Raw genomic sequence first — 53,732 nt, 5'->3', positions numbered from 1 at the left:
CAACAGGGGCTCCCGCGCCCGGCGCTCATGCCAGACAAATACGCTCAGCGCCACCAAGGCACACGCCAGCAGGCCCAGCACCTGATCATCACGCCAATGATGGCCCTGGCCGATTTCGGTGATGCCCAGCAACAACGCCGTCAAGCCAATGATCATCAGCAGCGTGCCGAGGTAATCAATAACCGGCTTGCGCTGCGGCACCGGCAGCCCTACCAGGGTGCGATGGGCCACCCACCAGGCGCCCGCGCCCAATGGCAGGTTGATCAAAAACACCCAGCGCCACGACAGGTACTCGGTCATATAGCCGCCCAACACCGGCCCGGCCACGCTGGCGACCGCGTACATGCTGCTGAAGTAACCCTGGTAACGCCCACGCTCACGGGGCGGGATAATGTCGCCGATGATCGCCTGGCTCACGGAAATCATCCCGCCTGCGCCAATGCCCTGGAGGATGCGCGCCAGCACCAGCTGTTCCATGCTTTGCGCCATGCCACAAAACAGCGAGGCGACGGTAAACAGGCCCATGCCGATCAGCATCATCGGCCGCCGCCCATACAGGTCGCCGAGCTTGCCGTAGATCGGCACGGCCACAGTCATCGCCACCATATAGCCGGAGATGACCCAGGCCAGCAGGTTGACGTCGTTGAACTGCGCAGAAATGGCCGGCATCGACACGGCGACGATGGTCTGGTCCAGCGCGCCGAGGAAAATCGCCAGCATCAGGGCGGCGAGGATACTGCGTACAGAAGGAGTGGGCGGGGTCACGACAGAACCTGTAGGCAAGGCCCACGGGAAAAGAGCCCCGTGGCAATGCCCGATAGCTTACTCGATAGCCGGCTACTCGATAGCCTCGTAAGGAAGTCCGACGTAATTTTCTGCAATGGTTTTGCGCCCCGCCTGCGACTCGACAAAGTACTCCAGCTCGCTCTGGGCAATACGTTGGCTGAAGCCATCCGCCTCGGGAAACTGGTGCAGCATCGAGGTCATCCACCAGGAAAACCGTTCAGCCTTCCAGATGCGCCGCAGGCAGATCTGTGAATATTTCTCCAGCAACTCCACGCGCCCTTCCCGGTACACCTTGCGCAAGATGCTGAACAAGGTGCTGACATCGCTGGCCGCCAGGTTCAGGCCCTTGGCGCCGGTGGGTGGCACGATATGGGCGGCGTCCCCCAGCAGGAACAGGCGCCCGTACTGCATCGGCTCCACCACGAAACTGCGCAGCGGGGCGATGCTCTTTTCGATCGACGGCCCGGTCACCAATTGCGCGGCCAACTCATCGGGCAGGCGCGCCTTGAGTTCATCCCAGAAGCGCTGGTCGGACCATGCCTCAAGCGACTCCTCGGCCGGCACCTGCAGGTAATAACGGCTGCGGCTGGGCGAACGCATGCTGCACAGGGCAAAGCCGCGTGGGTGCTTGGCGTAGACCAGTTCGGCGTGGACCGGCGGGGTGTCGGCAAGGATACCCAGCCAGCCGAACGGGTAGACCCGCTCGAAGGTCTGGAGCACATCGGCGGGGATCGACTGGCGTGCCACGCCGTGGAAGCCATCGCAGCCAGCGATGTAGTCGCAGTCCAGGCGCACGTGTTGGCCCTGGTGCTCGAAGGTCAGCCAGGGCCGTTCGCCCTTGAGGTCGTGGGGCTGAACATTGCGCGCTTCATACAGGGTGATCGCACCGGCTTGCTCGCGGGCCGCCATCAGGTCGCGGGTGACTTCGGTCTGGCCGTAGATCATCACGGTCTTGCCGCCGGTCAGGGATTTCAGGTCGATATGTTGCAAGCGCCCGTTCAGCGCCAGCTCGAAGCCTGCATGTACCAGGCCCTCGGCGTCCATTCGCTGGCTGACCCCGGCCTGGCGCAACAGGTCGACCATGCCCTGCTCCAGCACACCGGCGCGAATACGTCCGAGGACATAGTCGGGGGCCTGGCGCTCAAGAATCAGGGTTTCAATCCCCGCATTGTGCAGCAACTGGCCGAGCAGCAGCCCCGAAGGGCCGGCGCCGATAATGGCGACTTGGGTTTTCAGGGTTTTCATTATTTTTATGGCCCGCCTGCTTCCCCCGAACGTATTCAGTGAAAGCGTTGTCATTGGTTTTGGTGCTGGCATTTTTCCCTTGAGTGAGCCCCATAAGAAGGTGAAAACTGAGCCAAAGCCTGCGCTTTTCGCCAATTGGGGCGATTACCGAACCACTGTCCTGAGTATCGGATTGAAACCATGACCAAAAATGCCAGTCCCGCCGTTCCAGTGTTCAAACTCTATGGGGAAAGCCAACAGTGGCCGACCCCGGATTTGTTGCACTGTGAAACCATCTCCCGGCGCAGCCGTGAGTACCAGTGGGAGATCCAGCCCCACCGACATGCGGACCTGTGCCAGTTGCTCTACGTGTACAAAGGCCAGGCGCAGTTGGAGATCGAGGGCCAGCGCACGACGCTGACGGAATCGACCCTGCAAGTGCTGCCGCCGTTATGCGTGCATGGGTTTCGGTTTGCCGAGGATGTGCAAGGGTTTGTGGTGACGCTGGCTGCGCCGCTGGTGGCGCATCTGCAAGGCCAACTGGGCTCGGCGGTAGATGGCTTGAGCGCCCTGGGCAGTTATCCGGCGGGCCAGGACAGTGACTACCTCAATAGCCTGTTTGCCCGGTTGCAGGATGAATACAACGACAACTTCCCGGCCCGGGACATGATGATGCACGCCCTGGTCAGCGTGCTGCTGGTGTGGATCAGCCGCCAGGCCATCCAGCGCTGCCATACCCGGGTGCCACGCAGCCTTGAGTATTTTCGGCGCTTCACCCAGTTGGTGGAGCAGCACTACCGCGAACACCCGAAGATCGAAGACCTGGCGCACAAGCTGGGGATCTCGGTGTCGCACCTCAACGGCACCTGCCGCGAACTGGGCGGGCAGCCGGCCTTGCAGATCATGCACGACCGCCAATTGCTGGAGGCCAAGCGCCTGCTGACCTACACCAGCATGACCATCAATGAAATGTCCGACGTACTGGGGTTCTCTGATCCGACGAACTTTTCTCGACTGTTTCGCCGGCGCGTCGGGTTTTCACCCAAGGTGTTTCGCGAACAGTTGAATGCAGAGTGATCGTCCGCCCACATTCTGTAGGCCGATTTACTGTGGTGAGAAGGTTTATTGTGCTGAGGGGGCTTGTTGTGGCGAGGGGGCTTGCCCCCGTTGGGGCGCGAAGCGGCCCTGAAATGGGACTGCTGCGCAGTCCAACGGGAGCAAGCTCCCTCGCCACAAGAGCCATAGAAGCCCCTGGAGCTCCATTGCCTCCACAGCCCTCCGGCTTAGCGCAACGCGCTCAGGGTCGCCGAGTAGGTACATTGTCCGTGGTTGCAGGTTGCGGCCATGCCGGGTTGCATGCGGGCCTGTTCGGCGCGGTAGACGGCGGTGCCATAGAGGGCCGTGGCCAGGGCGCAGAGGGTAAAAATCATCAGGTACTTTCTGGTTTTGATCGTCATGGCGGTGACCTCCGGACAAATCAAGAAGGTGCTGTGGTAAGCATAGGTCAGCCAGGGCGAGTTGCCAGTATTGAGGGGTATTCAGGCGCCTTATCGCACGTCCAGCCCTGCATCCCATTGCGGCTGCGGCGGGAACCTCAACACCAGGAAATCCAGAAGGCTGCGCAACGCCTGGGGCATGTGCTTGCGCGAGGCATACACCGCGTACATGTTCATCTGCCGTGGCTCGGCATGGGGCAGCAGGCGGATCAACTGGCCGCTGCGGATGTAGTCGCCGGCCTGGTAGGTCGGCAGCATCGCCACCCCCGCCCCGGCCAGGGTCACGCGTAGCAAGGTGCTGGCTTCATTGGCGCTGATGTTGCCGTGCACCGGCACCGACACCGGCTCGCCATCTTCCTCGAAATGCCACAGGCTTTTGCCGAAGTAGGAATGGGTCAGGCAATTGTGCCCCGCCAGCTCTTCTACCCGCTGCGGTTGCGGATGTTCCAGCAGATAGGCCGGCGACGCGCAGATCACCGAGCGGCATACCGTCAGGTGCCGCGCAATCAGGTTGGGGTCCAGGTCGTTGCTGGTGCGAATCGCCAGGTCGATGCGCTCATCCACCAGGTTCACCGTGCGGTCGAGCATTTGCAGATCAATGGTCACCTGCGGGTAGCGCTTGACGTACTCGGCCATCGCCTCCGCCAGTTGCGCCTGGCCAAACGAGGTGCTGACACTCAGGCGCACCAGGCCACGAGGGGTGTCGTCCGGTTCGCTGACGGCGGCCTGCATGTCGCAGGACAATTCCAGCATCTGCCGGCAACGCGGCAGGGTTTCGCTGCCGGCGGCGGTCAGGCTGAGCTTGCGCGTGGTGCGGTGCATCAGGCGCGCGCCCACCCAGTCCTCCAGCTCTGCCAGGTAGCGCGACACGACTGGGCGCGACAGGTCCAGATGATCGGCGGCCGCAGACTGGCTGCCCAAGTCGACCACCGTGACAAACACGCGCATTGCTTGAAGACGATCCATGATTTGCCCGGTTTTAGAAACAAACTATGTTCCAGCATCGCATTTTTTGCTGCGTTAAGTGCAACTAAGCTCTGTCCATCGCCTGCCAAGGCACCTCTGACCTGGACCTGAACATGCTCACCACCCTCAAGCGCTTTGTATTGGCCACCACCGTACTCGGCTTTGCCGCTCACGCAGCTGCCGCCGACCTTACTCTCGACGTGTATAACCCCGGTGAATCGGCGATCTTCCCCGTCAGCTCGGTGCTGGTCAGCGGCGAGAAAGACGCGATCCTGGTAGACGCGCAGTTCGGCAAGGGCCAGGCCGAGCAACTGGTGCAGAAGATCCGCGCCAGTGGCAAACAGCTGACCACCATCTATATCAGCCATGGCGACCCGGATTACTACTTCGGCCTCGACACCCTGGCCAGCGCTTTCCCACAGGCCAAGATCCTTGCACCGCAGCCGGTGGTCGACCATATCAAGGCCACCGTTGCCGGAAAAGTCGCCTACTGGGGCCCGAAAATGGGTGCCGACAAACCCGCCAAGACCATCATTCCTCAGGTCCTCGAAGGCCATAGCCTGACGCTCGAAGGGCAACCGCTGGAAGTCATCGGCCTGGACGGCCCGCAGCCGGATCGCAGTTTCGTCTGGATCCCATCAATCAAGGCCGTGATCGGCGGCGTGGTGGTCTCGGACAATATCCACTTGTGGATGGCCGACACCCAGGGTGCGCAATCCCATGCCGATTGGCTGGGCACCCTGCAACGTATCGAAAAACTCAAGCCGGTCACCGTGGTGCCGGGCCACTACCTGGGCACGCCTTCGGTCAAATCCGTCGCCTTCACGGCCGACTACATCAAGGCTTTCGATGTAGAAACCGCCAAGGCCAAGGATTCCGCCGCCCTGATCGCAGCCATGAAAAAACGCTACCCGAAGCTGGCCGATGAAAGCTCCCTGGAGCTGAGTGCCAAAGTCGCCAAGGGCGAAATGCAGTGGTGAATTGACCCAACCCTTACCGCACTGGAGAACGTCATGAGCAAGATCGCAATCATTGGTGCCACCGGCCGTGCCGGTAGCCAACTGCTGGAAGAAGCCCTGCGTCGCGGCCATACGGTCACGGCCATCGCACGCAACACTGGAGCTATCGCTGCGCGCCCGGGCTTGACCGTCAAACAGGCCGACGCCCTGGACGCTGCAGCCCTGCAACAGGCCATCAGCGGCAGCGACGTGGTGATCAGCGCTGCGCACTTCGCCACCCTGCCTGCGCCTGCGGTGATCGGGCCGGTAAAACAGGCGGGCGTGAAGCGTCTGCTGGTGGTGGGTGGCGCGGGCTCGCTGCTGTTGCCGGACGGCGGGCGGGTCATCGACAGCCAAGGTTTCCCTGCCGAATACAAGGCCGAGGCCAGTGCTGGCGTGGCATTCCTCGACACCTTGCGTCAGGAAAAGGGCCTGGACTGGACCTTCCTTTCGCCCTCGGCAGAGTTTGTCGAGACCGAGCGCACCGGCACCTTCCGCCTGGGCCAGGACGACCTGTTGGTGAGCAGCGCAGGCCGTAGTTGGATCAGCTTTGCCGACTTCGCCATTGCCCTGATTGACGAAGTGGAAACACCGAAGCATTCGCGCCAACGCTTTACCGTGGGTTACTGACACACCCTGCCGACGAAATCGCCCTGGCTTGTGTGGGAACTGTCTTACCCGGTTCCCACACAAGCCGGTGCCGGTTTTTTCAATAGTCCCTGCGACTTTCTGATTTGCCCACTGCCCTGCGCAGCCGCCTAATAGCAGCCTTGTCCATTCAAGGCCCGCCCATGGAAAACGTCCACGCCAAACCCACCACCGCTCTCTGGCTGATGATCAGTGTTGTGCTGGTGGCCCTCAACCTGCGCCCGTCCATGGCAGCAGTCGGTCCTTTGTTATCGTCGATCCGTGGCGATATGCCGCTGAATTTCAGCACCGCGTCGTTGTTGACCATGCTGCCGGTGATGGCGATGGGCTTGGCGATGTTCTTCGGCATGGGCCTGGGCAAACGCTTTGGCGAACATCGCAGCATCGTGCTGTCGCTGGTAGTGATTGGCCTCGCCACGCTGTCACGGCTATTTCTCGACTCCGCCGCCGAATTGATCCTCAGCGCCATCGCCGCCGGCGTGGGCATTGCGCTGATCCAGGCGTTGATGCCGGCGCTGATCAAGTCGCGCTTTCGTGACAATGTTTCACTGTTCATGGGCCTGTACGTCACCGCGATCATGGGCGGCGCGGCATTGGCGGCGTCATTCTCGCCGTTTATCCAGGTGCAGACCGGCAGTTGGCGGATCGGCCTGGCCATCTGGGCGGTGCTCGCCGTGCTGGCGCTGCTGTTCTGGTATGCCCAGCACGCGGCATTGCCTCCCCTGCCCCACGCCGCTACCGGTGCGCAGGCGTCGTTTTGGGGTAATCGCCGCGCGTGGTTGCTGGCGATATTCTTCGGCCTCGGGACCGCTTCCTACACCTGCGTGCTGGCATGGCTGGCGCCGTACTACGTCGAGCAGGGCTGGAGCGAACAGAGTGCCGGTTTGCTGCTGGGTTTCCTGACCGCCATGGAGGTAGTCTCCGGGCTGATCACCCCGGCCATCGCCAACCGGCGCCAGGACAAGCGCGCTGTGGTGGCCGTGTTGCTGGTGCTGATCATCGCCGGCTTCTGTGGCCTGATCCTCTCCCCACAGCACCTCACCCTCCTGTGGCCATGCCTGCTGGGCCTGGGCATTGGCGGGCTGTTCCCAATGAGCCTGATCCTGTCCCTGGACCACCTGGACAACCCGCGCCGTGCGGGTGGCCTGACAGCCTTCGTGCAGGGTATCGGCTACCTGATTGCTGGCGTGTCGCCACTGATCGCTGGGGTGATTCGCGACCAACTGGGCAGTTTCGAATGGGCCTGGTGGTCGCTCACGGCGGTGGTGGGGGTGATGCTGCTGATGGTCCTGCGCTTCGACCCGCGCCACTACGCACGGCATATTCGCTAGGGCGTCGTGTTCCAAACAGTATCTGTCCCACAACAGACATAGAAAGGTCCGACAGACCTTTCTATTGGCACGAGCGTTCCGTTAACATTTTGCCTTGTTTGCGCTGCGGTCGCGCAACAGGCTCACGGACGGAACGAATGCTAAACAGCAACTTGCTTAGAAAGCTCGATATGCAGGACCTGATGGTGTTTGTCGCTGTGTATGAGCAAAGCAGCGTCACCGATGTGTCCGAAACCCTGTTTGTCAGCCAGTCCACGGTCAGTTACAGCCTGAAGAAACTGCGCACCAGCTTCGAAGACGATCTGTTTATCAACACCCGTGCGGGCATGCGCCCGACCTACAAAGCCAGCAGCATGTACGGGCATGTGCAGAAAATCCTCGAAAGCATCAACCTCTGCCACGCGGGCGCCCAGACGTTCGACCCCACGCAAAAAGCCGTCACCTTCAACCTTTGCGCGCCCGAATACTTCGAGCAACTGATCCTGCCCAGGTTGCTGAAACACTTCGATCACGCCGACCTGCCAGTGATCGTCAATGTGCAGAAGCTGGAAACCGAGATTCCCGTCGAGGCCCTGCGCGACGGGCGCCTGGACCTGGTGATTTGCTTCGGCCCGCACTTTCACCGTGAGCACAAGGATCTCAGGACGCAGATGCTGCTGGAGGACGACCTGGTCTGCGTCTTCGATAAACGCGCCGCCCCGCGCGAGCCGGCGTTCAGCCTGCAGTCGTTTGTGGCCCGCCGCCATGTATTCCCGACACCCTGGACCTCGGACACCAACATGATCGACGGCTGGCTCGCCCGCCAGGCCCACAAGCGCCAGGTTATCGCCCGGGCCAACAGCTACAGCGCGGCGTTGAAGATGATTGCCGGCACCGACTTTATCGTCACCCTGCCCCGGCGTGTGCAACAGCTACTGGCCCTGGAGCCGCAGTTCGGCCACTGCGAAGCCCCCAACGGCCTGCCAGGGTTCACTCTGGATATGCAGTGGAACGACGTCAGCGAGCAGGAAACTGCCAACGCGTGGTTTCGCGAGCAGGTGGTCAAGGCAGTGGCAAGCGTCAAGCAGGATGCGGCAAGAGAAGCGCAGAGATGACGTGCCGCTTAGCGCTCTCAGCCCCCCATAAATGCTTCCAGCCGCGAGCGCATCCAGCGTTCGGCGGGGTCACTGTCAACGTGGCTGAGCCAGACCATGGACAAGTCCAGGGTCGGCGTATCGAACGGGAACGGCTCACAAAACAGATTGCCCGCTGCGGCCATGGCCTGGGCCGTGTAATCCGGCAGGCTGGCGATCATATCGGTGCCGGCCAGCAGTGCCGGCAAGGAACTGTATTGCGGCACAGATAACACCACATGCCGCTTGCGACCGATCTCCGCCAGCCACTCATCGGCAAACCCTGCGACGTTGGCGGTGTGGGACACCAGCACATGGGGTCGTGAGCAATATTCATCGAGGGTCAACGGCTGATCCGAGGCATCTGCGCGTAGCACGCTGGGGCGGATATGGCGCAACAACTTGCGCTTGGCATTGGCCGGCAGGCCACGGGTCTGGGTGATGCCGACGGTGATATCGCCAGAGGCCAGCAAGTCCGGGATCCGCCAGTAATCGACATGCTGCACCACAAACACCACCTGCGGCGCTTCGGTGCGCAGGGCCCGCAACAGCGGCGGCAACAGGCCGAACTCGACGTCATCGGACAGGCCGATGCGAAAGGTCATGGTACTGACAGACGGATCGAAATCATGGGTAAGGCTCAACGCCGCCGACAGCGAGTCCAGGGCCGGCGACAGATGCAAGATAAGCTCCTCGGCCCGCGCCGTGGGCTCCATACGATGGCCGACACGGATAAACAGCGGGTCGTTGAACAACGTGCGCAAGCGGTTGAGGGCCGAACTGACCGTGGGTTGGCCGAGAAACAGCTTCTCTGCCACACGCGTTACGTTGCGCTCGAGCATCAGCGTTTCAAAGACCACCATCAGGTTGATGTCGGCCTTGCGTAATTCATTGCGATTCATGGCAAACGCCCTACAGCCCAAGACTGCCGGCAGTTTAGGAACACTGCAGGGCCTGCGTCTATGCGTCGACTATCCAACCCACGTGTTTGAGACTATAAATCAGCTTCCATGACAACCGAGAACATCCCCGTGCTGGTCATTCTTGCCCTGGCCATCCTTATGGCCGGGCTGTGTATCTGGAGTATCAGACTCATCGCCCACCCAACCGCCAGGACGCTGCTGCGGGTGTTTGTCGGGCTGTGCCTGGCCGCCATCGTTGCGTATCTGGTCCTGGCGTCGGGGTTTCCCACGGCGCTGCTGGTATAGGCAGATTGACGAGCCCGGCGCCTCGCCCTCTAATTAGCCACTTTCTTCAAGCAAGGAGCGCTTAGCCATGAAATTCGCCTACACCATCGTCTACGTCCCGGACGTGGCCGCGTCACTGCAGTTTTTCGAAAAGGCCTTTGGCTTCAGCCGACGCTTCCTGCATGAATCAGGGACCTATGGCGAGTTGGAAACCGGGGGCACTACGTTGTCCTTCGCCGCCCATGAGCTGGGGGAGATGAACTTCAAGGGTGGGCACGTCGCCGCCCATACCTCGAAGCAACCGCTGGGCATGGAGCTGGGGTTTGTAACCGAAGACGTACCGGCGGCCCACGCCAAAGCGCTGGCCGCAGGTGCCAGCGAACTCTCGGCACCGAGCAGCAAGCCCTGGGGCCAGGTAGTGTCTTACGTGCGCTGCCCGGATGGCACGCTGGTAGAGCTGTGTACGCCGATAGCCGGATGAAAGCGCTGGGGGCGCTCTCATCGTCGGACGTCAGGGCTTAAGCGGGCGCTCCTGGTCGCGCTCGGACAATTCCGTCCCATCATCCGGGTGCTTCCAGGTCTGCGGTTTCTCTTCTTCGTGAAGCCGCCGAGCCCGCTCCTGCGCCGAGTCGTCGCGTGGCTTGGGTTCGTTATTCATACCCACCTCCCATCCATAAGAATTGGTCTTATGACCCAGCATAGAACTGGAGATAGCCATGGACAGCTTTTCTGATGGATGGTGGCAAGCCAAGCCTTTTCGTGAGAAATGGACAGCCTCAGGTAAGACAGCGCATTCCCCCATAACCTATGGAAACAACCACCGGCCTTATTCAGAAGGGTCGCCTCTCAGCTTCCTCGCTCTTTATTGGATTGGGAGAGCACAGAGGCGGCAAGCGCTCTCGTCTGCTCGCTGTACTGATCGCTCTGAAGCGTCTTTCCAGCTTTCTCCTCCATCTGCGCACTGGTCTGCTTATCCGTACCACTCTGAGCCAACGCCGAGGCAGCCAAGCTTCTGGCGATAGCTGAGGCGTTTGGATTATTCAGGGTTTCGGCTGCTAACGTGGCCATCTTGTCGGAGGTCTTTTTCGTGTTTTTACTCATCAGGCATTCCTTTGCAGTGTTGGGATGGGAGAACTATCTCGCACACGGCAAACGATATTGACTTACAGAGGGGCGCGCAACGCAGGCGCTGTGCGTAACGTTTTGGAAGCCTGCATGAAAGGTGGGAGTGTTGAGTAGTACGGGGAGTGAATCGTAGGAGGCGGTATTTTCAGCAAGTTTCGGAAACGAAAAAGCCCCGTAGTTTTTCAACTACGGGGCTTTTTCTGTGTAATGGCGGAGAGATAGGGATTCGAACCCCCTCTTTCGTCGTCATAGGCCGCTCAAGGCCAACAAACATGGGCTTATCCGCCTTGTCCTTTGGCCTCCTGCGGTCTATTGCGGCCCTAGATTTGCCCTAAATTTGCCCTAAACATCATTTTGACCACTCCCCCCCTAGGCAGAGTAATTAATGGGTTTTGGGCTTAAGCGCATCCAGAATCGCAAGCATCTGAGCCGAAGGTTTCATTGCTTCCTGAATCGCAAGCATCTGAGCCGTAGGTTTCATTGCTTCCTGAATCGCAAGCATCTGAGCCGTAGGTTTCATTGCTTCCTGAATCGCAAGCATCTGAGCCGAAGGTTTCATTGCTTCCTGAATCGCAAGCATCTGAGCCGTAGGTTTCATTGCTTCCTGAATCGCAAGCATCTGAGCCGTAGGTTTCATTGCTTCCTGAATCGCAAGCATCTGAGCCGTAGGTTTCATTGCTTCCTGAATCGCAAGCATCTGAGCCGAAGGTTTCATTGCTTCCCGAAGCGCATCCATTGGCCTCATTGCTTCCCGAAGCGCAGCCATGTGCGCCACTGGCATCCCTGTAGCCTGGCGTACAGCATCAAATATTGGTCTAGTCGATACGCCAATGCTTGGCAATTGCCCTGACGGGCTCACGCGGTCTTCTCGCAGAAGCAGTTGCTGAACCGGGCGAGCTGTGGGGCGGAATGCGTCAAGATGCATAAGGCCCAGCTCGGCCGCAACGCCCTCCGCTTTTTCGACCGACACGTTCCAGTGACGCGATAAACGCCGTGAAATGGGCGCAATGAATTGCCCTATTGCCAGCGATTGACCGGTATATATAGCTCCATTTTGTTTAGCCTGCGAACGCAAATCTTCGAATCCACCATACCCCAAGATTTGAGCAAAGGTTCGCTGCACCACTGACAGCTTCGGCTTAAGAGGCTGATCGGGATGATGCTTACTAAGCTTGGAAACAGAGCTCTTGATGCGGCCACTATCGAAGTCGGCCAATGTAACGGGAATACGAACCATATAAACACCTCATACAGGGGCACAAAGTTCATACAGCAACTGGCGGGCCGTGGTGCACCTGACTAGGGTCAAGTTTCGTATCAAAAGAATGGTCGTAGCGACTGAAGCAGGTTGGTCTCGTATCCAAAGAATTCGCGCAAGGCCAGCAGCGCCGAACGAGACCAGTCCGGCTTAGCTGAAAAAATAAAATATCTAAAAAGTATTGTCAAGCTAAATTAACCCAGATCGCTAACGAAGCTCTCCCAGAACTTTTCTCAGCGGCTGATTGGCGTCATCAACTCTGACGCGATTTTCTTCAACATGAAAGTTTCGCGCTGAATGGACTGCCCCATCGAGGACTCCTGACGCTGCATCACGGCTTCATTGTGTGTAATGGCCTCTTGCAGGTTGATCCAAACAGGACGCATACCATTAGCTATTTCATGACTTTCCATTCTCACTGGATCTAGCTGTAACGCTACTCCGCAAAGATAAAAATGCGAAGTCATATGCATCAAGTCGTATTGGGGCTTCCAGTAGGGCCGGTACTCTTCAATATAACCATAGTGCCGGCGTATCTGAATTTCGCGAGCACCAGTCTCCTCCTCAAGCTCACGCTTCAGCCCTGTGACGATGTCCTCGCCAGCATTAAGACCGCCGCCAGGAAAGCTAAAATCGTTATACCGCTCAGTGAATAGCAGCAGGATCTGTTCATCTCGCAATACGATGCCGCGTGCAGCATGACGACGGAATACTCTGCCCTGCATGGATTTCAGCTCTGGATGAATAATTTCGGCTATGAGTTGCATGTGGTCTCGTTGCAGCAAGTTCAGTTAATCATCATTCAGGATCGCCACAGCATTTCCGGACTTTGGAAATACTGTGGTCGGGACGCTGTTTCACCGAAGCAGCAATACCGGAAGAGTGACTGTTCGCAGCATCGTCGTCGTCGTGCTACCTACCAAAAACTGCCTGATGCGTGAGTGCCCATACGCGCCCATGACCAGGAGATCGATGGCGTGCTCGGCTTGATACGCATGCAGAACCGATTCTACCTCGCCTGACCGGATCTCGGCTTGAACCTTCAGGCCGGACGAGATAAGTATGCTTCGTGCTTTCTCAAGCTCGTTCTGGTTGTCTTGAGAATCTATTCCAACCATAACGATATGAATCGGCAGGCCTTCGCACAATGGGCTGGAAGCAAGCATCTGCACGGTTCTATGGGCTGTAGGGCTGCCGTCAAATGCAAGCATTACCCTCTCTGGCTGTTTAAATTTTCTGCTTGTAATCAGAATGGGCCGATGGATAGTTCGGACAACTGCTTCAATCTGGCGGCCAAGAGTGTGAGCGTTGTGCGTGCTGTCTTCACCCACTCTCCCTATAACCAGTAGGCGAATATCTTCCTGCAGGTCGCTCAGGCTTTCAACGAGGTGGCCATGTCGCTGTTTCAGGTCAGGCGCTACGGCACCGGAGATGACCGTCCGCTCGCGGGCCTTTTCAAGCATATGTTGCCCTTGCTCCAAGGCGAGCTTGGCACGCTGCGCATCTAGCGTAGCCAGTTCTTCCAATAGATATTCTCTGCTGCCAAGACCGATATTACCGCTGAGATCGGCGGATGCCGGATATTTCTCCTTATCCAGCACATGGAGCAAAGTCAGCGGGGCACTAAGTCGTTGCGACGCCCATGCTGCATAGTCGCAGACCGCCAATGAGGATTGAGAGTTATCAATGCATGCCATTACGTGAGTCATTGTCGTTCTCCTTAGTGGCTCATGAGCTTGTCGATAGCGCCAGGTTTGTCATGCACGCCAAAGCGGTCAACGATTGTCGCGCTTGCTTCGTTGAGACCCAGCACTTCGACCTCGGCACCTTCACGACGGAACTTGATAACCACTTTATCCAGCGCTGCGACGGCGGTGATATCCCAAAAGTGCGCCTGTGTAAGATCGATGGTGACCTTATTGAGCGCCTCCTTGAAATCAAACACGTCGGTGAACTTGTCTGCCGAGCTGAAGAATACTTGCCCCATGACACGATAAGTCCGATGCGACTCATCTTCTTCAAGAGTGCTCTTGATGTCGAGGTAGTGTCCTACCTTGTTCGCAAAGAATAGCGAAGCCAGCAGTACGCCAACCAATACGCCGTAAGCCAAGTTATGCGTTGCCACGACCACCACCACGGTTGCGACCATTACAAGGTTGGTCGATAGCGGGTGCTTTTTCAGGTTGCGAAGTGAATCCCAGCTAAATGTGCCGATGGAGACCATGATCATTACTGCAACGAGTGCTGCCATCGGTATTTTGGAGAGCCATTCACCGAGAAACACCACCATCAGCAGCAGGAAGATCCCCGCGCATAACGTCGAGAGGCGGGTACGCCCACCCGATTTCACATTGATAATCGACTGGCCGATCATCGCGCAACCTGCCATCCCGCCAAGCACGCCGGCAGCGATGTTGGCCACACCCTGACCTTTGCACTCGCGATTTTTGTTGCTGGTGGTATCGGTGAGGTCGTCGACGATGGTCGCGGTCATCATCGACTCCAGTAAGCCTACAACTGCCAGCGCTGCGGAGTAAGGAAAGATGATGCGCAAGGTTTCAAGGTTCAGCGGCACTTCAGGCCACAGGAAAATCGGCAACGTGTCCGGCAGTTGCCCCATGTCGCCAACGGTACGAATATCCAGCCCCAGGTAAATCGCGATAGCAGTCAGGGTCAAAATGCACACGAGCGGCGAAGGAATCAGCTTGCCAATCTTCGGTACATACGGAAACAGGTAGATAATTCCGAGGCCTGCTGCGGTCATGGCGTATACATGCCAGGTGACGTTGGTTAATTCAGGCAACTGCGCCATGAAAATCAGAATAGCCAATGCGTTTACGAAACCAGTGACCACTGAGCGGGAGACGAAGCGCATCAGTGAACCGAGTTTCAGGTAACCCGCGAGGATTTGGAGTACCCCACAGAGCAAGGTGGCTGCCAGCAGATACTGAAGTCCATGATCTTTTACCAGCGTGACCATCAACAGTGCCATCGCACCTGTAGCTGCCGAGATCATGCCTGGGCGTCCTCCGACGAAGGCGATTACGGCGCAGATACAGAAGGAGGCGTAGAGACCGACCTTAGGGTCGACGCCGGCGATGATGGAAAAAGCAATTGCTTCCGGAATCAGCGCGAGTGCGACTACGATTCCCGCGAGCACATCTCCACGGACGTTGGAAAACCACGTTTGTCTAAGTTTTTGCAGCATAGAAATATCCAGGGCAAAGCATCGCACACGCCAAACGGACGGCGAGCAAATCGATACTAATTCAAATTTTAGGATTATTGCGCTGTGTGCTTTAGGTCAAAAACCAGGCGTACAGCAGTACGCATCCGCGAGCGAAACTAGCGGAAGCAAGGTGTTGCGAGGGGGGCGTAGCGCTAAGGCGGCGTAGGCTGCCAGTACATCGTTTGGAGTACAGTCATGCTGATATTCCTGTAGCTCAAGGGGGTATGCGGTGCCGGCAGTATACAACGAAGCCGGCCTCGATGGCGACCATCAAAACAGCCCTCCTAAGGCGGCTGGTTCCCAGTTCATGATCACTAATTCTCCGCTAACCTCGGCCTTGCCTTGCCGTTGGTTTGTGTTGCTGTAGCGGATGTCGATTGTTTCAAAATGGAAACCTTCGAATACCCGGCGGATGTCCGGGTGATCGTTGATGCTGACCATCACCTTCCCCTTGCAACGCCTCATAAAATCAGCCATTCGCTCGTAATTCTCAAAGGGAAAATCCACGCCATAACCGGCCGTCTGCCAGTAAGGCGGATCCATGTAGTGGAAGGTATGGGGACGGTCGTAGCGCTCGGCACACTCAAGCCAGCCCAGATTTTCAACATAGGTGCCGGATAACCGTTGCCACGCTGCAGACAGGTTTTCCTCGATCCGAAGCAGGTTGATTGCCGGCCCCGTCGTCGCGGTACCAAACGTCTGCCCCGTCACCTTGCCGGCGAAGGCATGATGCTGCAGGTAGAAAAACCGAGCGGCGCGCTGGATGTCGGTAAGGGTTTCAGGGCGGGTCATCTTCTGCCACTCGAACACCTGCCGAGAACTCAGCGCCCATTTGAACTGGCGTACGAATTCTTCCAGGTGGTTCTGTACGACGCGGTAGAGCGTCACGAGGTCGCCGTTGATGTCGTTGAGGACTTCAACCGGCGCGGCCTGGGGTCGCATGAAGTAAAGTGCGGCGCCGCCGGCAAAAACTTCGACGTAGCATTCGTGGGGTGGGAAGAGCGGGATCAGGCGGTCGGCTAGGCGGCGTTTGCCGCCCATCCAAGGGATGATGGGTGTAGACATATAAAAGCAAGACCTTTGCTGTATGGATAAACAGTGCTAGGCTCACTTCGCTTTGTGCACGAAGCAGGAGCCTTGGCTGGACTTGCAGGGACGTTCTGCGGGGAAGGTGGCCGGGTTGGATGTTGACGCATCCTGCCCGGCCGCTCCTTTTACTTCTGTGTAGAGACTTCTTTTGCGTAGGCCTGACAGGCCAGCAGGGCGATCAATCCTTGGTCGCCGGCATCGGTGATGCCGATAATTCGTTGAGCATGCGCTGGGTCAAGTTGGGCTCTTGTGGGGCCATGAACCACGCGGCCGGTGGTGGCGGTGGCTGGCACTGAACAACTGCCGGTGGCGTCGGTGGCGGCGAGTACGACTGACAACCGCAGATCAGCAGTAGCCAGGCGATCACGCAGGCGAGCCTGTTTCGTTTGCTCATTGGTCAATTCCTTGTGGTGGGTTTCATCTTTGCTCTGCAGGCGCCGCTCCAGTGCCAGGCGCTTATCCTGCTCTGTTCGCTGCTGTCTGGCAGATGCCTGGGCAAGCTCGTTGAGGGTGTCAGCCTGGAGGCGAGCTTGGCGCTCAAACTGCTGACCGTACCGCCAGCCTTGGACGGTCCAGGCCAATGCAGCAGATCCGACGGCCAGCATCATCAACAGCAGGCTGACGGCGGCGATTCGGAACTGGGCGGGGATCAGGTCGAGGAGACGCATAACACCGCCCTCGCCCTACCCCAAAGCTGTAACCGATCCTCCAAGCCGTTGAGGCCACCATTGATCCGGCGGGTGATGGTGTTGAACTGCTCCTTGTCAGCAAGCAGGTTCAACCCATTCACCCACCAAAACCACGCCGCCGACTCGGCGGCCCATTGCGGCAGCTCCAACAGTTCCGGCGTGCGTAGCAAGCGTTCATCGCCAAATAGCGCCAGGCTGCAACGCAAGTAGTTGTTGTGCCCGGTGACCTGGATCAGTCCGCGACCACGATAGCGCTGACCATCGCCATCAGCTTCCGGGGTGTTACCCAACCTGGCAGCAAGGGTGCCGGTGTCGTATTTACTGAGGTACTGCTCACCCCCCAATTCACGCACGTATTGAAGCTGGCCGGACTCATGCCCGACCTGGGCGAGGAACGCGGCCTGGCGCTTCGGCGTATCGATCTGTCGATTTGCCATGGCTGTGTTTAGGGCAGATACAAAAACGCCCGCTTGGCGGCGGGCGTTGGGCATGATGCGTTGGAGTTGCTGCTCGGTGATGGACATCGCGTTTTCCCAGACAAAAAAAATACCGCTCGAAGGCGGCGGGTGATGGAACAGAAAGGCCAGGTCACAGCTCCAATACTTTGACCTCTTTGGACTTTTTCGCTTTCTTTCCGACCGCCTTGGCCTTGCCCTTCTTCCCTGCATTGCATTCGACCGTGGTGCTCCAGCCGGTTTGGGTGAATACCTGTTCCACCGAGTCCACCAGAAACACGCCGTCGAGGCCTTCCTTGAAGCCTTGCGCGTTAATCTGCCGTTCCGCGAACAGATCCGTGCGACCGACCATCTCCAGCCGGACCTCGGCGGTTGAGCGGTTGAACGCTGCAAGGCGCGCCTTGGCTGCCTGCTCGGCAGCAGACTTGTTAGGATGGATGTGCCGGTCGGTGTGAACAGGTGGCAATCCTGCCGGCGCGTCTTCATTGTCCAGGGACAGGTTGACCAGCTCGCCGGTTTTCTTGTCCTGGTACTTAGCCTTAACGGCCTTCTGCGTAGTGCGGTCGGTGAAACGGAATTGCCAGCGGCTGACATCACTACGCCGGATGATGACCGCCGCCAGGGATTTGCCGCTGGCTGTTTGCCCGCGTTGGCGAGGAAGGACCAACAACTTGCTGTCGGCGACCTTCGCGGTGCAGTCATGGTCCTTGGCGAGCCGGGTGATGAAGTTGAAGTCTGATTCATTCAACTGATCAGCCCGAGGCACTACCGTTGCCACTGAACACTCTGGCACCCAACCGTTGCGAGCGCCGATGTCGCTGACGATCCGGGACAACGGGACGTTTTCCCAACTGCCGCTACGGGTGGTTTTGCCACTGCCTCGCATGTCGCTGGCCTTGCCACGAATCACCAGGGTGTCGGGCGGGCCAGAGACCTCGATGTCGTCAACCGTATATCGGCCCAAGCGGGCCAGTGCGTTGCTACCGTAGCCGAGGTAGATCTCAATACCGGCGCCGCGCTTGGGCAATGTGACGGCGCCGTCACGGTCGTCGATGCGCAGCTCGAATTCGTCCGACTCCATGCCGGGTTTGTCCAAGGTACGCAGCAACAGCAGACGGTCATTGATCAATGCGGTGATATCGGAACCATCAGCAACAATCCGAAAGGTGGGTTTCATGTTCGAACCTCGTTGTTCAATCCCACAACTGCACCTGCTCGACTATTGGCTCGGCCACATCAGGAAAGCTGATTATCAGACCAGCCCGAAACGGCTGACGCTCGTCCGCCAACAACCGATTCGCCGCCAGCACCGCCTCGACCGTGCCGTTCAGGTGCCCGTACTGCTGGTAACACAGGGTATCCAGCAGGTCGCCATCAGACGTTCTGCATATCGTCGCCATAGCGCGTGAACTCCAAACTAAAGGTTTGCTTACGCGGGATCCCACCGGCCAGCAACGCACCCTGCTCTTCCTCCAGGCTGCGCAAGCACCAGGTGCCCAGCACGAAGCCATAGCCAGTGGTCAAGTTGAGCGGTAGCAGCTTGGCCCCGATGGAGCGCAGGGTATCCAGTTGTTTGAGCCCGCCCTTGAAGGTGGGAAAGATCGCCCCCTTGAGGCTCAACTTTTCCTCCCCCATACCCACGCCCTGCTGCGCCGGCCGGCGGCTTAGGCGCTCTTGCGAGGCCCAGCGAAACTCTGTCTGCCGGCGCAGTTCATCGAAAGCGGCCGTGTCCAGGTTGAAGTAGAACGGCTGGGCATTGGTTTGCAGTGGCTGCAGGATCAGCAAATGCGGGAACGGTTTGACCGCTTCCGCCATGGGTGTGGCATTGGGCGCCAGGGCACTGGTCGGCAGGATGTTTGCCAGGCGGGGATCGATCTGGCCGGCGACCTTGTTGATCGCCGTCCCGGCACGAAAGACCTGTTCCTTGAGCGTGCCCATGCGCTCATCGATGCCCGTCATCGTCCGAGTCGCCTTGTTGTAGGTAGCCAGAACGGCACCGACTTTGGACTGCGCCGTGCCAATCCCACGCATAACCCGTTGCAGCTTTACACCAACACCGGGCGGCACACCGGGAAGGTTGGCAATTTCCTCGGCAGCGCCAGTAATTTCGCTGATCGCGCCGTTCACCGGGCCGATCATGTCATCGATGCTACGACGCCCCGCCTCCCCAGCCTTAACCAGGTATTTGAAACCTGACTGCAATTGTTCCAGGTAAGTCATTGCGGCTCCTTATACGTGGGGTGCATCGAACAGGTTCCGGCGGGCTTGCTCACGGCTGAAGTCCTGAAACATCTGCTGCATGTACGGCATCAGTTCCTGGGCCAACTGCCGCGGGTCTTTGACGTCACCCTTCACCGTTACCGGCATGGTTGGGGAAAACGTCCACTGCTGATCTATCCGTGCGGGCTCAGGTTTCACCACTGCAGCCGCATTGAGCAACGCAGGTGCTACCACTGCTGCAGGCGCGACAGCCAATGAGCGTGCGACATCCCCTAACGCCGGCCCCGCAACAGGTGCTTTGGGTATCAACGGACCAGACGGCACAGGGGGAGCAACACGAGCAACGTCCGGTGCCGGTGTCGTGCTGACCGGGGGCAAACGCAACGCTTTCGCAGGCGTCTTAAGCATCAACGGACCAGTCGACACTGAGGGCGCCATCTGGCCGAGGATCGGCATCGGTGTGTCACCTGGAGGTTGCAGACGCAATGGCGAAGGTTGCGCCGGTAGAATCAAACGTTCAGCCGGCGCATCTGGGCCGCCGAATGCCGCTTTACCTACCACACTACCTAGTTCACCGCCGCCCCAACTCCCAAGGAAGCCGCCAATCAGACCGCCGACCACGGTGCCGATCACCGGCACCACCGAACCAATCGCGGCACCAGCTGCTGCACCGGCAAGCGTGCCGGCCAAGGTGCCAGCGGCATTGCCGTAGCCTTCGGCCTTTTCGTCGCGGGTTTCAGCGTTCTGGTAGGTATCGGCGGCAATCAGCCCGGCCTCGATCAACGCTAGGGGCGCGCCGACCTTGGCGAACCCTAACCCTTTACCCATCATGGCCTTGGGCGCAAAGCGACTTGCTGTTGCTCCAACTGGCGAGGCAGGTACGCCACCACCAATTGGCGTCCGCCCGCCCCTCCTCCTATGTCCTTTACCTCTGCGCCCTTTTTTACCTTGCCCATCAAGGCCACCGCCATCGAGGCCACCGACCGGCATATTGGTCACGATGACTTTCTGCGCAATGTTGGGGTTTCCCATCAGTGTGCCGCGAGCGACATTGAGCATGCCTTTGCCCATTTTGTAGGCACTCATTGCGGCGCCTAAGCCGACAATACCTGCGGCCAAAACCGTCGCACCACTGACAACGACTGGAAACTTCCCGGCCAGCTCACTCAACCCATAAGCCACCTTCGCTAGCCCATCTGCCGCCAGATCCGTCAGCGGCCGCACCGCGTCCCCAATCTGGGTCATCGACGACTCAATCCCTGCCGTCGCCGCCGACCACTTGCGATTCGACGTCTCTCGCGCCTTGGCCGCGTCCGCCTCGATCTTGGCCTTGCCATCTGTCTCCTTGATGGTCGCCATATCAGCCTTGATCTTGTCGCCGTATTTGATCTGCGCGAGCAAACCGGCACTGGCACTCTGATCGCTGACGATATTCGCCAGCCCCGCCGCCTCGGTCAGCGCGACCATGGCCTGCTCTTCCTCAGCACTGCCATCCGCCGAGGCCTTGATCTTGGCCTTGAGCGCCTCGATTTTCTTGGCCTTGGCCGGGTCCTGCTTCTTGATCAGTTGCTCGCTGAGCATGATGAAGGCATCGACCGGGTTGGCCGCCTTGCCGCTTTTGGTCGCAGCGAGGATCGAGCCGGTCAGGTCGTAGCCTTCCTTGGCGAACCGTTCCTGGCTGGTGCTGCTGATCACCGCGTTGAGCAGGTTGTTCATGTTGGTGGCCGCAGCCGCAGAATCCTGCGTTTGCGAGAACTGCGACTGCAGGCTGGCCCCGAGAAAGCGCACCGCCTCCGGGCCTTCCATACCCAGGCGTTTGATGTTGCCGAGCATGGCCGGCAGGTACTTGGCCATCTCCTTTGGACCGAACGCACCGATGTCACCGGCCGCCGCCACCTGGCCCAGCATGGCGCCCATGTCGGCCTGTTTGACACCGGCCTCCTTGAAGGAGTTAATCAGGGTGGCGATGGTTTCGGGCTCCATGCCCTGGCCGTCGATCAGATCGGCAATCTGCCCGGCGTAGCTAGTGGCAACATCCCACTCCACGCCCTTCTCGATCAGCGCCCCGACCGACCGGGCGAGCAGTTGCTGGCTCATACCCTTCTCTGCCGCGACCTTGCTGATGCTGGCTGCCAGTTCGGCCTCGTCGCCGGTACCGGCGGTGTGTGCCCACAACGACATCTGGCGGATCTGCGCCTGATAGTCGCCGGAGACCTTGGTCGGGATTGCCAACGTAGCGGTCAGTGCCGCCGCCTGGCCGAGGGAGCTTTTCATGCCCTCCTTGCCCTGCTGGATCTGCGTGTGGCCCAGCGCCTTGAGTTCAGCACCCCGTGCTACCTGCCCCAGGGCTTGGTATTCCTTGCGCAGTTTGCCGACCTCGATGCCCTGTTCCTTCAGGATCCTGAGGTTTGATTCGAGTTTTCGCAGCAGGCCATCGGCCGAGGCCGAGCCGGTGTCATGGGCTTTCTTCCATTCGTCCCGCAGGCGCACTGTGTCGCCGATGGTGCTCTGCAGAACGCGGGCCTTGGTGCCTTGTTCACTGAGTTTCTTGATGCGGCCTTCGACATCCTTGAAGGCGGCGCCGACCGTGGAGCTGACGGCGCCGCCGATGACCAGGCCGAGCGCCAGGTTGTTTGCCATGATTGCACTCCAGGCAGGGATGCAGGGGTCAGTCCATGAGCCACCAGATCATCGTGGAAAAGGGCATGGTCTCGATTTCATTGGCGGCAAATGAATACTGCGTCGCCAAGCGTTTCGCGACCTGCTTTTGCAGGGCCGGGTTAAATCCCGTCGTCCTGCACCAGGCGAAAGTAGGCGGCTTGCAGCCGCTGGTAGTCCGTCAGCTTGAGCCCCTCCAAGTCCTTAGTGTCGGATTCGGACAGGTTAGCGAGCAGGATCGTGTCACGCTGGTCGTCATCGCCGGCAGACGCCGACGTCGCGGCGCGAACATCGCGTACGGTGGGGGCGCGCAAAGTCAGGCGGTCAATTTTGAGGGCCTTGATTTCATAGCCCTTGGAAAGGGTCACAACCGCCCCCTCTGGATCGACGACCAGCCACGCGGGCAGTTGGTCTTTGTCTTCAGGCATACCCGTGTCCATCGACAAACGCGAGTAACCCGCCTGCAGGCGCGCATAGTCCGTCAGTTTGAGGGCCTCGATATCCTTGGTCCCGGCGTCGGCCAGCGAGGCGAACAGAGTCACTTCACGCAACACTGGGTCATCGCCACCAATAGCATCAGAGGCACGGACCTCGCGCAGGGTCGGGGCACGCAGGGTCACTTGGTCGACCGCGATGTTGTTGATCTCACAGGGTCGGGTCAGCTTGATCGTCGCAACATCTGCAGTGACGGCGAGCCAGGATGGAATCTTGTTCAGTTTTTTCATGGGAGCAATTCCTTACAGGCCCAGGTCGCGGCGGACACTGGCAAGTTGATCAACACCGTCAATGACCCGCACGCATGCCAGCGGATCGATCTCGTACATCAGGCGGCCGCCGACTTCGAGCTTGTAGTAGCTGACGCTCAGGGCGTACTTGAATTCGGCAGGGTCGCCCGGCTTCCAATCACCCGGATCCAACTCTGTGAGCATGCCGCGCAGGGTGGCGACCACCGAGGTCGTGGCGCCCTTCTGCACTTTGAATGAACCCCGGAAAACCGCGTTGAATGCAGTCTGGTCAGCTAGGCCAAAAAAACGCATAGCCTCACGCCGCACACCCTTGGTGCTGAAGGACGCCTCCATTTTCTCCATGCCCTGATCCATATCGATAGGCGCATCCATGCCACCGCCACGATATTCATCGGTCTTAAGTTTGAGCTTGGGCAGAGACAGCGTGGGCACGTCGCCGGAGAAGTTGATGCCATCGACAAACATGTTCATCAAGTACAGCGTTTGCGGAACCATAGCCATTGCGGGTTCTCCTTAGCCGTTGGTATCGAGGACTTCGGTCAGCCACTGGTTGGTGACCTCGACCCGGAAGTTGGGGTTTTCAGCCGGCGGTACGTCGGTGAATCGGATGTTCCAATACACCTTGCCCTGCTCCAGCTGGCTGGCCGTGTTCAGCTCCGGATCGGCGAAGACCTCGAAGTTGATAATCGCGCCCTGGAGCTTCAGGTCGCGCATGAAGTTCTGCAGCCCGGCGGTGACGTCGCTGACGTAGGTCTTGGTAATCGAACGATCGACCGCCCATTTGTGGCCGTAGAGGATCGCGTCCATGACGATATCCATGGTGCGGACGCGGGTGACAAACGCCCACTTAGCATCACTGGAACAGGTACGGTTGCCCCACAATCGAAAGCCGTCATCACGGATGATGGTGGTGATGTTCGCATTGTTGAGCAGGTTGGCCCGGCAGGTTTCGTCACCGTCAAGAAACTCCACCGGCCGCTTGGTACCGGTGATACCGACAAACTCTTTGTTCGACGGCGAGGCCCAGAAGCCGTATTCCGAATCGGTCCAGGCGAACAAACCCGCAGTCCAGGCCGATGCCGGACAGTCGACGGAGGCATTGGCGACCGTGCTCCAGATCTGCACGCCCGGGTCCACCAGGTACACGCGCTTGCTGCCGAAGTTTTCGCCGAACGCGATGGCCGCTTCGTCGGTGGTGTTGGGACCGTCGACAATTGCCACCGCCCGCAGCTTGCCAGCCAGGGCATCCATGGCCGTGGCGACCGCCTGTGTCGAGGAATGACCGGGGGCGATCAGCAGGCGCGGTTGCGAGTTGAACTTGCTCTTGCCATCGAGCAGCGCCTGCAGGCCGGTACGCTCACCATTTGCCAGAACGCCGCCGATGATGGCCGAGGTCTGCTGGGCCGGATCTTCGGTCAACGCCACACCGACTGCGACGATAACGGCCTTGGCCCGAGCAAATACCGCTTTGGCCGATTGAGTGATGGCCGAGTCCGGGCCAAAGGCGGCGACCGCTTCGGACTCGCGGGTCAGCAGCACCAATTGGTTGGGTTTCGCCAGCGCCGGGGCGCCTGGCGTGAATGTGTCACACAGACCGATGATCGACGAAGACGGCACCGCAATCGGGCGCGATCCGGTATCAACGTTGGTGACCGTGACCCCGTGAAAAAAAGACATAGAACAAACTCCAGAAACCAGAAAGCCGCGCAAGTGCGCGGCTTTCTATAATGAAAACGCCCCGACAATGCGGGGCGCTCAAGGTTTGGCTAGACGATGCAATCAAGCGTCGCCGATACCGACCACGCTCTCGCGAATGAGGGCAATGGCCTGATCAGCCGCTGCCTCGGCTGCGCGGTGACTGGTCGCCTTGAGCACCCCCTGCTTGCCCATCAGGCGAGCGGCGCGGATCTTTTGCAGCACCTCAACCCAGTCGGCCCATTCGGCCAGGATGCTCTCGGCCGCTGCTTGCGGCGTAAGCTCAGCTGCGTCCACCCAGGCTTGTACAGACCGTGGCACGTCCCCGGTGAAGTCCGCCGCGGCAAAAGCCTTGGCCTCGGTGGCGGCCAGGTCCAGCTCAACAGCGCGCAGCGGATCACCCAGCACCGACGTCCGCGCCTGGTTAGCGACCTGATCAATCTGCTGTTGTGCGGCCAGCAGTGCTGCCCCCAACGGCAGGTTGTCGAACTCGTAGCCGACATAGGAAGTGCCACCAAAAATGACGTTCAAGTATTCTTTTTGCATGGTGTTCTCACAGAGTGGCAAGGTTGGTGGTGACGTAGCCCAAGTCTTTAGAGGCCGTACCAGCGGCCACACCTGGGAAAATACGACCGTTCAAAGCGGCAGGTAGCGACGTGCCGACCAAGGCCAGCTGAAACAGCGAAGTACCAGCCCCCATAAGCAGGCCAAGGAACGTACCGCGAAGCTCAAAGTTCACGTTGTAAAGGCGCAGCGAATTAACCGCAGGCGCCGAACTCCCACTACAAAACGCCAGCGCGTAGTAAGCCCCCACCTCACCTGCGGTGCTGGCCGGAAGACTCAGTGTCAGGTTAGCCAGCTCAAGTGCCGACTCGTCGCTCTGCCAGAAGGACCCCATTCGGCGGGTGTTGACGCCTTCGTTCTCGACCAAAAACTCATTGAGGACGAGCTTGCGTGCGCTGCCAACCTCGCCGCGAATCATCATTTTTCGCCCCAACATCTGCACATGGGCACTCAAGGTGTAATCACGCTGTAGCGTCACGTCTACCCGCCCGCCTTTAGGCGTGACTTTAATGGCCGCTTCAATGGTTTTGAAGGGACTTCCCGATGTGCCCAGGTTTTCATCACTGCCCAATTGGCTGTCGACAAAAAAGTTGCGGGAGATAGCAGGTGCGGCCGCAACAGCGGCAGAAACCGCTTGATCAATGGCCGCTTTCTTACCGTTGAAGTAGGTGATCAGGTCGGTCACTTTCGAGACCAGGTTGGCAATTTCGCTTTCGAGTGACATGGCGGATTACGCTCCGTACTTGGTGGTAACAAAAAGGGTTTGTGTTGCAATGATTCCAGCGGCGTTGGCGACAATGGCCCCCAGCATTCCCTCGCGGTCGTTCGCACGCTGACGCTCAACCTCCTGCATCCGACTGGACAGATCCTCTAACTGAATACTCGAGGACGCATGCTGCTTACCGTGATCGCTCAACACATCCTGTTGATTGAGCCCTCGCAGGTCGGCGGCTAGTTGCGCCGCTGCCAATGTCGCCAGCGGCGCAGCCAGGGTCAGGTTTAAGCCGCCCGGTAGTGACGTGATGGTCACGCTGTTGGCAGGTAACGCGGCCAACAACAGGTCGTAAGCCAGAAGCAGGTCGGTAGCGACAGGCTTGTATGCCAGCGCTTCGGTCGGGTGCGACCAGACCGCGAGCAAGGTGCCGTCAGACAGCAAGAAGCCCACCTCCCGCACCCAGTACGCACGATCTCCATCGGCCACCGCTGTGAGGTGAATCTGGTGGTCACCCAAGCGCTCGCCGCCGGCAATCGGGTACTTGGCGACCTGTGCCCGCAGCGTCTTTTGCTCGTTGTTCGGCGTGTAACCCTGCGAGCCCAGGACCACATGGGTGATTTGCGCGGCCACCCCGGTGCTGTCGGCACGGAACACCGCCGATAGCCCTGCCTTGGTGATAATCGGTTGAAGCGCGGTACTCATAAGATGGCCTCCATCATGCTTCGGACGACAATACGAAGCCGCGCCGCCGTGGCGATCACGATCTCCCCTTGCGCGTTGATTGGGACGCCCTGCAAATCCGTACTTCGCCGCGTGATGCAGCGGGTATTGATTGCACTGGCGGAACCTAGTATTTGCTCTGATTCAAGGGACGCAGCCACCGCGTCGGCCGAACGCCGCTGAACCATGCGGCTTTGCGTAACGCTGGCAACTCCAAGCCCGCCGTCAAAACGGGCGCCGAGCCGAAAGGTGTAGTGGCTGCGCTCGTTTTTGGCCGAATCCACCAACGCCTTCAGTCGGGCGTACAGTTGCGGGGAAATAATCGAGCCTTCCCCTGGCCGGTTGTTGTTCGCCCAGGCGGTCAGTTGGAAAGTGAACGGGGCCGCCCCCGGCACATCGCGCCACTCCTTGAAGTCCGCATTCACCTGCACGGCGCTGAGCACCCGGCGTATAGCACCCACGGTGCCCTTGGTCTTGTGGACAGGAATCGACTGATTGATCAGAGCCCGCTTCTGCTCTTCGGTTTCAGCCGCTTCCCAGCCATCTACCTTCATGCCCCAGGCCAGCCAGGGCAGGAAGTTTTCGGGGCATCGAGCAGAGTCAGCGATGCCACGGATGATGTTCGGATCGATACCCAGGTCACAGGCATGCTCCACCGCCTGTTCTAGCGGCGTGGGGTTAAGCGGCAACAGGCTCATGGCACCACCCGCGACGTCAGCAAAATGTTGGTGCAACTGGGGTAATGCCGCTTATCACACACCACATCCGCAACTGGAGAAGTCAGCCGCACGCGCCGAACACCCGAAACGTGCAAAGCGGCGTAGAGCGCCGACAGTGGTAATTGCCCTTCCAGGGACCGAGCTTGGGCGATAGCGGCATCCAACCCCGCCCTGGATGCACTCAATACCACCGCTGGATCCGGCCCACTCTCCAGCTCCAGATCCGCGATCACCTCGTAAGGCGTGGGCTTGCCGAGTTGCGCACGGGGCCGGTCAGTCAAGGGACGCACATCCTCCGACGACAACACCCGCAGGACAGTGTTGACCAGCTCATCCCCAGGCTCCGCGCTTTCCAGAGTCGGCAGCACCGCCAGCGACACGTCGCCTGGCAACGGGTCTTGCAAGCCCGCGTCGTAGTCGCACACAACCACAATCGCACCCGGTGGCAATTGAGCCCGAAGAGCGGCGTTGACCTCCACACCTATGAAAGTCGGGGAATCGACCGATACGTTGGCTACGTTGGCCGAAGCGGACAGGCCATGAAATTCATAGGCACCGCGACTGCCGGCGACCGACAATCCCTCTAGTGACAACCGGGTGCGGTAGCGCAGCGCGTTGTCGCTTTCCATCACAGCGACAACTGGCGGTATGGCATCCGGATCTGCCGGGATGATCGTCAACCGCTGGACATCGTAATCAGCAGCACGGTTATCAAGGTCCGTACGTTGGGCGTAGGCTAAAAGACTGGCCTTGGCCGCATCGTTGACCCGCGCCCGGCCCAGCATTTTTTGATACGCCGCGACCTCCAGCAATTTGACGACCGGATCAGACTCCAGCACTGCCGTCCACTGATCGCCCATCTGCTGACGAAAGTCAGAAAGCACTTCCTGGTACATCGTTTCGAAGTCGATGGGCTCCAGCACCTCGGGTGCCGGCAACGTTGATAAATCAATCATGCACTCACCTCCAGCAGTTGCCGTTCGCCCAGGTATTCGCCGGTCAGCTTGATGTCGATACGACCGCCAACGACGGCGACAACCTGCACCTGTTCCAGTTTCAGCCGGGGCTCCCAGCGTTGCAGCGAACGGGCGACCTCGGCCTGTACCGCGCTTTTCCAGCCTTCGTTTACTGGCATATCAACAAAACGCCGTAGCCGACTGCCGTACTCTGGCCGCATACGGCGACTGCCCAAGGGCGTGGCGAGAATGTCCTCGATGGACTGCCGGAGATGGTCGAGCCCGGACAGCGATTTGCCGCTGCGGCGATCCATTCCGATCATCGGAACTACTCCGTAGCGGGTGTTAGTTCAGGGTGATTGCGCAGAAACTCGTACTGATCATCGCCGCAGGCGACCGCAAGCCCCCCTATAACGGGGATGTTTTGACCGTCCCGCATTACCAGAACACGTGAGGTGTAAGCCGTATCCCGAAAGGTACGGGCCGGACCAATCTCCACGGGTTTGGGGTCTGTCTTGTCGGTTGCCCCCACGGCGCCGGGAAAACCTTGCGGCAACGGATTCAAACCCGGCACCGGCAAAGCCTCAGCCAAGGAGGTTGGTTCAAGTTCGCGTCTGAGCTTGCTCATAAATGAAGTCTCCAAAAACGAAGAAACCCGCACTCGGCGGGTAGTGGATAACGGGTCGATCAGTGCTCGTGGTTGGCCGTATTGCCGCCCGCATCAATCACCTTGCCGGCTGTTCTGATGTCGCCGGTCGCATCTAATGTGCCGTCGATGATCACCGCGCCCACCAGGTTGATTTGCCCGGACACCAACCGCGTACTGTCAGGCGTCATCTCCAGCACCGAGCCGCCGACCTTGATGGTGACGGTGCCGGCCGGCAGGTCGATGGTGTAGCTGTTGGCCTGCCAGTCGTAGACCAGCGAGCCGCCATCCTCGAAGCGCCAGACTTCCACATAATCGCGGTTGTCTGGCTGGGCACCCGCATTGCCGTATAGGCCAGGGATAAACGTGCCCATCGCCGGCTCGCCACTGGGGCTCAACAGCGCGCCCTGCTCCTTCAGACTTGGCGCCCGCCAATGGCGAGCCTTGCCGGCGGCCTGAGAGTGCCAGCGCACCCAGGCGCTGACCCAGTCACCCGAACGCACCCGCACCATGCCGGTGGACAGATCGACTGCCTCCACCACACATGGCATGAGCATGGAGGCGATCATGCGGTCATGCTGGGCGACGGGGTAGCTCATTGCAGATCCTCGGGGCTGAAATACTTCTCTTCATTACCTGGACCTGTGTCAGGGCTGAAGCCGAACCGCAAAGTGCCCGGTGGCTCATCCGGCCACGGCCATTCCTCAGTGCCCAGACAGATTGTTTGGTCCCACTCCACCAACCAGACGAAGTAGCCGTCCAGCTCAGGTTTGGTCCAGTCCTGGGTAGAGCGCACGAACTCGGCGCAATCGACCCCCAGGCCCCAGCACTGCCCCCGAAGCAACACGGCCAGTTGCGAGGCCAGTTGCACCGCCTGGCGTTGCGGGTCGAGGCTGATCGAATCGACGATAATCCGCGCCTCAAACTTGCAAACCAGCGACGTTTCCCCGGTGCCGATATCCTGGCCGGGCTCCACCTCGGCCAGTTCCAGCAACACCACGGGCGTGGGGATGGTGGATTCTGCCGACAGGTCCGGCCAAAACGTGGCGCCCTGGATCCCCGGCAAATGCTCCTGCAGGTGCTGCTCGATGGCCTCATACAACTGGTCGAGGCTGAATGGCTGCTCAGACACGGGCGATCCCCTTCAAATACTTCTGCAATTCAAAGTTGAGTTCCTGCTTGAGGATCTCCAGCAAGCGCTCATCGGCACGTTTGACCCAGCTTTCGAAGTGCGGACGCACCTGATCCAGCGAAACTTTGGCTTTTGCCAGGGGGAAGCGGTTATCGCTTTCCTCGACAAAGCCCGAGCGCCGCCGGCCCTGTGAGCTGTCGGGATAGTCCGTGCTGTTGAAGTGCTTGCTGGAGGTGCGGATCCAGACATCAGGACTGTTGCCATACACCTGCTTGAAGAACGCGCCCTGATACCGCCGTCCGGCCACCGATACCCCGGCGCGTGTTTGTCGAGCCCGGCCGATACGGCTGGCCTCGATGGCGTTGACCCCAAACCACAACTTGCCGCGCATCGTGCCGCCGCTCACCGGGTAGGCCCGCAAGCGTTGCCGGACGGCGCCGATGGCGATCCGTTCCTGCTTGCCCACTGCCCTGGCGATGTGCGTGCGCAACCAGCCCAACGTCTTGTTGATGGCCCGACGCTGGGCCGCCGCTGCCGCCTTCGGCACCAGCTGCCCGAACTCGCGCAACGCCTGGGAATGCACCGCTGACGGCTGGATGTTGATCATCCCGCTGTTGCGCGTCTGGTGTACGTAGCTGCCGACACTCATGGGCGCGTCCTCAAGATCAGAGCCACCAGGCCATTGCCGTTGGGCTCCAGCTGCAGCAGGTCGTAGTCGCCGCCACCGTCCAGGGCCGGCACATCGACCGTGACCCGCAAGCCCCTGCTCAGGCCGTCCGAATCCTTCACACGGATCTCAAAGCGTGGCTCACGGATGGCGGTCTGGACCTTGCCAAACTGCGGGGCCTTCCAGGGTGCGCTGAACATGCCCAGCACCGGCTCGGCGCGACCTTCGATCAAGGCGGTATCGCCGAGGGTGTCGAAGATCACGTCGTCGATGTCGTCGATCAGATCGCGGAAGGCCACGGTTAGAGTTCCAGCAGGATCTGCGCCCGAGGCCGCGTGCAAAGGTGCAGTGGGTTGGACTGCGCCTCGCCAGCCACGCCCTTATTGAAGGGCAGCGGCTCGATCTTGCTGTAGTACGGAATGCCCTGGGTGTTGACCGTTTCCATATAGTCGGCCGGCGCAAAGCACGAGATGTACAGTTCAGGCACGCCCTCCGGGATCAGCAGCGCCTTGTCATCGTGGATAAACGATACGCCGGCAATCTTGCCGCGATAGCGCTCCCAGACGATCCCGCCGAACTCAAAGCTCTCGCGGGCATCACCGCGAAGGGCGGCGGCCTGCTGGCTGTTGAGATAAGTCTTTTTGATCGATTCATGTTCGACCAACTCGTTCCAAAAGTTCTTGCCGCAGAAAGCACGGGAACCGGTGCTGGTGATGCTGCCCAAAGCGTCCTCTTGCATGTCCAAGGCTTCGCCGCATTTGACCCGCAGCTCGGTGCCAGGATTTTTCAAACCCATTGACAGCCGTTGGCGTTGCACACCAAAAATCTTGTAGATATCCATCAGGACTGTTTTGCCATCGGCATCCAGCACCTGCCCGTTCAACGCGCCCATACGCTGGAATTCGTGAGTGGCATCCAACTGTCGGCGCGCCCTTGCCAGGCGATTGTTGACTACGTCTTGCACTGCCTGCAATTCGCTGCGAGTGCCAAAGGCACGAATACCCTGGATCTCGTCCGCCTTGATCGTGAAGCGCTGTGGCAGATGCACGGTATTGAATGGGATCATCGTACGCTTGGTCCCACCAATCACCAGACCCGACGTGCCACGCTCTCCAGCTGGCACCAGGGCTAGGGTCTCGCCGTCCTTCTCGATCTGCACGGTCAGGGTGCTGATGCCCTCCTCGCGGAAAAGGCCCAAGCTGCTGATGCGGCCGGGCAGGTATTCCTGGTCATTGATTGCAGCGGTCAACGAGGAAACACTGAACACATCGTCTTCAAAAATGGCGATATCGGCCATGGGGGTACTCTCCAGAAACGAAAAATCCCGCACTCGGCGGGATGAATAAACGGGGGATCGCCTTAGCGGACGATCACGAAATTGGCGGCCAAGGCCTTTTCACCTGCAGGATCAAGGCCCGTCAAGTGGGCTTCGCTGACCTCGGCCAGCCGCACCACTGCACGACCGCGACGAGGGACATCCGACTCGCCCAGCGGCCCCCAAAGGATCGCGACAGCATTTTCGCTGCCGTCTTCAGCGGTGGGGGTATACGGTGCGAACTCGCCCGAAAGCGTCACCAAGCCAAGGATCTGGCCGGGTTGCAGCGCCGGCCCTGCTGCGACGTTGATCGCTTCACGGGAAATGTTTCCGGCGCCTTCGGACAGCAGGAACTCGCCTGCGTGCATCGATTCGACTTTGATGGTCATGCTCTTGCTCCTTTCGAGGTTCCGTTCTGCGCCGCCTGACGGGATGCCCAGATCGCTTGGGGGTCGGCCTGTTTGGCCTTGATTGTGGGTGCTGGGTCATCCTCCAGCGGCAGGCTGTTGTCGATTTCAAAGCCGCCACCTTTGCCCACCAGCTTGTCGAACAGACGCGCCCGCACAGCGGCTTCGTCCAGCCCGGCGTTAATAAACTCTCCGGTCAGCTCTGGAAGGCGTGCTGCCACACAGAGGCTATGCAGCGCCTTGGCCTTGGTCAGTGCCGCCTGGATCACGGCCTCGCTTTCCAGCTTGGTCGTAGCGAGCAACGGTTCCACCAGGTTGCTGATGCCCGCTGCTGCACAACCCTGCGTCACCATCAGCGCCAGCTTGGCCGCATCCAGTACAGGGGCCGGTGGGTCGACCGGCTCCGTTGGCTCTGTCTCCGGTTCGTCATCAAGCTGGGCGAGCAGCTCGGCGGGGGCGTTCTGGAAACGCTGCAGCACGCTGCCCTGGCCGAGACAGGCTTGAACCTTAAGGCCGTCGCCCACCTCATCGGCCAACCCCAACGCCACCGCCTCATTAGCGGTGAGCCAGGTTTCGGCGTGGACCATGCGCCGCAGCTCCACTTCGTCGATGTCCGGCGCCTTGGACTTGTAAGCCGCAATGATCGCTTCCAGGGTCTGGTCCAACACATCGGCGACCCGGCGGAAGTCTTCGGCATCACCGCCGCTGAAGGTGTAGGGGTTGTGGATCATCAACATGGCGTTGGCCGCGATCACCACCCTGTGCGCGCCACACACCGCGACACTGGCCGCGCTGGCCGCCAGTGCATCAATACGGCCGGTGCAGCGCTCGCCCAAGCGTGATAGCGCGTTGTGGATCGCCAGGCCGTCGAACAGATCGCCGCCGATGCTGTTGAACGCCACGATGATCGGTGAGGTCCCGTCATCCATGGCGCGCAGATCCTGCACGAACTGATTGGCGGTAACACCCCACGCGCCGATCTCGCCGTATACGAAGATCTCAATGCTGCGTTGCTCGGCTTCGCCGCTGGCCTGGAGGGTGTACCAACTCTTGTCCGCGACCTTTACCGGCTTGCCAGCCTTGTCATAAATGCGCGGGATCGCTTTTTTGCTCATGGTTGTTCCTTGTCATCAATCGGCTCGATGGCATCAAGCGTGGTGTAGTTGAGGCCGAGGTCATTGGCCCTGGCGAGGTCAGCGGCGTTTTCCGAATCGATGGTTTCGGCGTCGTAGCCGTTGCGCAGGCACATCTCGCTGCGTGAACCAAAACCGGCCTGCACTTCCATCCGCCGCGCCTGTACGTCCTGCACCGGCTGGATGTAAGCCCAGCCTTGCGGCACCCAACGTGTACGCAGGTATTCACGGCGACGTTGCGCGTAATCCTCCAGCACCAGGGCACCGGACAGCACCGCCATGTCCATCCAGGCAGCTCGCACCGGGCGGCATAGCTGATGCACATACACGCCGAATTGCAGTTGCTCCAGACGCCGCCGGAACTCGTTGAGCACCACCCGAAGCGCCCGGTCATTGACCTCGCGCATGTCGCCCGTGAGGATCTCGTAGGGCGTGCCCGAACCCGCCGCCGCAGCCATCAGTTGCTGACGCATAAAGTCCGGGTAGTTGTTGCCGGCGTCTGGTGGTTTGGAGAACTCCACCTCTTCGCCTGGCCCCAGTTCCTGCATGGTGCCGGGCTCCAGTGCCACCATCGGAGTGAAACCATCGCGGTCCAGATTCAGCAGTTGGCCGGTGGTGGGATCTCGTGGCTGTTGCGTGGCTTCCGGCGCTGGCCTGCTGATGAAGCCGGCGAACAGGTTGGCGACTTCCTGCCGGAACAACACCGCGTCATCGTAGTTATCCAGGCTGCGCAGGCGTTTCAGGACCGGCGCCAAGCGCGGCACCCCGCGCAACTGGCCCGGCTCCACCGGCTCAAATATGTGCAGCACCTGGGTGGCTGGCACGCGCACCAACTGGTTGTAACCGCTGTTCAACCACGACGAATCGCGAGGGTGTGAACGGTACATCCAGTACGCTACGCGTTTGCCCGCCGGAGTGAACTCGATCCCTGCGCGGATGATGTTGCCGTTTTTGGCAGTCTCAAATTTGTCGTGCGGAACGAACTCCGGGGCCAGAGCTTGCAGTTGCAATGGCACCGCCAGCCCTTCGTCCAGACCACGAGGCCGCAACCGGACAAAGCATTCGCCGGCAGTTTCCACGGTGCGTGCCACCAGGGCCTGCATGCCGTAGAAGTCAGTCAGCTCGTCGGCGTCTGCCTCGTCCACCCAGTCATCCCACAGCTGCTGTTTCACCTTGCGCAGGGCAGCATCGTCGGTGGTCGGCCTGGGCGTGATGCCCGTGCCGATCAGGTTGCTGACGCGTTTGTCGATGACGTTGAACGCATACGGATCGTTGCGCACCGCCGCCCGTGATCGCGCCCGCAGGTTGCGCAGGGCCGGGGTGTTGATGCTGTTGATGCCGTTGTCGCTGGCTTCCCAACTGGCCGAACGGCGGCCCTCCCCGGCGCCTTCGTAACTGGCCTTGATGTTCGACGGCAACAAGAATCCACTGCGCGAGAGCGTCGGAAAATGTCGGGCCATTAGATCCCCTTGCCTCCGTGAGTGAGCCGGATCACGCGAGAGCGTGGCCCGGCAGAGTCGGTCAACGACGTGCGGATCTGGTCGCGGGCCTTGAGTAGTTCGTCGATGGAGCGGTACTCCACCGTGCGGTCGCTGTAGCGCACGGTTTTTTCACCGCGTGCAATGGCGCGCTCGATGGCTTCGAGGTGTTTCGGGGTAAACGACATATCAGCGTCTCTTCAGGTAGCCGCTGGTGGAGCTGCGGCGATGTGGGGGTGCAGCGGGTCGCGGTTGGGCAGCCGGGACAGCAACTGGCGGCGCCGGTTGCGACTGGCGCGCCGCGACGGGTGCGGGCGTTTCGTTGTCGGCGAGGCGCTCGCCCTGGATGGATTTGATATCCTGCGGCTCATCGAACAAGCCAGACTGCGCCAATGCCTGGCGAACCCGCGCCCAGTCATGTTCCAGATACCGATTGATGCCCAGGTAATGCGCCATCGCCAGGCAATACACCATCAGATCGAGCGCCTCGTTGCGGTCAGCTTTGCCCTTGACCCATTCAATGCGTTTGCGACCACGGATGTAGCGGGCGACCTTGCGTTCAACCACACACTGATCGAAGAACTCGTCCGGTAAGTCGTTGGCAAAGTGCAGCGCACCAGGGCCATCCGCGAACGAATAGCGGTTATAGATCCAGTCTTTGGCGGTGTCTGTGCCAACAAACCACAGCTCGACGCCGTTGCGTTCGGTCTGGCCTTTCCAGGTCACGTCCTGCATCGAAGGCCGTTGAGCGATTACTGGCTTGCCGGGTTTACTCGCGCCCTTGATGGCGAAAATGTTGCGCCAGCGCCGCGCACGACAGAACTGATAAACCTCATCCGTGTGGTGACCGCCGGAGTCGACAGCCGTCGCCAGGATTGCCAACCCGACACCACAAGGATGGCGGTAACGCGCCTTGAGCTTTTCATCCAACACCGCCCATGTACGTTCATCGGCCGGGTCACCCCAGATGATCTGGTGATCGACCACCCAACGCTCCATGCCGACGCCGAAGCCCATCACCATCAGTTCCAAGCGGTTGGCCTGGACGTCGACGGCGCCGGTCAACATCAGCACGCCCACCGGCATACTGCCGAGGGTGTAGGTCTCCAGCCGTGCCCGAGCAATCAGCACCTCGGCCTTGGCTTGCTCTTGCGCGCTATCCCAGACCTTGGCGAGACGGGTGTTGTAGAACACCTGCATAGGCTCAAGATCACCTTTAGCCTTGGCTTTTTTTGCCTTCTCAAATTGCTTAGCGAGAGACCTCCAATCCATCCAACCCAGAGGCGAATACAAGGCGTTGAGATGGAAACCCACCGTCTCGCCGTCGCCCTCAGCGTGGGCTCGCCATTCGCCTTTGGCGAGCATCTCGCCTTTGTGGTACTCCTCAATTAGCACATCACAGTCTGGCCCGGCGCACTCGTAATGCACGACGCTGTAATCTTTCGAGTAGTGCAACCGCTCCCATTCCAAGGTTTGCATGTGCCCGCAACTCGGGCACGGTACGTAGAAATAGCGCTGGTCACTACCCTCGAACAGATCGTCGATGCGCGAGGCTCCCTTGATCGTCGGCGAACTGGAGAAGTAGAACTTGGCATTGCGGCCGAAGGTGCTGCCCCGTGTTTCCGCCAGCTCAATAGGGTCGCCTTCCTCACCGATATCCACTTCCCAGCGGTCAATCTCATCGCCATACACATAACGCGCCGACAGTTCTGAAAGGTTGGCTGCAGAGCCCGCTGTGGTGACGTACAGCGACCCGCCCTCAAACTCCTTAGTGTCCATGGTGTTGCGTGAATCTCGCGACCGGCTGGAGGCCACACGCTCACGTAGCACGGGCGTAGCCTTGATGGTCTTACTGATCCGAGACGACACACGTTTAGCCAGGCCAAGGCTAGGCAGCAGCGCAAGGATGTTGGACGGCGCCATATGTATCAGGCCGCCGATCCAATTCAATCCGATCTGCGTTTTCATTAACTGCGAGGCGACCATCGTGATCACGCGCTTGCAGGGGTGAGCCGGCGAAAGGCAACGCATAGGCTCGCGGGCATACGGTGTACGTGAGGTGCGGTACTGGCCTGGTTCAGCGGCACCTGTATCACGCGGGATCCGCATGTACTCGTCTGCCCACTGGTCAATCCAAACATCCGGGTCGGGCTGAAGCCCACGGAAATACGCCTCACGGTACACCTCTGCACCGTCAGGAATCTCCGTGTGCATGGGCTTAACTCGTGGTCAATGCATGTTCAAGGTCAGAGGAAGACATACGTTCGGCGTCCTCCAGCGAACGCCGGATGGCGGCGGTCAAATGCCTTTCGATTTGCCAAGGGTCGGACATTGCAGCCAGCTCCGGGGCAAGTTGTGGGGACATACCCAGCAGTTGGTCACGCAACAGACGGCCCGCGTTGTAGGCACCGGTTTCCACTGCTTCCCGCTCCACCAGGGTGCCTTGTTGTTTGCGATAGTTGTCTCGCTCCTGAAGGGCAAGATAGTGCTCTCGCAGAGCACGAGACTTCTGAAAGTCTGCCGCCGTCCCAACTTGCGGCACCGCAGGTTCTTCGGCGGCTGTTTGCGCCTCGCGCTGAAGGCGAAGCCGGTTGTGGCGGTCAGCGACAGCAGCTTTACTGGGATCCGCCGACTCAGCCAGCAGCGCTTCGGTGGCTTCCAGCTCGATCTTGCCGTCATCGGTCAGCACCAGGCGGTCCTGATTAGCCAACTTGGAAACATAAGATTTGGCCCACCCACGTCGTGCCGCAAACTCCGTTTTGCTGATTACGGTCATGATGGAATCTCCTGTTCACCCAATGAATCCAAGCAGTTCACCTGTTCACCTCAGTTCACTAAGCTGGTGAACTGTCCGCTAACACTTTCCCGCGGGTTTCATGCCCCGTGTCCCTCGGATGCCGCCAGGGTCCCCAGCGATTTTTCGGCGCTTTATTTTAGTGCAACTCGCTACAGACCACGTATTCCGTGACCTCCAGCGCATCACACCTGACCACCGCCGGAGGGTGGCACATCACACACGCCCAACCGCTTGGCGGCCCAGCGTTCGTACAGGCCAATCGCGACGTCGGCGCCGGCCATCGCGGTGAGGCACCCGATGCTACCCGCTGCCAGGACCGACATGCCCGATGCATGCAGCAACATCATTGTGGAAAGCCCGCAGACTACGCAGGCTCCGGATCGAAGCAGCAAGCGGCGAACCAATGACCAGCCGCTCACCCCTGCCTTGTCGGCCCGCCATGCTTCGCCCGAGATGCCGCCGACCAGGGACAGTACGATCACCATCCAGATCGGCATATCAATAAGCGCTTGCTGCTCGTTCGTCATCGCCCTACCCCATAAACGCAAAAACCCGGCGCAATGGCCGGGTTTAGTGTGGTGGTGAGTGCCGCTCTCTGCGGCCGCACCTATCGAAGATGACTACTTTTTACAGGTGGATTCCGGTGGCAGCAAGACCGTTTTAATGCCACTCGGCCAATGTCTGGGCTACGCCCTGGCAATGTCGGTGAATATCTTTATTCCGGCTTCCAGCGCCTGCGGCGCTGTCTTACCTGCCCTACAATCCTGAATAAAGGTAGGACAGCTACAGGCCCCTGAATTCGGGGCTTTGCCCTACTGCCCTACCTTTTTTAACTTTTCCTCGTGTAAAGAGAGAAAAACTAAAAGCACGCATGCGCGCCCATGGCGCGTGATGCATCGCGCTACGCTCACATGCGCGGAGTGCGATAACAGGTAGGGTAGTAGGACAGGCCACGAACTGCGCGGCCTGTGGCTGTCCTACCTTGAAAAATGGAGGTAGGGCAAGGCCGGACAGTAGGTCTGGTGCAGGCTTTGATATACGAGTGATCACGCAACTTTTCCCATCAGCATGCCGGCAATGTGAAGGTGAGCTTCATGCAGACGTTGATAGTAGGTATCCCGGCTGCACCCACAGTGCGTGTATTTCTGAGACAGGAAACTTTCGTGGTTGCAGTAATGCTCCCAAACGACCACCGATAGCTGCGCAGGCAAGTGTTTGTTGACGATCAACTCGATATCGGCCGACTCGTCCAACAAGATCCGACTACCGCGAGTACCGCGTATCAGCTCGCCCTTACACTCCATCAGCATGGCGATCATGTTGCCGCCACTTGGCCCACCAGAGTCTTCCGGCACTGGCGAATGCAGATCCTGCGCCCAGAGCTTGAGCATTTCATCGATTCGCTTAATCAAAGCAAGGCTCCTCGTCCCGTGCGCTATCAACCTGCAGAGCTGATGCATTGCCCCAATCATCTGGCTTCTTGTAGGCATATGGCCGAATACCACTTTTAGGCAACGGCGGCAGTCGCACCTTTCGCCATCCGAGGCGATGCATGATTGCCCCCACACGCATTTGCTCGGGCTTACCCCAATGGCCGTAATCGAGTTTCAGCGCGCCAGCTAAAATATCCTCTCCGCTTGCTGTCGCGCCGATCTGAGATTCTTCCAGCCACTTGACGACCGGCCCCTCCCACTCATCCACGACAAAGCGCGATTCCTGCGCCTCGGCGAATAGTGGCGCCTCATCCCGATTGACCCACCAAATGTCACCGGACTGATAACTGAACATCGCTTCGGCCCAGAGCTGGTCGCGGACTTCGCGTAACTGTTCCAAATCGACCTTGGTACACGCGACAGGCCAATAACGCCGGTTACCCGTGGCGTCTTTGAGATATTCGTCTTGGTTCGTCGTACCCACAAAAACACACTGGCGTGGCACGTCCATCGTTCTTCGGCCATAGCTCTCGCGATAGGTGTCAGTCGAAGCAGAGAAGAACTGCTTCGCCTTTGTCGACTCAGCTTTGTTGAAACTGTCCAGCTCCCCCAGCTCAATGATCCACTTACCACGGATCGCCTGGAAGCCATCTTTATCGCCCAGGGCGAAAGGTGTATCCATAAACCAGGCACCGCCTAGCACAGACATTGCTGTTGATTTACCAGCGCCCTGCGCCCCTTCGAGGATCATCACCGAGTCAGCCTTACAACCTGGCTGCATCACGCGCCCGACCGCTGACACCATCCAGCGCTTACCAACTTTTGAACTGTAGTCAGTTGCTTCAACGCCCATGATGTCAGTCAACCAGGTAGCCAACCGTGGAACACGGTCCCATTCCAGACCATGGAGGTAATTGCGTACAGGATGGAAGGCATGATCATGGGCAACCACACTAACTGCTTCGATCACGCTGCTGGACTTGACCCGAAGGTTGTACTGTTGCGCGAGCCACTTCATTACAAGCATGTCGTCGATATCTGCCCAGTCGCCGACACCGCCTCCGTATGGTGCCGCCCGTAACTTGACGATTTTGGAGCTGAAAGCACTAAAGCCAATCACGCCGGCCCAGCGCTCATCGTTGCCGAGAATTAATTCGACGTTCTGCATGTGCGATATCAGGGAGCCGTTTTCAGTTCGGGCCAATTGGTCTTTCCAACCACCGGCTGCAGGAGGCTTGACCACCGCCAATACCTGGCGGCGGACAGCCTCCAATCCCTCAGCAACATGCAGGTCGTTGAAGTCCGTCCACTTGACCTCGCGCTCGACAGAGAACACAGGGGCGACTACCTGACCACCGACAATCAGCGCGGCGTTGGTGGCTTTCTCCTCACCTGGGTTCCACGGATCACCGTTTGGGCGCTTGGTTTTCCAGTCATCGTCGCGGCAGATGATCAGCGGACAACCGGGGAAACGCTCGCGCATGGCCTTGGAGACCGGCAGAAGGTTACCCGCGTCAAAGGCGATGGCGACAGTGAGCGAAGTCGCCATGTGCAGGCTTGCGCCCGTGGCGTAGCCCTCACATACCAGTACCGGCTCGCCTGGTTCAGGGTGAGGGCCGATGAGGTGGAAGGCGCCTTCCTTCGACATGCCGTACGGCCAGTACGCCTTGTCGCGCCCGGTGTCCTCTTGCTTAACGGGGAAAATCACCTGCAGGCCGACGATCTGGTCGCGCACGTTGCACATAGGCACTAAAAATGCGCCGGTACGGGGCGCATAGCGAACCTTGAACCCTACTATCTGCTTTCGATCCAGATAGGCGCTCTTGCCCTTTTCAGGCATGCCTTTGAACAGACTGGCCGCACGGTTGGCAGCTCGGCGTGACGCGTTGGCCGCAACCTCGGCAGCTTTCCGCTTGGCATCTTCCTGTCGAGCACGCATGACTTCGCGCTCTTCGGGGCTCATACGCCCGGCCTTGACCCTGATCTTTTGGGTGTCGCCAGAGCGCCAGTCACCGAAGCTGCCGAAGATCAGCGTCTCGTTTTTTTGGGTCCGGTGTTCATGGACCACGTACCAGCCGTTTTTTTCCTTGCCTTTGTCCTGAGTGGTTTTACAGCGGGTCAGCTTACCGAACACTAAAGGCTGTTCGGGCTCCAAGCCGTAATCCGCGAATTGATTGAGGACTTCATCGAGCATAACGTGCAGCCCTCAGATCTTCCACAGACTGGCATTCGACGCAGAAGGTGCATCCGGGCTGAGCTAAACGCCGGCCTTCCGGGATCGGCTCTAGACACTCAGCACAGATTTCAAGCGAAGGCGCCGCATTAGCGGCCTTGAGTGCAGCACGTTTGGCCAGGATATGATCCAGACCGTCCTGCACCAGCTCATTGGCAAAGTCAGCTATATCAGCCACGGCCCGCCCCCCGGGTTGTCTGGTTGACGTACTGAGCACGGTTGAGCATGCCCAACAGCCCCTGGATTCCGCGAAACACTTGCAGGCGAATCTCGGCCAACTCCTGATCATTCACGACACCGTCGCCAATGCTTTTGGCCCAGGTGTCAGCCAGATCAGCCACCTGGCGGAAGTAGACCGCAATGCCGGTGGTCAATGTCTCCGGCATGTCGTTGGTGTACGCCTCGGCAAGCTCCTGCCAGGTCGTGTCGCCGACCAGCGCGTGCACCGCATCGAGAATGCGACGGTCCTTGGTCAACTCCAGGATCTCGCCGAACTCTCGGACGTTGATGACATGGTTAGGATTGGTATTGGTCGGGGATAGTTTGTGCTGCAAGGTGGTTCGATTTCGGCCGGTGGTGGCGGCGATTGCAGCAGCGCCGCCTGGGTAGTCCCGTGCGGCGTGGTACAGCGCTAATTCGAGCGTCAGGACTTCCCGTTGTGCTCGATCAACGCAACTCAGAGCAATTCGGCTCATGGCATTAATCCTTATAAGTTGCCAGTGCCGCGCGACGTGCAGTGGTGTTACATTTGCCGCGTGGCTTGAAAGGGCCCAAACGCCGGCTAGATCTTAGGGATCGAAACCGGCACCGTGCCGAGGCGAGCAATCCGTTGCTCACCTCTGGCGCAACAGCTGCCTAATCTGTGGTGGAGAAGGCAGCAACCCAAGGCATCCGTGCCTTGAAAGCGCGGCAAAGGTAGGTGGTTTAGCATGTGGTGTGCCCGCCTACCTTTATCGCGACCCGACAGCACTGTGGTGGTGTGTGCCGGGAGGAACTGGGCGGCCCTTGGGTCGCCTTTTTTCTATCTACGCTGCAGCTTTCTGCGGGGCCGATGCGTTGAGCAGCCAGGCAGCGTCAAACGCGTTGCCCTTTTGCTCAGCGGCGGTCGCTAAGAGTTTTGCGTAGTGGGTTTCACCTGTGTAATCGGTGCGTGGAAGGCTGGCAGCCAAGCGCCATTTATTGAGTGCTTGGTAACTCCTGTCACATACCTTGGCGGCGGCGCCGATGCCGCCTACTGCTTCAAATGCGAACGCGATGGCGTTCTGAAAATCTGCGGGGTCCAACATGGAAACCTCCATTTATCAACTCACGGTTGATATTAACATCAACTGACTATTGCGCAACCCCTGTGAGAGTATCAACTCATGGTTGATAAGAATGAGCTACGGGCAGCTTTCACGGCGCGCCTTCACGAAGCACTCGACGATGCCGGTGTACGCACCCGGGGACGTGGGGTGGATATTCATAAGCATTTGGTGAAGGTTGGAGTTGAGAAAAGCACTCAGGCAATCAGTAAGTGGCTGAATGGGGAATCAATACCTGAAGCTGACAGCATGGTTGTGCTGTGTTCATGGCTGAAGGTGCGGAGGGAGTGGCTGGAGTATGGCGTGCTGCCGAAAAAGCAGACCGGGGACAGTAACGTCCACCTGCTCAGCCTAGCGGGCCAGAGCAACGTTGGTGAGGTTACTCGGCGTTTTGGAAAAGTCCCTTTAATTTCTTGGGTCCAGGCCGGTGCATGGTGCGAATCAAACTTTGAGCAACATGACGGAGAGTCATGGCTATCATGTCCAGTACCTATCAGCGAGAGCGGTTATGCGTTAAAGGTGCTTGGTGACTCTATGACGAATCCAGGACCTGGCCGCAGCTACCCAACAGGATGTATTATATTTGTGGATCCGGAAGCAGAAACCAGAACCGGTGATCGAGTGATCGCAAGGGTTCCTCGAACAAACGAAGCCACATTTAAAATCTTGGTGGAGGATGCGGGCAGGCAATTTTTGAGACCTATCAATCCGCAGTATCCAATCATTGATATTACGGAGGAGACTCATATATGCGGAAAAGTGGTGGGTTCATTCATCCCCGAATAACAAGCTAAATTGCTACCTCCGCCCCCCACCTTAGAAGATGCGGTTCCGTTGGTAATGAGTCTGCAAGAGCAACTCTACATCCCTGAGAAGCAAAATACACACCTAATTTTTTAAGGTATTCATCATCAGCCTTAAAGTCACCTAGACCGAGAATCTGCATACCTAGTTTTGAAACATAAACTGTATTTATCTGAATAGGATAATCAGTCCTATCGTTGTCCCCCCTTACAACAACACAACGATCATTACTAGTTAATACACATATCCATGAATTAGGGCCATCGGGATTTTTTGCTAGCGTGAAATTAAGGCCAACGGATTCGACGCCTAACAAAATCCCCATTTCATGCAACTGCATTGCCTCGCCAAACGACAATGGCAAATTATTATTAGGTTCCCGCCAAATAAACCCATTCACGACATAACTAGCCATTTTGGCGATTAGGTCAGCTTCCGAGCGTGAAAGATTTCGCAGGAAATCTAAGCACCTGAGCGAATAGGTACCTGGAGCTTTAAATTCACCCGCAAGTAGCCGCCCCCATAATTTTTGCAGGTCGTCTTCGGAGACCTCACCAGAGTAATCATTCCAGCGGTATAGCCAATCATCATTCATATCTGCAACTGGAGCGGACGAGTCGTCAACACATAAAGCCTCCTCAGCATATACTATCGAACTAGCCGTATTAATTTCACGCCGTACAGCGTCATTAACTAGGTTAGTCCTTCCAACTTCTAAAGCCTCCAAAACATTAACGACAGGCTCACGTCTTATAGAATTCGCCTGTGCCACCTTCGGACGTTTCGAAAACTCCAACTCAATTGAAAAGTCCGAAATATCTTTCCGACCATGCTTTATATCCTCTACATCCCTTTCAGTTTGAGCCAAGGTCAGTAGTTTCGCCCGTTCTAGCTCAAGATTGACTAGCCCCTCCCGTCGCATTTGCCCAGGCTTGAGAAGCGATCCGATTCCCTTCTCTGAGATGGTTACCCAAAATTTTTCTAACAATTGCTCGCCCGGCAACCCCATTTTTAAGCTCTCTTCAAAGATCGATGACTCCAGCCGTAGCTCGCCTGGTCTGGAAGCAGTAGCAAAATGCCGCCAACAATTTATACCGCCTAAGAAAAACAAACAAATATCAACCAGTGGTTGTTGACATATCACAACCCTCGGTTGATATTAACCTCACTCTTCCACCACAGAGCGAGGCAACACCATGCACACCACAGCTACCCTGCACGTCCACCCAGCCGTTGCTAACCCCTGCCGCATCTTTGAAATCCGCCGCCTAGCGCAATACTGCGGCTGCACCTTCATTGCATCCAAACCCAAGCTCAAGCAACGCACTGCACCTGCTCCATTCGATCCGAATGGCGGAGGGCATGCAGCATGAGCAAGTTCAAAATCGACAATCGCACCCTTGCCCTACTGCACGCCCAGGTCAACCTGAGCGAAACCTTTAACCACACCTTGCGTTCCGCTCCACGTCGCGAGTCACTCGCCTTTCGCCTGAAAGTCGAGCGCAACAAAGCCGACACGCACTTCACCGTTGAGCTGGGAAGCGAACGCCACACGCTGACCCTTACCAACAGCAAAAAAATGCATCTCAAATTGGCCGACTTCATTGAAGAAATTGCCAATGGCCCCGTCGATTCCAGCAATCCACCTGAGTCTCCGACCGTACCTCACGCAAGCCGCCGCTATGGCACCTTTGAGGTGGAACACAAACAGCAGGTGTTCGAGTTGGTGCGCACCGGAGGCGCGATCAGACTCGACCTGGGCTTTGAGCAGCCCATCAATCTGGCGATTCACCGCAACAAAACGCGGACCGGTATCACCACCATCATGAGCATCGGCGTGAAGTCGCCGCGCACCAAGTGCTTCACCGTCTATGGGACTGATATCGAGCTGTACGGCATGGTCGCCGAATCCATCAACCACCTGGCCGCAGCAGCGACACCAGCCGCGCATGCAGCCTAGGAGGCCGAGATGGAACGTAGTCTGGAAAAAACCGCCAAGTACTTCGACCTAACCCGTCCCAAGCTGATCGCCCTAATGCGCGAAAAGGGCTTGCTCAACGACCGTAACCTACCGGCCTCCCCCGTCCGTGATCGCGAGTACCTACGGGTTAAGGACAGCAACTGGTACCACGAGACCGCAGGCATGCAGTACAGCCAGTCGACCAAGGTCCGGCAGGCTGGCATGCGCTGGTTGGCCGAGCAACTAGGACTCGAATTACCAGCCATCCCGGCAGACAACCGTGACGTGGCCTAGGGAGTACGCCCGCCAGATCGTCGCCATGCGCACACGCGAGGAGCGCAACGCTGCGCTTCTCGAAGTGCCGGAGCATTTGCGGGAGCTGACCAAACGCCACTGTTTGAATGCCTGGAACCACCCCTCACGACTCAAACGCAAGGAGGCCGATGCCCATGAGTAACTCCAGCCAAACACCGCTACGACTGCTACCCGCACCAGAGAGCGCCACCGTCGAGCTGGTGTACCGAACCTTCGGTGACGTACTGATCCCTTTGGAGGCAGTGCGCGTGAAGTACTTTCGAAATCTCAATGAGCAAACCTTTGCTTCCGATCTAGATAGCGGACGCCTACCACTTCCCGTGACCACGCTGAAGGATAGTCGTAAGTCTCCTAAGTACATCCATGTCCGCCACCTAGCGGCGTGGATCGATATCCGCGCCTATCTAGCTGATGAAGAGCAAGCGAAAAAGCAAACCTGTTCAGTTGAGCAGAACAACTAATCCAGAAATAGCTGTCACCACCAGCAAAAAACCACCAGGAGCACACCACATGACTGCAATTGAAATCTGCGCGCTTATTACCATCGTTATCGCACTCGCGATCCTCTATTGGGTCGGCTATCGGGGAGGCCTGATTGATGGCCGCATCGAAGGTATCGACGAAGGTAAAGCCATTCAGCAATCGGATAATTCAGGGGAGATTCAGGACCTGAAGCTTTTGCTTGATCAGGCCCAGGACCATCATAAGCAACTGTATTCCCACTACAAGCAGGCACTGGCGGCGTCGAAACTGGGGGAACCAGCGCGTCAAACCCTCTTGAAGATCGCCGAAAAGCTGCGAATTGCTGCAGAAACATTCAGCGCATTCCGTACCGGTAAAAAGCTTGAGCGCGACTCACTTTCCCTCCGCGACCAAGCTCTTGCCATGGCAGCTTTACTAGATCCAGCGGCACCAAAATTGGACCCGGCCCCAGCGAGCAGCTCAATCACTGAGCCCCAAGGTCAGTGGGTGATAGAGCGCGGGCCAATAGAAGGAATGTGCCCTGCAGAAGCCCGCAAAGCAGCGGAGTTCTTTCGAACCGAAGCGGAAACTAACGTCCGAAACCAAAAAACAGTCGGCGGTGACGCATGAGCCGCGCCATCCCCATGCTGCGCTTGTCACCACAAGCCGCCGGCACACTGCAACAGCAGCACGCCAAGGTCACCAAGGAGCTCCGCGCCCTGACCCGCTACAGCAAGGAACTCGACCGGCAGTTGAAATCGCTGATCGGTTATGACGGTTTGCGCCAATTGCACAAAGCAACCGAAAACGCCCTGCTGTTGGCCGATCTCGTGAAGGAGGCCGCATGAACTGGATCCTGACCTCCACCGGCAAGCGCTTTGATCTGTTCGAGCCCGACGCCGACATGATCGACCCGCGGGACATCTCGCACGCGCTGGCCCACCTGTGCCGCTTCAACGGCCACACCCGCGAGTTCTACAGCGTGGCTCAACACAGCTGCATCGTCGCCGAGCTGGTGCCGGAAGAGTACAAGCTCGCCGCCTTGCTCCACGATGCCGCCGAGGCGTACGTGGGCGACATGACTCGGCCCCTCAAGCAGTGGATTAGCGCCTACCAACACTTCGAGGACTGCATCTGGTGGCGCATTTGTGAGCGATTCGACATCGCTCCAGAACTTCCCGCCTGCATCTACAAGGCCGACCTGATTGCACTGGCGACAGAGCGCCGCGACCTCATGCCAACCGATCCGGCTATCTGGGATTGCTTGGTCGGCATCGAACCCATGACCGAAACCATCCGCCCATGGCCTGCCGCAGAAGCGCGCATCACCTACCACCAGCGCCTGATGGACCAACTCGCTATCGAACATCGGAGGAAAGCGGCATGAAGAACCACCAGGACAACGCCAACGCCCTGCCTGCTTTGCTCCGCGCTGCAGGTGGCGTCGACACGCCAGAAACAAACAGTCTCTGCTGCGTAGCAGCAGGCATTATTGCCCCTTCCAGCGCCACTGCCGAGGCACTTATACCCCACGAAAAGCTGCGCGGGGCAGCGTTCGCTGATGCAACGCTAAACGCTCAGGAACGCCCGCTCGCGCAGCCTGTCGTGGGGTATACGCAAGCTTCGGGCAATCTGGATGCCGTTGCGAAGGGCGAGCAGTTGCTAGCCCCAACCATAGTGGCCGGAACCCAGGATCAGAACGACTTTACGACCATACACAACGCCGAGGAGACGCTGAGAAGTGCGCAATTGGGGCTTTCCAAAGCAATTCAAAGTGCGTTCCCAGTCGGCAGTAAGCTACGAGTCAGCATAGGTCACATGGAACTCACCGTAGCAGTTACCAGCCACAGCCAAATATGGTGGCGACGCCCCGATGAGTTCTACGCCAAGAACGTAGAAACTGGGAAGCGGCAAATCTTTAGCCACCACCAAGTTCTAGAGGTTCTGTCATGACCACCCTCAGAACGCAACCGCTCGACTTCAAGACGCAGTACCGCCTGGGCTTCTCCCCTCTGGACGAAGAAATCGTTGTAGACTTCTTCTGTGGTGGCGGCGGGGCTGGTACCGGCCTGGAGATTGGTCTGGGCCGCGCAGTGAACGTGGCGAAGAACCACAGTCCGCAGGCGATCAGCATGCACACCGTCAACCACCCTGGCGCCAAGCACTTCACCACCGATGTGTTCGAGGGTGACCCGGACACCGAGTGCGGCGGCAAGGCCGTGGGCTGGTTCCACATGTCGCCGGACTGCACGCACCACAGCCAAGCCGCCGGCGGCCAGCCACGCAAACGGGAGATCCGCAATCTGTCGTGGATCGGTTTGAAGTGGGGAGGCAAGAAGCGCCCCAGGGTGATCAGCCTGGAGAACGTGAAGCAGATCCTGCAATGGGGCCGGTTGATCGCCAAGCGCGACAAGGCCACAGGTCGCGTGGTGACGCTGGACCAGGTGCCGCATCCAACCAAGAGGGGAAAGACCTCCAACCGCGTGGCAGCGCCTGGCGAACAAGTACCGGTATCGAATCAGTTCCTTGTGCCTGACCCAAAGCAACGCGGCCGCACCTGGCGCCGCTTTGTGGCCCTGCTGGAAGGCATGGGGTACGTCGTAGAGTGGAAGGTGATCAGAGCATGCGACTTCGGCGCGCCGACCAGCCGAGAGCGCCTGTTCATGATCGCTCGGTGCGACGGCCAGCCGATTGTGTGGCCCGAGCCAACTCACGCAAAGATCCCGGCCAAAGGCCAGCAGAAGTGGAAAACCGCCGCTGACTGTATCGACTTCAGTGACCTGGGCAAGAGCATCTTCGGGCGGAAGAAAGACTTGGCCGAGGCCACGCTTCGCCGCGTCGCAAAGGGCATGAAGAAGTTTGTCATCGACAGCCCCGCGCCGTTCATTGTGCCAATTGCGAACTGGTCGGGTGAGTCGGTGCAGTCCGCTGGCGAGCCGCTGCGCACTATCACCTCCTATCCCAAGGGCGGTGCCTTCTCGGTTGTCAGTCCGGTGATTGCACCCGTAACGCACCAGGGCAGCGACCGGATCAATGACCCGCGCGAGCCTTTGCCCACGGTGACGTGCGCGAATCGCGGCGAGCTGACACTGATCAGCCCCACGCTGATTCAATCAGGCTACGGCGAGCGCCCAGGACAAGAGCCACGGGTGCCGGGCGTTGATCAACCCTTGGGCACCGTGGTGGCCGGCGGCGTGAAGCACGCACTGGCATCCGCCTGCATCGTCCAGGCTGGTCACGGCGAAGGCACAGGCGCAAACAAACGCCGCTCCCACGGGGTGAACGATATCTGCGGCCCAGTGGGTACCGTCACTGCAAGCGGCGGCGGCCAGTCCGTCAGCGCGGCGGTGATGATCCAGGCCAATGGCGGATTCAACACCGTGCACGCCAAAGATATTCGCGACCCGATGACTACGGTGACCAACACCGGCAGCCAGCAGCAGTTGGCAACGGCGAACCTGGTGCACTTACGCGGCAACTGTGATTCAAGGGACGTGAGCGACCCGCTGCATACCATCAGCGCCGGCGGCCAACACCACGGACTGGTCAGCGCATTCATGGAGCGGGCATTCGGCGGGAGTATTGGTCAGGGCCTTGAAGATCCGGCACCGACCATTACAGCCGGCGGTGGCGGCAAGAGCTCCCTGGTATCGCTCACCCTGTCGCCTGAGCATGAAGCTGGTGCGTTGCGCGTAGCAGCCTTCCTGATCAGCTACTACGGCACCGAGAACGTCAGCGCTTGCGATGCACCGGCTCCCACGATCACCACAAAGGATCGTCTGGCACTCGTCACGGTGATGGTTCAGGGCACGCCCTACGTGATCGTCGATATCTACCTCCGGATGCTCAAGCCGCATGAGCTGTACAAGGCCCAAGGATTCCCGGCCGACTACATCATCACCCACGGCGCCGACGGAAAGCCATTCACCGTCACCCAGCAGGTGCACATGTGCGGCAACAGCGTCAGTCCGCCACCCATGGCAGCCCTCGCACGCGCGAACGATCCATGGCGCCAAGCGCACGCACTGAAGGAGGCCGCATGAAAGCCCTTCGCCGAACAGTTCGAATCCGCCAAGGGCAGATGGCCCCACTAGATCTGAGCACCATATGTGACAAGTGCAACAAATCACGAGCACACGGCAACCACCAAAATTGCAGCAAGCAGCGTCGGGCCGAAGGCATCGCCCGGCGCGCCGGGGAGATAGCACAATGAGCGCAGCAGAAAAAATCGACTTCCACATCACACCGGGCGCCTGGTTTCGGCAAGATCTGCTTTATCCAGTCTTCGGCCTAAGCACCGAAGCGGTTCGCAAATACCGCACGCGAGGTCTATGGCTAGAAGGCAAGCACTGGCGTTATGACCCGGCCAACGTAATCGTCTACAACCGCGCGGCCATTGAGCGCTGGATGGAAGGGAAGCCATGATGGACAAGATGCCCACAGGCGTTGAGATGAACGGCAAGCAGCTACGCATCTGGTTCATCTTCAACGGCCAGCGGTGCCGGGAACCCCTGGAAGGGATCTCGAAAGTAAACAAGGCAGCGATTGCCTATGCCGACAACAAGCGGCGAACCATACTCGCGGAAATCAAAGAGGGCCGCTTCGACTATGCAGCCCACTTTCCGAACTCGCCAAGGGCCGCCATGTTCACTGGAACCGGCGGCCCTTCGCTCAAGCGCACCGTAAAGGAAGGTATTGAGCGCTGGCTGGAGGTTCAGCGCGCACTAAAAGCCTCGAGCACGGTCATCAACTATGTGAGCAAGGCTGTGCACGTAGAAAAGAAGTTCGGCAAGCGCAGGATCGTCGACATCAGCAAGAGCGACATTGAGCTGTTTCAAGCACAACTGCTCAAGCAAGGCTTGGCCCCGAAGACAGTGAACGACATTTTCACCATCGTTCGCGGGGTGTGGGCGGATGCCTTCGGCGATGGCATCCTGAAGGCCAACCCGCTCGATAGGATCAGTAACGTCGGATCGGATGTGGACCTGGAGCATGCCGACCCCTTCAGTCGCACTGAGATCGAATTGATCGGCAAAACGGACCCCGACCGCCGGACAGACACCCGGATGATTGAGTTCAATTGCTGGGCCGGGATGTCCCTTTCCGAACTCATCGGGCTTGCCGTTGAAGATGTAGACCTTGATGCCGGCCTGGTGCACGTCCGCCGGGCATTGGTCGTCGGCGAGTTCAAAGTCCCCAAAGAACGCTCCAGGGTCCGAGTCATCGAGCTTATAGACCCAGCCCTCGCACTGATGCGAGAGATAGTTGCCGACGCCAAAGACGCGGTAGTCGAAGAAATCACCGTTATCCAGCGCGACAACATCACGTCCAAGAAGATGAAGGTCAGGTTCCTTTTCCGCAGTTCGACCAGCGGTCTACTTTGGAACGGCAAGACGTTGAGCAACTGGTTCACTGCCCATCTGAAAAAGGCAGAGGTTCGGCACCGAGGTGCTAACCAATGTCGCCACACGTTTGCCAGCCAGATGCTGTCGAGTTATGTCCCGGTCGAATGGGTAGCCCGTCAACTCGGGCACGCAGACACAACAATGGTAAGAAAGCACTATGGAAGATGGATACCGACGGACACCAAGAGCATGGCAGGCTTAGTTTCGAGTATGCTTGGGTTCAGAGAGATATAAATAAAACCAGATTCAAATAAGCCACCCTGAACATTGCAGCCAAAACAAAAAACTTGTACTTAAAAAAATGAAGTACAAGTTTTATAAAATAGAGATCCTTATGCTACTGGTTTCTTTCTTGGACGCTTAACTATTTTTTTATCTGAGGGAATACCTTGCTTTGCAAGGTGCTCCTGACGCCGCGCTTCATCTACGACAGCTTCTTCGCTCGCAGTCGAATTGAAGTCTGCAGAAGGCAATGACCACATTCCGTTTGGTCCCCGAGCAGTAAGATTAGAAACCATCTCTCTTATCGCTCCATACAGAATGGAATATCCGGTAGCCCTGATAGCACGGAACCGCTCCATGCCTGCGTGCTGATCTGACATGTACTTCATGTAAACCACTGCTTTAATGTCAACATTATACGGCAAAGGTTTACTATCGGGATCATCTTCATCTTCTTCGAGCATAATACTCAAGCCAAAGATAAAAGTTCTAGGGTCCTCAGATTTCGCCTTGTCGTATTGCAAACTCATTCGGCGCTTAAAAAGAACCCCATCAAAAGGAAAGTCCAACTGATGAAACTCTGAAGAATGCTCACCATCAAAATCACTATTAGATTCGACTCTAATATGTATGAATTCGACTTTAGAAATTGAAAGCGACGCAGCCTTCATTGGCCTCTACCTCTTCACATACAAAACTGAATATTTCATCGCTCATCGAAACAACCATTTCCCGATGAAATCCGTAGTCCTCATCATTACAACTAGCACTGATAACCACCACCGACTCAGGATCCGAAAATCTCATACCTGCCCAACTACTTCTAACAGCAGACTCACCAAAACAAATATTAAGTTTTTCTTCAACGGCATCAGCAAGCGAATGAACGGTGTCGAGTTTCAGATTTTGATCACCACGAAGCCATCTAGAGACATTGGCTTCCGAAACGCCAAGTCTTTCTGCAATATCGATATTCCTAAGCCCTTTGAGCTGCATCAAACGCCTAATTTCAAAGATCGGCGCAGCTCGTCGAGCGAATCCAAAAATCTCAGCGTCTTCGGCGATTTGTTGGGCGATATCAAAATTGTTCATAGGTAGACCCTAAAAGATAACTATAAATTTGCATCTATGATTTTCTTAATTAATTCTTCTGCACGATCCCTAACCGCCTTTTCTGTCTGCTGCTGGTTTTTATGGGCTGCTTCGAAAAAGAAAACGTAGCGCCCTACCTTTCCTGTATATGGATACAGGTAAATCCTGTCCTTGTTACCATGCTTCAGTTCCCGTAGGTTTTCCGACTTCCCTGAGTACTTGAAGCTGTGAGCCACCTTGTAATTGACAGCGCTATTCGCGAAATGTCCGGAAAAGTCATCCAGCATCATCCCGCTATAGATCGCATCGACCATAGCTAAAAAGTGAGCACGCTTAGAATT

General features: G+C 58.5%; 68 protein-coding genes (2 of these 68 running past the window's edge). 19 read left to right on the top strand and 49 right to left on the bottom strand.

Annotated features, from left to right (window positions below; translation table 11 throughout):
* Positions 1-720 carry the start of an MDR family MFS transporter gene (locus tag K1X80_RS08095; RefSeq protein ID WP_258571564.1) on the bottom strand. Its footprint begins 735 nt before the window's first position, so only the first 720 of its 1,455 coding nucleotides appear in the window; its start codon is at positions 718-720; its stop codon lies beyond the left edge, outside the window.
* 117 nt (positions 721-837) lie between these two features.
* Positions 838-2,022: a 4-hydroxybenzoate 3-monooxygenase gene (pobA, locus tag K1X80_RS08090; RefSeq protein WP_169989441.1), complete on the bottom strand. Its 1,185-nt coding sequence runs from the start codon at positions 2,020-2,022 to the stop codon at positions 838-840.
* Between the two features lie 189 nt (positions 2,023-2,211).
* On the opposite strand from pobA, the gene K1X80_RS08085 reads away from it, so the two are divergent.
* Positions 2,212-3,087, top strand: a complete 876-nt coding sequence (locus K1X80_RS08085) for a helix-turn-helix domain-containing protein (protein ID WP_115127604.1) — start codon at positions 2,212-2,214, stop codon at positions 3,085-3,087.
* 206 nt (positions 3,088-3,293) lie between these two features.
* Here the strand turns inward: K1X80_RS08085 and K1X80_RS08080 are convergent, their stop codons facing one another.
* Together K1X80_RS08080 and K1X80_RS08075 are read right to left on the bottom strand one after the other, a co-directional pair.
* A complete protein-coding gene (locus K1X80_RS08080) occupies positions 3,294-3,467 on the bottom strand; it encodes a hypothetical protein (RefSeq protein WP_164844855.1) in 174 nt (57 codons plus the stop codon).
* A 90-nt stretch (positions 3,468-3,557) separates the two neighbouring features.
* Positions 3,558-4,472 carry a LysR family transcriptional regulator gene (locus tag K1X80_RS08075; protein ID WP_057441299.1) on the bottom strand — a complete coding sequence of 305 codons (915 nt, stop codon included), beginning with the start codon at positions 4,470-4,472 and terminating at the stop codon, positions 3,558-3,560.
* Positions 4,473-4,585: 113 nt separating this feature from the next.
* On the opposite strand from K1X80_RS08075, the gene K1X80_RS08070 reads away from it, so the two are divergent.
* The 4 genes from K1X80_RS08070 to K1X80_RS08055 all read left to right on the top strand — a co-directional run bounded on the left by K1X80_RS08070 (position 4,586) and on the right by K1X80_RS08055 (position 8,543).
* Complete coding sequence (locus K1X80_RS08070) at positions 4,586-5,452, top strand: MBL fold metallo-hydrolase (RefSeq protein ID WP_115127602.1); 867 nt, start codon at positions 4,586-4,588, stop codon at positions 5,450-5,452.
* 33 nt (positions 5,453-5,485) lie between these two features.
* Positions 5,486-6,100 carry an NAD(P)-dependent oxidoreductase gene (locus tag K1X80_RS08065; RefSeq protein ID WP_128593600.1) on the top strand — a complete coding sequence of 205 codons (615 nt, stop codon included), beginning with the start codon at positions 5,486-5,488 and terminating at the stop codon, positions 6,098-6,100.
* A gap of 161 nt (positions 6,101-6,261) precedes the next feature.
* On the top strand, positions 6,262-7,449 hold the full coding sequence (locus tag K1X80_RS08060; protein ID WP_057958793.1) for a cyanate transporter: 1,188 nt from the start codon (positions 6,262-6,264) through the stop codon (positions 7,447-7,449).
* Between the two features lie 137 nt (positions 7,450-7,586).
* A complete protein-coding gene (locus K1X80_RS08055; protein ID WP_057441306.1) occupies positions 7,587-8,543 on the top strand; it encodes a LysR family transcriptional regulator in 957 nt (318 codons plus the stop codon).
* Positions 8,544-8,560: 17 nt separating this feature from the next.
* Here the strand turns inward: K1X80_RS08055 and K1X80_RS08050 are convergent, their stop codons facing one another.
* A complete protein-coding gene (locus K1X80_RS08050; protein WP_057958792.1) occupies positions 8,561-9,463 on the bottom strand; it encodes a LysR family transcriptional regulator in 903 nt (300 codons plus the stop codon).
* 108 nt (positions 9,464-9,571) lie between these two features.
* Here K1X80_RS08050 and K1X80_RS08045 point away from each other — a divergent pair, with 108 nt between their 5' ends.
* Both K1X80_RS08045 and K1X80_RS08040 read left to right on the top strand, forming a co-directional pair.
* The gene (locus K1X80_RS08045) at positions 9,572-9,769 is read left to right on the top strand and encodes a hypothetical protein (protein ID WP_057441308.1); all 198 of its coding nucleotides are present in this window, start codon (positions 9,572-9,574) and stop codon (positions 9,767-9,769) included.
* 67 nt (positions 9,770-9,836) lie between these two features.
* The gene (locus tag K1X80_RS08040) at positions 9,837-10,229 is read left to right on the top strand and encodes a VOC family protein (RefSeq protein WP_057441310.1); all 393 of its coding nucleotides are present in this window, start codon (positions 9,837-9,839) and stop codon (positions 10,227-10,229) included.
* Positions 10,230-10,259: 30 nt separating this feature from the next.
* Here the strand turns inward: K1X80_RS08040 and K1X80_RS08035 are convergent, their stop codons facing one another.
* From K1X80_RS08035 to K1X80_RS07840, 40 genes are all read right to left on the bottom strand, one after another.
* The gene (locus tag K1X80_RS08035) at positions 10,260-10,406 is read right to left on the bottom strand and encodes a hypothetical protein (RefSeq protein ID WP_162947713.1); all 147 of its coding nucleotides are present in this window, start codon (positions 10,404-10,406) and stop codon (positions 10,260-10,262) included.
* A 188-nt stretch (positions 10,407-10,594) separates the two neighbouring features.
* Complete coding sequence (locus tag K1X80_RS08030; RefSeq protein WP_169989322.1) at positions 10,595-10,849, bottom strand: hypothetical protein; 255 nt, start codon at positions 10,847-10,849, stop codon at positions 10,595-10,597.
* Positions 10,850-11,255: 406 nt separating this feature from the next.
* Positions 11,256-12,110 carry a hypothetical protein gene (locus K1X80_RS08025; protein WP_220172814.1) on the bottom strand — a complete coding sequence of 285 codons (855 nt, stop codon included), beginning with the start codon at positions 12,108-12,110 and terminating at the stop codon, positions 11,256-11,258.
* Between the two features lie 254 nt (positions 12,111-12,364).
* Entirely contained in the window at positions 12,365-12,898 is a 534-nt protein-coding gene (locus tag K1X80_RS08020) for an NUDIX hydrolase (protein WP_220172813.1), read from the bottom strand.
* Between the two features lie 90 nt (positions 12,899-12,988).
* Positions 12,989-13,840, bottom strand: a complete 852-nt coding sequence (locus K1X80_RS08015) for a universal stress protein (protein ID WP_220172812.1) — start codon at positions 13,838-13,840, stop codon at positions 12,989-12,991.
* A gap of 11 nt (positions 13,841-13,851) precedes the next feature.
* Positions 13,852-15,339, bottom strand: coding sequence for a SulP family inorganic anion transporter (locus K1X80_RS08010; protein ID WP_220172811.1), 1,488 nt, complete (start codon positions 15,337-15,339; stop codon positions 13,852-13,854).
* 291 nt (positions 15,340-15,630) lie between these two features.
* On the bottom strand, positions 15,631-16,425 hold the full coding sequence (locus tag K1X80_RS08005; protein WP_220172810.1) for a DNA adenine methylase: 795 nt from the start codon (positions 16,423-16,425) through the stop codon (positions 15,631-15,633).
* A 149-nt stretch (positions 16,426-16,574) separates the two neighbouring features.
* On the bottom strand, positions 16,575-17,117 hold the full coding sequence (locus tag K1X80_RS08000) for a lysis system i-spanin subunit Rz (protein WP_220172809.1): 543 nt from the start codon (positions 17,115-17,117) through the stop codon (positions 16,575-16,577).
* The gene (locus K1X80_RS07995) at positions 17,099-17,662 is read right to left on the bottom strand and encodes a glycoside hydrolase family 19 protein (protein ID WP_220172808.1); all 564 of its coding nucleotides are present in this window, start codon (positions 17,660-17,662) and stop codon (positions 17,099-17,101) included. Before K1X80_RS07995 ends, K1X80_RS08000 begins: the two co-directional genes overlap by 19 nt.
* Positions 17,663-17,726: 64 nt before the next feature.
* Positions 17,727-18,770 (bottom strand): phage late control D family protein, encoded by a 1,044-nt coding sequence (locus K1X80_RS07990; protein WP_220172807.1) that lies wholly within the window; start codon positions 18,768-18,770, stop codon positions 17,727-17,729.
* Positions 18,771-18,786: 16 nt separating this feature from the next.
* A complete protein-coding gene (locus tag K1X80_RS07985) occupies positions 18,787-18,993 on the bottom strand; it encodes a tail protein X (protein WP_220172806.1) in 207 nt (68 codons plus the stop codon).
* Positions 18,968-19,813 (bottom strand): phage tail protein, encoded by an 846-nt coding sequence (locus tag K1X80_RS07980; protein WP_220172805.1) that lies wholly within the window; start codon positions 19,811-19,813, stop codon positions 18,968-18,970. Before K1X80_RS07980 ends, K1X80_RS07985 begins: the two co-directional genes overlap by 26 nt.
* Positions 19,814-19,822: 9 nt before the next feature.
* The gene (locus K1X80_RS07975) at positions 19,823-22,453 is read right to left on the bottom strand and encodes a phage tail tape measure protein (RefSeq protein ID WP_220172804.1); all 2,631 of its coding nucleotides are present in this window, start codon (positions 22,451-22,453) and stop codon (positions 19,823-19,825) included.
* A gap of 140 nt (positions 22,454-22,593) precedes the next feature.
* Positions 22,594-23,196, bottom strand: coding sequence for a phage tail assembly protein (locus K1X80_RS28375; RefSeq protein WP_220172803.1), 603 nt, complete (start codon positions 23,194-23,196; stop codon positions 22,594-22,596).
* Between the two features lie 12 nt (positions 23,197-23,208).
* Positions 23,209-23,712, bottom strand: a complete 504-nt coding sequence (locus K1X80_RS07965) for a phage major tail tube protein (RefSeq protein WP_120734461.1) — start codon at positions 23,710-23,712, stop codon at positions 23,209-23,211.
* Between the two features lie 18 nt (positions 23,713-23,730).
* Positions 23,731-24,894, bottom strand: a complete 1,164-nt coding sequence (locus K1X80_RS07960) for a phage tail sheath family protein (protein WP_220172802.1) — start codon at positions 24,892-24,894, stop codon at positions 23,731-23,733.
* Between the two features lie 102 nt (positions 24,895-24,996).
* Entirely contained in the window at positions 24,997-25,458 is a 462-nt protein-coding gene (locus K1X80_RS07955; protein WP_220172801.1) for a hypothetical protein, read from the bottom strand.
* A 7-nt stretch (positions 25,459-25,465) separates the two neighbouring features.
* Positions 25,466-26,200 carry a hypothetical protein gene (locus tag K1X80_RS07950; RefSeq protein ID WP_220172800.1) on the bottom strand — a complete coding sequence of 245 codons (735 nt, stop codon included), beginning with the start codon at positions 26,198-26,200 and terminating at the stop codon, positions 25,466-25,468.
* A gap of 6 nt (positions 26,201-26,206) precedes the next feature.
* A complete protein-coding gene (locus K1X80_RS07945) occupies positions 26,207-26,893 on the bottom strand; it encodes a phage tail protein (RefSeq protein WP_220172799.1) in 687 nt (228 codons plus the stop codon).
* Positions 26,890-27,609, bottom strand: coding sequence for a phage tail protein I (locus K1X80_RS07940; RefSeq protein WP_220172798.1), 720 nt, complete (start codon positions 27,607-27,609; stop codon positions 26,890-26,892). The genes K1X80_RS07945 and K1X80_RS07940 overlap by 4 nt, the downstream gene beginning before the upstream one ends.
* Complete coding sequence (locus K1X80_RS07935) at positions 27,606-28,586, bottom strand: baseplate J/gp47 family protein (protein WP_220172797.1); 981 nt, start codon at positions 28,584-28,586, stop codon at positions 27,606-27,608. The genes K1X80_RS07940 and K1X80_RS07935 overlap by 4 nt, the downstream gene beginning before the upstream one ends.
* Positions 28,583-28,909 (bottom strand): GPW/gp25 family protein, encoded by a 327-nt coding sequence (locus K1X80_RS07930; RefSeq protein ID WP_220172796.1) that lies wholly within the window; start codon positions 28,907-28,909, stop codon positions 28,583-28,585. The genes K1X80_RS07935 and K1X80_RS07930 overlap by 4 nt, the downstream gene beginning before the upstream one ends.
* A 5-nt stretch (positions 28,910-28,914) precedes the next feature.
* Positions 28,915-29,214: a hypothetical protein gene (locus K1X80_RS07925; RefSeq protein WP_220172981.1), complete on the bottom strand. Its 300-nt coding sequence runs from the start codon at positions 29,212-29,214 to the stop codon at positions 28,915-28,917.
* 59 nt (positions 29,215-29,273) lie between these two features.
* A complete protein-coding gene (locus K1X80_RS07920) occupies positions 29,274-29,831 on the bottom strand; it encodes a phage baseplate assembly protein V (RefSeq protein WP_220172795.1) in 558 nt (185 codons plus the stop codon).
* Positions 29,828-30,364 carry a hypothetical protein gene (locus K1X80_RS07915; protein ID WP_220172794.1) on the bottom strand — a complete coding sequence of 179 codons (537 nt, stop codon included), beginning with the start codon at positions 30,362-30,364 and terminating at the stop codon, positions 29,828-29,830. Before K1X80_RS07915 ends, K1X80_RS07920 begins: the two co-directional genes overlap by 4 nt.
* Positions 30,357-31,013, bottom strand: coding sequence for a phage tail protein (locus K1X80_RS07910; RefSeq protein WP_220172793.1), 657 nt, complete (start codon positions 31,011-31,013; stop codon positions 30,357-30,359). Before K1X80_RS07910 ends, K1X80_RS07915 begins: the two co-directional genes overlap by 8 nt.
* Positions 31,010-31,330 (bottom strand): hypothetical protein, encoded by a 321-nt coding sequence (locus tag K1X80_RS07905; RefSeq protein WP_220172792.1) that lies wholly within the window; start codon positions 31,328-31,330, stop codon positions 31,010-31,012. The genes K1X80_RS07910 and K1X80_RS07905 overlap by 4 nt, the downstream gene beginning before the upstream one ends.
* 2 nt (positions 31,331-31,332) lie before the next feature.
* Entirely contained in the window at positions 31,333-32,328 is a 996-nt protein-coding gene (locus K1X80_RS07900) for a major capsid protein (RefSeq protein ID WP_220172791.1), read from the bottom strand.
* A gap of 62 nt (positions 32,329-32,390) precedes the next feature.
* Complete coding sequence (locus K1X80_RS07895) at positions 32,391-32,735, bottom strand: head decoration protein (RefSeq protein WP_220172790.1); 345 nt, start codon at positions 32,733-32,735, stop codon at positions 32,391-32,393.
* Positions 32,732-33,868: a head maturation protease, ClpP-related gene (locus K1X80_RS07890; RefSeq protein WP_220172789.1), complete on the bottom strand. Its 1,137-nt coding sequence runs from the start codon at positions 33,866-33,868 to the stop codon at positions 32,732-32,734. Before K1X80_RS07890 ends, K1X80_RS07895 begins: the two co-directional genes overlap by 4 nt.
* A complete protein-coding gene (locus K1X80_RS07885) occupies positions 33,865-35,346 on the bottom strand; it encodes a phage portal protein (protein ID WP_220172788.1) in 1,482 nt (493 codons plus the stop codon). Before K1X80_RS07885 ends, K1X80_RS07890 begins: the two co-directional genes overlap by 4 nt.
* The gene (locus K1X80_RS07880; protein WP_120733737.1) at positions 35,346-35,552 is read right to left on the bottom strand and encodes a phage head-tail joining protein; all 207 of its coding nucleotides are present in this window, start codon (positions 35,550-35,552) and stop codon (positions 35,346-35,348) included. Before K1X80_RS07880 ends, K1X80_RS07885 begins: the two co-directional genes overlap by 1 nt.
* 1 nt (position 35,553) lies before the next feature.
* Positions 35,554-37,578, bottom strand: coding sequence for a phage terminase large subunit family protein (locus K1X80_RS07875; protein WP_220172787.1), 2,025 nt, complete (start codon positions 37,576-37,578; stop codon positions 35,554-35,556).
* A 4-nt stretch (positions 37,579-37,582) separates the two neighbouring features.
* Entirely contained in the window at positions 37,583-38,140 is a 558-nt protein-coding gene (locus tag K1X80_RS07870) for a terminase small subunit (protein WP_220172786.1), read from the bottom strand.
* A 203-nt stretch (positions 38,141-38,343) separates the two neighbouring features.
* Positions 38,344-38,688: a phage holin family protein gene (locus K1X80_RS07865; RefSeq protein ID WP_215516575.1), complete on the bottom strand. Its 345-nt coding sequence runs from the start codon at positions 38,686-38,688 to the stop codon at positions 38,344-38,346.
* A gap of 519 nt (positions 38,689-39,207) precedes the next feature.
* Complete coding sequence (locus K1X80_RS07860; RefSeq protein ID WP_220172785.1) at positions 39,208-39,573, bottom strand: hypothetical protein; 366 nt, start codon at positions 39,571-39,573, stop codon at positions 39,208-39,210.
* Positions 39,566-41,788, bottom strand: coding sequence for a VapE domain-containing protein (locus K1X80_RS07855; protein ID WP_220172784.1), 2,223 nt, complete (start codon positions 41,786-41,788; stop codon positions 39,566-39,568). Before K1X80_RS07855 ends, K1X80_RS07860 begins: the two co-directional genes overlap by 8 nt.
* On the bottom strand, positions 41,778-42,116 hold the full coding sequence (locus K1X80_RS07850; protein WP_408980318.1) for a TraR/DksA C4-type zinc finger protein: 339 nt from the start codon (positions 42,114-42,116) through the stop codon (positions 41,778-41,780). Before K1X80_RS07850 ends, K1X80_RS07855 begins: the two co-directional genes overlap by 11 nt.
* The gene (locus tag K1X80_RS07845; RefSeq protein ID WP_162947755.1) at positions 41,998-42,522 is read right to left on the bottom strand and encodes a phage regulatory CII family protein; all 525 of its coding nucleotides are present in this window, start codon (positions 42,520-42,522) and stop codon (positions 41,998-42,000) included. The genes K1X80_RS07850 and K1X80_RS07845 overlap by 119 nt, the downstream gene beginning before the upstream one ends.
* 330 nt (positions 42,523-42,852) lie before the next feature.
* A complete protein-coding gene (locus K1X80_RS07840; RefSeq protein ID WP_220172783.1) occupies positions 42,853-43,113 on the bottom strand; it encodes a hypothetical protein in 261 nt (86 codons plus the stop codon).
* A 78-nt stretch (positions 43,114-43,191) separates the two neighbouring features.
* On the opposite strand from K1X80_RS07840, the gene K1X80_RS07835 reads away from it, so the two are divergent.
* Positions 43,192-43,917 (top strand): LexA family transcriptional regulator, encoded by a 726-nt coding sequence (locus K1X80_RS07835; protein ID WP_220172782.1) that lies wholly within the window; start codon positions 43,192-43,194, stop codon positions 43,915-43,917.
* A 4-nt stretch (positions 43,918-43,921) separates the two neighbouring features.
* Here K1X80_RS07835 and K1X80_RS07830 read toward each other — a convergent pair whose 3' ends face one another.
* On the bottom strand, positions 43,922-45,046 hold the full coding sequence (locus K1X80_RS07830; RefSeq protein ID WP_220172781.1) for a DUF2806 domain-containing protein: 1,125 nt from the start codon (positions 45,044-45,046) through the stop codon (positions 43,922-43,924).
* 258 nt (positions 45,047-45,304) lie between these two features.
* Here K1X80_RS07830 and K1X80_RS07825 point away from each other — a divergent pair, with 258 nt between their 5' ends.
* From K1X80_RS07825 to K1X80_RS07775, 11 genes are all read left to right on the top strand, one after another.
* Positions 45,305-45,895 carry a hypothetical protein gene (locus K1X80_RS07825; protein ID WP_220172780.1) on the top strand — a complete coding sequence of 197 codons (591 nt, stop codon included), beginning with the start codon at positions 45,305-45,307 and terminating at the stop codon, positions 45,893-45,895.
* A 9-nt stretch (positions 45,896-45,904) separates the two neighbouring features.
* The gene (locus tag K1X80_RS07820) at positions 45,905-46,189 is read left to right on the top strand and encodes a phage antirepressor KilAC domain-containing protein (RefSeq protein WP_220172779.1); all 285 of its coding nucleotides are present in this window, start codon (positions 45,905-45,907) and stop codon (positions 46,187-46,189) included.
* 25 nt (positions 46,190-46,214) lie between these two features.
* Positions 46,215-46,352: a hypothetical protein gene (locus K1X80_RS07815; RefSeq protein ID WP_162947756.1), complete on the top strand. Its 138-nt coding sequence runs from the start codon at positions 46,215-46,217 to the stop codon at positions 46,350-46,352.
* Positions 46,345-46,671 carry a pyocin activator PrtN family protein gene (locus K1X80_RS07810; RefSeq protein ID WP_220172778.1) on the top strand — a complete coding sequence of 109 codons (327 nt, stop codon included), beginning with the start codon at positions 46,345-46,347 and terminating at the stop codon, positions 46,669-46,671. Before K1X80_RS07815 ends, K1X80_RS07810 begins: the two co-directional genes overlap by 8 nt.
* 49 nt (positions 46,672-46,720) lie before the next feature.
* Positions 46,721-47,302, top strand: a complete 582-nt coding sequence (locus K1X80_RS07805; protein ID WP_258571547.1) for a hypothetical protein — start codon at positions 46,721-46,723, stop codon at positions 47,300-47,302.
* Positions 47,299-47,520, top strand: coding sequence for a hypothetical protein (locus K1X80_RS07800; RefSeq protein ID WP_220172777.1), 222 nt, complete (start codon positions 47,299-47,301; stop codon positions 47,518-47,520). Before K1X80_RS07805 ends, K1X80_RS07800 begins: the two co-directional genes overlap by 4 nt.
* Positions 47,517-48,059 (top strand): phosphohydrolase, encoded by a 543-nt coding sequence (locus tag K1X80_RS07795; protein ID WP_220172776.1) that lies wholly within the window; start codon positions 47,517-47,519, stop codon positions 48,057-48,059. Before K1X80_RS07800 ends, K1X80_RS07795 begins: the two co-directional genes overlap by 4 nt.
* The gene (locus K1X80_RS28095; RefSeq protein WP_258571546.1) at positions 48,056-48,625 is read left to right on the top strand and encodes a hypothetical protein; all 570 of its coding nucleotides are present in this window, start codon (positions 48,056-48,058) and stop codon (positions 48,623-48,625) included. Before K1X80_RS07795 ends, K1X80_RS28095 begins: the two co-directional genes overlap by 4 nt.
* Positions 48,622-50,715, top strand: coding sequence for a DNA cytosine methyltransferase (locus K1X80_RS07785; RefSeq protein WP_220172775.1), 2,094 nt, complete (start codon positions 48,622-48,624; stop codon positions 50,713-50,715). The genes K1X80_RS28095 and K1X80_RS07785 overlap by 4 nt, the downstream gene beginning before the upstream one ends.
* Before the next feature lie 166 nt (positions 50,716-50,881).
* A complete protein-coding gene (gene xisR / locus K1X80_RS07780; RefSeq protein WP_073473060.1) occupies positions 50,882-51,097 on the top strand; it encodes an excisionase family protein in 216 nt (71 codons plus the stop codon).
* Positions 51,094-52,311: an Arm DNA-binding domain-containing protein gene (locus tag K1X80_RS07775; protein ID WP_220172774.1), complete on the top strand. Its 1,218-nt coding sequence runs from the start codon at positions 51,094-51,096 to the stop codon at positions 52,309-52,311. The genes xisR and K1X80_RS07775 overlap by 4 nt, the downstream gene beginning before the upstream one ends.
* Positions 52,312-52,409: 98 nt before the next feature.
* Here K1X80_RS07775 and K1X80_RS07770 read toward each other — a convergent pair whose 3' ends face one another.
* The 3 genes in view from K1X80_RS07770 to K1X80_RS07760 are tightly spaced (at most 20 nt apart) and all read right to left on the bottom strand, a layout consistent with a single transcriptional unit that may run on beyond the window.
* Entirely contained in the window at positions 52,410-52,970 is a 561-nt protein-coding gene (locus tag K1X80_RS07770) for a hypothetical protein (protein WP_220172773.1), read from the bottom strand.
* Complete coding sequence (locus tag K1X80_RS07765) at positions 52,942-53,391, bottom strand: helix-turn-helix transcriptional regulator (RefSeq protein WP_220172772.1); 450 nt, start codon at positions 53,389-53,391, stop codon at positions 52,942-52,944. Before K1X80_RS07765 ends, K1X80_RS07770 begins: the two co-directional genes overlap by 29 nt.
* 20 nt (positions 53,392-53,411) lie before the next feature.
* Positions 53,412-53,732 carry the 3' portion of a hypothetical protein gene (locus tag K1X80_RS07760; RefSeq protein WP_220172771.1) on the bottom strand. It continues 174 nt past the right edge of the window, so the window shows 321 of its 495 coding nt (coding positions 175-495); the start codon falls outside the window, past its right edge; it ends in the stop codon at positions 53,412-53,414.

This window comes from Pseudomonas sp. So3.2b (assembly GCF_019464415.1).
Classification (GTDB): domain Bacteria; phylum Pseudomonadota; class Gammaproteobacteria; order Pseudomonadales; family Pseudomonadaceae; genus Aquipseudomonas; species Aquipseudomonas shahriarae.
Note: the sequence above shows the minus strand (reverse complement) of the source record. Positions and strands in the feature narration are given on the sequence as shown.

Excerpts from the sequence above, each read along its gene's own strand:
- K1X80_RS08085 (WP_115127604.1), top strand. The coding sequence starts at position 2,212 with ATGACCAAAAATGCCAGTCCCGCCGTTCCAGTGTTCAAACTCTATGGG.
- K1X80_RS08080 (WP_164844855.1), bottom strand. The coding sequence starts at position 3,467 with ATGACGATCAAAACCAGAAAGTACCTGATGATTTTTACCCTCTGCGCC.
- K1X80_RS08075 (WP_057441299.1), bottom strand. The coding sequence starts at position 4,472 with ATGGATCGTCTTCAAGCAATGCGCGTGTTTGTCACGGTGGTCGACTTG.
- K1X80_RS08070 (WP_115127602.1), top strand. The coding sequence starts at position 4,586 with ATGCTCACCACCCTCAAGCGCTTTGTATTGGCCACCACCGTACTCGGC.
- K1X80_RS08065 (WP_128593600.1), top strand. The coding sequence starts at position 5,486 with ATGAGCAAGATCGCAATCATTGGTGCCACCGGCCGTGCCGGTAGCCAA.
- K1X80_RS08060 (WP_057958793.1), top strand. The coding sequence starts at position 6,262 with ATGGAAAACGTCCACGCCAAACCCACCACCGCTCTCTGGCTGATGATC.
- K1X80_RS08055 (WP_057441306.1), top strand. The coding sequence starts at position 7,587 with ATGCTAAACAGCAACTTGCTTAGAAAGCTCGATATGCAGGACCTGATG.
- K1X80_RS08050 (WP_057958792.1), bottom strand. The coding sequence starts at position 9,463 with ATGAATCGCAATGAATTACGCAAGGCCGACATCAACCTGATGGTGGTC.
- K1X80_RS08045 (WP_057441308.1), top strand. The coding sequence starts at position 9,572 with ATGACAACCGAGAACATCCCCGTGCTGGTCATTCTTGCCCTGGCCATC.
- K1X80_RS08040 (WP_057441310.1), top strand. The coding sequence starts at position 9,837 with ATGAAATTCGCCTACACCATCGTCTACGTCCCGGACGTGGCCGCGTCA.
- K1X80_RS08035 (WP_162947713.1), bottom strand. The coding sequence starts at position 10,406 with ATGAATAACGAACCCAAGCCACGCGACGACTCGGCGCAGGAGCGGGCT.
- K1X80_RS08030 (WP_169989322.1), bottom strand. The coding sequence starts at position 10,849 with ATGAGTAAAAACACGAAAAAGACCTCCGACAAGATGGCCACGTTAGCA.
- K1X80_RS08025 (WP_220172814.1), bottom strand. The coding sequence starts at position 12,110 with ATGGTTCGTATTCCCGTTACATTGGCCGACTTCGATAGTGGCCGCATC.
- K1X80_RS08020 (WP_220172813.1), bottom strand. The coding sequence starts at position 12,898 with ATGCAACTCATAGCCGAAATTATTCATCCAGAGCTGAAATCCATGCAG.
- K1X80_RS08015 (WP_220172812.1), bottom strand. The coding sequence starts at position 13,840 with ATGACTCACGTAATGGCATGCATTGATAACTCTCAATCCTCATTGGCG.
- K1X80_RS08010 (WP_220172811.1), bottom strand. The coding sequence starts at position 15,339 with ATGCTGCAAAAACTTAGACAAACGTGGTTTTCCAACGTCCGTGGAGAT.
- K1X80_RS08005 (WP_220172810.1), bottom strand. The coding sequence starts at position 16,425 with ATGTCTACACCCATCATCCCTTGGATGGGCGGCAAACGCCGCCTAGCC.
- K1X80_RS08000 (WP_220172809.1), bottom strand. The coding sequence starts at position 17,117 with ATGCGTCTCCTCGACCTGATCCCCGCCCAGTTCCGAATCGCCGCCGTC.
- K1X80_RS07995 (WP_220172808.1), bottom strand. The coding sequence starts at position 17,662 with ATGTCCATCACCGAGCAGCAACTCCAACGCATCATGCCCAACGCCCGC.
- K1X80_RS07990 (WP_220172807.1), bottom strand. The coding sequence starts at position 18,770 with ATGAAACCCACCTTTCGGATTGTTGCTGATGGTTCCGATATCACCGCA.
- K1X80_RS07985 (WP_220172806.1), bottom strand. The coding sequence starts at position 18,993 with ATGGCGACGATATGCAGAACGTCTGATGGCGACCTGCTGGATACCCTG.
- K1X80_RS07980 (WP_220172805.1), bottom strand. The coding sequence starts at position 19,813 with ATGACTTACCTGGAACAATTGCAGTCAGGTTTCAAATACCTGGTTAAG.
- K1X80_RS07975 (WP_220172804.1), bottom strand. The coding sequence starts at position 22,453 with ATGGCAAACAACCTGGCGCTCGGCCTGGTCATCGGCGGCGCCGTCAGC.
- K1X80_RS28375 (WP_220172803.1), bottom strand. The coding sequence starts at position 23,196 with ATGAAAAAACTGAACAAGATTCCATCCTGGCTCGCCGTCACTGCAGAT.
- K1X80_RS07965 (WP_120734461.1), bottom strand. The coding sequence starts at position 23,712 with ATGGTTCCGCAAACGCTGTACTTGATGAACATGTTTGTCGATGGCATC.
- K1X80_RS07960 (WP_220172802.1), bottom strand. The coding sequence starts at position 24,894 with ATGTCTTTTTTTCACGGGGTCACGGTCACCAACGTTGATACCGGATCG.
- K1X80_RS07955 (WP_220172801.1), bottom strand. The coding sequence starts at position 25,458 with ATGCAAAAAGAATACTTGAACGTCATTTTTGGTGGCACTTCCTATGTC.
- K1X80_RS07950 (WP_220172800.1), bottom strand. The coding sequence starts at position 26,200 with ATGTCACTCGAAAGCGAAATTGCCAACCTGGTCTCGAAAGTGACCGAC.
- K1X80_RS07945 (WP_220172799.1), bottom strand. The coding sequence starts at position 26,893 with ATGAGTACCGCGCTTCAACCGATTATCACCAAGGCAGGGCTATCGGCG.
- K1X80_RS07940 (WP_220172798.1), bottom strand. The coding sequence starts at position 27,609 with ATGAGCCTGTTGCCGCTTAACCCCACGCCGCTAGAACAGGCGGTGGAG.
- K1X80_RS07935 (WP_220172797.1), bottom strand. The coding sequence starts at position 28,586 with ATGATTGATTTATCAACGTTGCCGGCACCCGAGGTGCTGGAGCCCATC.
- K1X80_RS07930 (WP_220172796.1), bottom strand. The coding sequence starts at position 28,909 with ATGATCGGAATGGATCGCCGCAGCGGCAAATCGCTGTCCGGGCTCGAC.
- K1X80_RS07925 (WP_220172981.1), bottom strand. The coding sequence starts at position 29,214 with ATGAGCAAGCTCAGACGCGAACTTGAACCAACCTCCTTGGCTGAGGCT.
- K1X80_RS07920 (WP_220172795.1), bottom strand. The coding sequence starts at position 29,831 with ATGAGCTACCCCGTCGCCCAGCATGACCGCATGATCGCCTCCATGCTC.
- K1X80_RS07910 (WP_220172793.1), bottom strand. The coding sequence starts at position 31,013 with ATGAGTGTCGGCAGCTACGTACACCAGACGCGCAACAGCGGGATGATC.
- K1X80_RS07900 (WP_220172791.1), bottom strand. The coding sequence starts at position 32,328 with ATGGCCGATATCGCCATTTTTGAAGACGATGTGTTCAGTGTTTCCTCG.
- K1X80_RS07895 (WP_220172790.1), bottom strand. The coding sequence starts at position 32,735 with ATGACCATCAAAGTCGAATCGATGCACGCAGGCGAGTTCCTGCTGTCC.
- K1X80_RS07890 (WP_220172789.1), bottom strand. The coding sequence starts at position 33,868 with ATGAGCAAAAAAGCGATCCCGCGCATTTATGACAAGGCTGGCAAGCCG.
- K1X80_RS07885 (WP_220172788.1), bottom strand. The coding sequence starts at position 35,346 with ATGGCCCGACATTTTCCGACGCTCTCGCGCAGTGGATTCTTGTTGCCG.
- K1X80_RS07880 (WP_120733737.1), bottom strand. The coding sequence starts at position 35,552 with ATGTCGTTTACCCCGAAACACCTCGAAGCCATCGAGCGCGCCATTGCA.
- K1X80_RS07875 (WP_220172787.1), bottom strand. The coding sequence starts at position 37,578 with ATGCACACGGAGATTCCTGACGGTGCAGAGGTGTACCGTGAGGCGTAT.
- K1X80_RS07870 (WP_220172786.1), bottom strand. The coding sequence starts at position 38,140 with ATGACCGTAATCAGCAAAACGGAGTTTGCGGCACGACGTGGGTGGGCC.
- K1X80_RS07865 (WP_215516575.1), bottom strand. The coding sequence starts at position 38,688 with ATGACGAACGAGCAGCAAGCGCTTATTGATATGCCGATCTGGATGGTG.
- K1X80_RS07855 (WP_220172784.1), bottom strand. The coding sequence starts at position 41,788 with ATGCTCGATGAAGTCCTCAATCAATTCGCGGATTACGGCTTGGAGCCC.
- K1X80_RS07850 (WP_408980318.1), bottom strand. The coding sequence starts at position 42,116 with ATGATCAGGAGTTGGCCGAGATTCGCCTGCAAGTGTTTCGCGGAATCC.
- K1X80_RS07845 (WP_162947755.1), bottom strand. The coding sequence starts at position 42,522 with ATGAGCCGAATTGCTCTGAGTTGCGTTGATCGAGCACAACGGGAAGTC.
- K1X80_RS07840 (WP_220172783.1), bottom strand. The coding sequence starts at position 43,113 with ATGTTGGACCCCGCAGATTTTCAGAACGCCATCGCGTTCGCATTTGAA.
- K1X80_RS07835 (WP_220172782.1), top strand. The coding sequence starts at position 43,192 with ATGGTTGATAAGAATGAGCTACGGGCAGCTTTCACGGCGCGCCTTCAC.
- K1X80_RS07825 (WP_220172780.1), top strand. The coding sequence starts at position 45,305 with ATGAGCAAGTTCAAAATCGACAATCGCACCCTTGCCCTACTGCACGCC.
- K1X80_RS07820 (WP_220172779.1), top strand. The coding sequence starts at position 45,905 with ATGGAACGTAGTCTGGAAAAAACCGCCAAGTACTTCGACCTAACCCGT.
- K1X80_RS07815 (WP_162947756.1), top strand. The coding sequence starts at position 46,215 with ATGCGCACACGCGAGGAGCGCAACGCTGCGCTTCTCGAAGTGCCGGAG.
- K1X80_RS07810 (WP_220172778.1), top strand. The coding sequence starts at position 46,345 with ATGAGTAACTCCAGCCAAACACCGCTACGACTGCTACCCGCACCAGAG.
- K1X80_RS07805 (WP_258571547.1), top strand. The coding sequence starts at position 46,721 with ATGACTGCAATTGAAATCTGCGCGCTTATTACCATCGTTATCGCACTC.
- K1X80_RS07800 (WP_220172777.1), top strand. The coding sequence starts at position 47,299 with ATGAGCCGCGCCATCCCCATGCTGCGCTTGTCACCACAAGCCGCCGGC.
- K1X80_RS07795 (WP_220172776.1), top strand. The coding sequence starts at position 47,517 with ATGAACTGGATCCTGACCTCCACCGGCAAGCGCTTTGATCTGTTCGAG.
- K1X80_RS28095 (WP_258571546.1), top strand. The coding sequence starts at position 48,056 with ATGAAGAACCACCAGGACAACGCCAACGCCCTGCCTGCTTTGCTCCGC.
- K1X80_RS07785 (WP_220172775.1), top strand. The coding sequence starts at position 48,622 with ATGACCACCCTCAGAACGCAACCGCTCGACTTCAAGACGCAGTACCGC.
- xisR (WP_073473060.1), top strand. The coding sequence starts at position 50,882 with ATGAGCGCAGCAGAAAAAATCGACTTCCACATCACACCGGGCGCCTGG.
- K1X80_RS07775 (WP_220172774.1), top strand. The coding sequence starts at position 51,094 with ATGATGGACAAGATGCCCACAGGCGTTGAGATGAACGGCAAGCAGCTA.
- K1X80_RS07770 (WP_220172773.1), bottom strand. The coding sequence starts at position 52,970 with ATGAAGGCTGCGTCGCTTTCAATTTCTAAAGTCGAATTCATACATATT.
- K1X80_RS07765 (WP_220172772.1), bottom strand. The coding sequence starts at position 53,391 with ATGAACAATTTTGATATCGCCCAACAAATCGCCGAAGACGCTGAGATT.